Here is a 57671-nt window from a genome sequence, read left to right as displayed (position 1 = left end):
ACGGCATGATCTCACCCGGTGACACCCTTTTGTGCATGGTTCCCGAATCCGGGCGCTTCGCGGTCTCGTTCATGCATCTCACGGCTGTGGGCTGACCGGAATCCCGTTGCGCTACCAGCTCATCGGAACCGACTCATTCAGTGCGATGAGGTTGCCGTCGGCGGCGCGCAGGACGGCAAGTCGACTGCCGGGCATGTCGACGATGCCGGTGGCCGGGTCACCGTGGGTGATCTCGGCGGTGCCGATCTCGGCGAGGGATCCGTCGGCGATCTCGCCGAGCGGCGCCGCACCGGCGGCGACCATCGCGGCGTGGGTTTCGACGAGGTTGTCGACGGTCCAGAAGACCAGTGGGTGGTTCACCCACGGCTTGGACGAGAGGGTGATGCCGCCGTCGAAGGCGGCGAAGTCCGGACCCTGGAAGGTCGGTCCCGCGCCGAGCAGGGCGGTGAAGGCCGCGACGCTCGCGTCGAGATCTGTCGCGGGGTAGACGACGTTGGCGAATCCCTTGGGGTGGCTCATGTCAGGTCCTTTTCTGTGGCTTTCGTGGGTATTGGTTCGGCGGGAAGGGGCTGATGCCGCACCAGTGGTGCCGGGACCTGATTGAAGACGAGTTGGAGCACGTCGGGCCGAGCATAGTGGCCCACCGGGTCAGCGATCGATTTGGCGACCGTGATGTGTGTGAAGTCGAGATCGGCGTACAGGATGCCCTCCTCGGTTTCGGCGAGCGGTTCGGCGAGTGAACTGCCGTCGGGACCGTAGATGCGGGCGAACCCGCCGCCTTGGACCAGGAGTTGCTTCTTGAGTTCGGTATCGCAGAACAGGTCGTGGGCGGTTCGGCCGATGACGCCGCACGGTGCGAGCACGAAGCTCTGACCTTCGACGGCGTACATCATGCTCGCGGCGTTGTTGACCTCGGCGCCGAGTGCCTGCGCGGCACCGCGATACAGCGAGAAGCTGGGCCAGGAGGCGACGTGGATCTGCTCGCCCTGGCTGAACATCGCGAATTTGGTCAACGGTTGAAGGTGCTCCCAGCAGTTGAGCGCGCCGACCCTGCCCAAGGGGGTGTCGTATACGGCGAGATCGCTGCCGTCGCCCTCGCCGTACACCGAACGCTCGACATGGGTGGGTTTGAGCTTGCGCCGCACGTGGACGGTGCCGTCGGGAAGGACAACGGCCTGCGACAGGTAGAGGCTACCGCCCGCGCGTTCGCTGAATCCGGACACGATGACGATCCCGTACTCACGGGCGGCTGCCGCGAGGGCGGCCATCTCCGCGCCGTCGCGGGTCATCGAATTGGCGGTATAGGTCGGAACCATCCGCATGGCCCAAGCCGGTGAGTCGAGCCAGATCCACGCGGGATATCCGGGGATGAAAGCTTCTGGGAACGCCACGATTTCGGCGCCGTTCGCGGCGGCTTCGGCCACCAGTTCGATAACTTGGTTGATGCAGGCCGTCAGGTCGAGCCACTTCGGCTCGGCCTGGACGACGGCCGCTCGCACGGTCGATGTCCGCATGTGTTCCTCGGTGACGCTTCGAGATTCTGGACGCGTCATATGTTATGGCCCCGGTTCGGCCGGGCCTCGACATCGAGCGCACGAATTTCGACATTTTGCGAACACAGCGGTTGATTCGGCGACGACCATGGGTTACCACTGTCTCGCCATGAAAACGCTCCAGGCCGAGATGATCGAGAAGTGGTCGCGAATTGCCAGCGACACTTTCCTACCGACGCGGGTACATGTCGACGAATCCTTCCGATGCGCGATCGAGCAGGTGCGCTTCGCCGATATCGGGATCACCAGGGTGGCCGCGACTCCGGCCTCGGTATGGCGGGACGCCGCGCTCATCGCCGCCGACCAGCGCGACGATCTGCTGTTGACGATCCACCTCACCGGCACGGGGTGGTTCGAGCAGGCCGGGCGCACGGCGCGGCTGACCGCGAATACCGCCGTCTTCTCCGACACCGGCCGACCGTATGAACTTCGTTTCGACTCCGCGATGAGCGAATTGGTGTTCCAGCTGCCGCGCAAGCGAATCCGACTCCGCGACAAGGATATCCGTGAGTCGGCCGCGCGCCTGATCGAATCCGACGCCGCGGGCTTGACGGTGTTGCGGCACGTCCTGGCCGGAATCATGAAGGACGGGCGCCCTACCGACAATGCGGACCAACTCGCCGAAACCACCATCGAACTGCTCTCGGCCACCCTGCGCCGCGGGCACCGCGCGACCGCACTGAGCGGTGAGACGCTGCTGCAGGCCGCGCGCGTGTACATGCGGCGGCATCTGACCGATCCCGGCCTCGATATCGAGGCGGTCGCCGGTGCGCATTTCGTCTCTCGACGGTATCTGGAATTACAGTTCGCGCGCATCGGCGAAAGTCCGGCCGCCTACCTGCGCGAACTGCGGCTCGGTGAGGCACAGCGGCGGCTGCGCGAAACCTCGGCCACGGTCACCGATATCGCCTACGGCGTCGGTTTCAACGACGTCAACACCTTCACCCGCGCGTTCCGCCGCGCCCACGAACTGACTCCCCGCGAGTGGCGACGCCACCACCTCTGTCCGAGGGAAGATGGACGGCACGAATCCGCGTGAACCAGGGAGCTGCGCGATGAGGCATGTCGGCATTCTTGCGCACAGTGTCGAAGGGGCCTCGCTGTGTTTGCGGACGCTCGCACAGGAAGGGGCGCGTGAGCTCGGCCCGCACCAGCATGCCGAGGTGACGCTGGACTGCGTTCCGATGGGTCGCAGCATGCCGCTGTGGGAGGCAGGCTCGCACGACGAGATTCGAAACATCTTGGCCACCAGTGCCGATCGACTGGCCGGGGCGGGCGCCGAATTCTTCGTATGTCCCGACAACACGGCGCATATGGCGCTGGAGTGCGCGGGTCCGGAGTTGGCGTTGCCGGGGCTGCACATCGCCGAGGTCGTCGCGGAAAAGGCTGCGGCGGAAGGTTATCGGCGGGTCGGGGTGCTCGGCACCAAGTACACGATGACCGGTCCGATCTATCCGCGTGTGTTGGCGGCCAAGGCAATCGCGACCGAGATCCCGGATCCCGACGAGTGCAGGCTGATCGACGACATCATCTTCACCGAGCTGTGCGAGGGAGTTTTCACGGCCGAGTCTCGGCAGCGCTACCTCGACATCATCGAACGCCTGCGCGAGCTGGGTTGTGACGCGGTCGCGCTGGTGTGCACCGAGATCCCCCTGCTGGTCACGCCGGACGTATCCCCTTTGCCCACACTGGATTCCACGCGGCTGCTCGCGAGGGCCGCACACCAGGTGGCTACCGGAGCCCGACCGCTCCCCACCTGGCATGGCGGTCCGCTCGACTGAGCTATCGGTCCGCTGTTCGCACTCCCATATTGTCGAAAGCCGCGAGAATCGCGCCTGCGCGGTCGCGCAGATCCTGCACCTCGTCATTCTCCGAAACGGACCGCAACAGCGGCCGCAGGCTCGAATACGCCGCATAGAGCGATGCGAGGATCGACATATCTCGGACTTCCTTCGCCGAATCCGCGAGGCCCGCGGCGATCCGCGTGAACACCGCATCGTCGAGGATGGGGGGAGCGCCGACTCCCAGCCGGATCAGTGCCAAGCCTCGTCGGATCGGGTCGGCGGCGAGGTCGACCTGCTCGATGAGGTCTTCGAGCTGCCAGATCGGGAGCTCTTCATCGGCGAAGCCTGCGTAGAGGTTCAGGATGTGCAGGTTCGAGCCGGAGGTCTGGACGTACCGTTGTCCGGCCAGGTCGTCCTCCACATAGTGGAACTGCACGGCTGGACCGCAGGACCAGGTGATCTTGTATTCCCGCTTGGTCTGCGGGTCCAGCCAGCCCTCCGCGACCCTGCGCCATGCGTGGGCGGCGCAGAATGCCTCGGCCTCGGCTTCTCCCGGCCCCGGCAGCAGTACGCGTCGGCGCGAACCGAACTCGATTTGATCTTCTCCCATGCCGCTCACTTTCGGTCCGATACCCGTGTCTTCCAACAATATTCAAGCCCAACTCCGGTGGGCTTCCAGAGTCGGGCAGGTCGTGGAACAGTTGCGGACGCCATGATCGCACCTCGAAAGGACTGCGGGAGAGATGAGTTGGGGACCGTGCCGGGGGCGGCGGATGGTGCTGCCCGAGGGTATCGATGAAGCCGAGGTAGCGGACTTCGTCGAGGGGGCGCAGGCGACAAAGGTGAAGGAGGTCAGCGCGCGCGTCCATTTCGGCCTGACGCGAGAAGTGTCCTGGGAGCTGGGACCCTTCCATGTGCACTACGCCGAGGAATACCCGTGCGAGGTGCGATTCGTTCAGGTCACCGGTGCGGTTCAGGGTGATATCGATGGAGCGACGGACCTGCTGGCGCGGTATCTCCGGCCGGTCCGCGAGGACGACCTGCTACGCGCCGTGGATGTGGCGGACTCGATCGAGCAGCGCCGCGCCTGCTTGGTGCGGGCCGGAATCGGCGCTCCGCTCACCTTCGACGAACCGTTCTTCCGACGCATCGCGGACGCTGTGTGCGATCGCGACGAGATGATCCGCGAGGGCGGTCTGTGGGCGGCTGTCTACGCCTTCTGGCCCGAACTGCGGCCGCTCGTCGCCGAGATGGGCAGGTCCGAGCCCGCGCAGACGTTGCGCGACCAAGCGGCTGCCGTTGCCGCTACCTGGCACTGAGCGAGTTCCTGCCCCTCACCGCAGATGCGCTGTGGTGCGTCTGCCGATCGCGGCGCTGAGCGCGTCGAGTTCGGCCAGTACGTCGACCGCGGCCCAGATTCGGTTGCGTTTGTTGGCGGAGAGGACTTCCAGGAAGCATGGCCGACGCGAGAGGCACCGTGATGCGCCGAGTCAGGCCGCGGCGGCGAAGTATCGCACTGATCAGCGCCCTGCCGAGACGACCGTTGCCATCGGTGAAGGGATGAATGGACTCGAATTGGGCGTGCGCGATGGGAGCTTGCGCCAGGATCGGCAGATCGGTGCGGTTGGCGAAGGCCACCAGGTCCGCCATCAACTCCCGTATACGTTCCGGTCCGGGCGGTTGACCGCGAACCCAAGGAGCCGTATGGTGATGACCCTCACGAATTGAAACGTTTCAATCAGGAGTAATTATGGATCAGCGTCGGGAGCGGGTGTGTTTTCTGCTCACGTTGCGGCCGGAGCGGGTCGAGGAGTATCTGGGGGCGCACCAGCGGGTGTGGCCGGAGATGCTCGACGCGCTGCGGGGGGCCGGGTGGTCGAACTACTCGCTGTTCGTGCGGCCCGAGGACGGGCTGGTGGTCGGGTATCTGGAGACCGACGATTTCGATCGGGCGGTGGCGGCGATGGACGCCACCGAGGTCAATGACCGGTGGCAGCGGACGATGGCCCAATATTTCGCCGCGCCGCCGGGCGCGCGACCGGATACGTCCATGCGGAGGCTGACCGAGTACTTCCATCTCGACTGATCCCAACCGAAAACCCCCACCCACAAAGAGATTCAACGAGGAAACCATGAGGGTAGGCGCCCGATCCACCACCGGGTGGAAGGCGACGATATCTGTCGCCATGTCCAATTACATAGAGGCGGGCTCGATCATCGCCATCGCGACCAGCCTGACGTTCTGGCAGCACGCCTTCGGCATCGGCAATTTCGCGGTCGGCTTGCTGGCGGCGTTGAGCGCCAACGCCTTCGGCGCGGCGATCGGCGCGGGTATCGGCGGACCGCTGTGTGATCGCTTCGGGCGCAAGGCGATCTACACCTACGACCTGATCGTCTACATGGTCGGCGTGCTGCTGGCGGCGGCCGCGGTGAATTTCGGGATGCTGCTCGCGGCCTTCATCATCACCGGGATCGCGGTCGGCGTCGGTGTTCCGGCTTCGTGGACCTATATCGCCGAGCAGGCCCCGACGACGCAGCGCGCCCGCCATGTCGGCACGGCGCAGTTGGCCTGGTCGATCGGCCCGCTGATCGGTTTCGCGCTCGCCGCCGCACTTGCCCCGCTGGAACTGCTCGGTTCGCGACTGATCTTCCTGCACCTTTTCGTCGTGGCGGCGGTGGTGTGGTGGATTCGCCAGGGCCTGGCCGAATCCCGCATCTGGACCGAGGAGGCAGGCGGCGACGGAAGTATGCGCGCGGCGGCGGGCGGCGCGGGTATGCGCGGATTGTTCTCGCGCCGGATCAATATCATCGCGCTGCTGGTGCTGATGGGCATCTACGGTTTCTGGAATACGGTGGCGGGCCAGGCGGGCATCTTCATGCCCCGTGTCTACGACAGCGCGGGCGTGCACAGCGCGGTCCAGCAGAATCTGCTGCAGGTGCTGGTGTGGGGATGTACGGTCGCGGCCACGTATTTCGGCTTCATGGCCTTCGCGGACCGGATGTCGCAGCGTGTGCTGTATGTGATCGGCGCGGCGCTGGGTGTGCTGGCGTGGGGTGTGCTGGTGTTCTTCACCGACGCGGGTATGCCGACGCTGCTGATCTTCGCGGTGCTCTGGGGTATTTCGAGTGGCATCGGCGCGCAGGCGTTCTACAGCCTGTGGACCAGTGAGATCTTCGCGACCGGGTATCGCGCCAGCGCACAGGGTTTCATGTTCTTCGTGGTCCGCTCGGCGACCGGTTTGCTGAGCTACTTCTTCCCGACCATGCTCGCCGCGACCGGGCTGACCACGGTCGGCTTGCTGCTGGTCGGCCTGTTGACGGTGGCGCTGGTCATCGGCGCGGTCTTCGCCCCCGAGACGCGGGGAAAGACTTTGCAGGAGATAGAGATCGAACGCTATGGCAATCCGGTGCCCGCACCGGACAAGACGATGGGAGTGCGCCCGTGACCGACCTGGTGGACCGTCTCGCGATCGAGGTGCCGTCCTGGGCCTTCGGCAATTCCGGCACCCGCTTCAAGGTGTTCGGCAGTCCGGGCACGCCGCGCACGGTTCAGGAGAAGATCGCCGACGCGGCCATGGTGCATCGGATGACCGGCTTGGCGCCCGTTGTGGCGCTGCATATTCCGTGGGATCGGGTCGAGGACTACGGGGCCTTGCGTTCGTACGCGCGGGATCTCGGCGTCGAGCTGGGCACCATCAATTCGAATACCTTCCAGGACGACGACTACAAGTTCGGCAGCCTGACCCATCTCGATCCGAAGGTGCGACGCAAGGCCATCGATCACCACCTGGCATGTATCGAGATCATGAATCAGACCGGATCGCGTGATCTGAAGATCTGGCTCGCCGACGGAACGAACTACCCTGGCCAGGGCGATATTCGAGGCAGGCAGGATCGACTGGCCGACTCGCTGGCCACGATCTACGCGCAGATCGGTCCGCAGCAGCGTTTGGTGCTCGAGTACAAGCTGTTCGAGCCAGCCATGTACATGACGGATGTGCCGGACTGGGGCACCGCGTACGCGCAGGTGTCGACGCTGGGCGAGCGCGCGGTGGTCTGTTTGGACACCGGGCACCACGCTCCGGGAACGAACATCGAATTCATTGTCGCGCAACTGCTTCGGCTGGGAAAGCTGGGTTCGTTCGACTTCAACTCGCGCTTCTACGCCGATGACGACTTGATCGTCGGCGCGGCCGATCCCTTCCAGTTGTTCCGCATTCTGGTCGAGGTGATTCGCGGCGGCGGTCTCGCGGCCGACTCCGGATTGGCGTTGATGCTCGACCAGTGTCACAACATCGAGGCCAAGATTCCGGGCCAGATCCGCTCGGTGCTCAATGTGCAGGAGATGCTGGCCCGCGCCGCCCTGCTCGATATCGAATCGCTCACCGCCGCGCAGGAATCCGGGGATGTGCTGACCGCCAACGGGGTTTTCATGGACGCCTTCTACACCGATGTGCGTCCGCGACTGGCCCGGTGGCGCGCCGAGCGCGGGCTGCCGGAGGATCCGATGGCCGCCTACGCCGCCTCCGGCTATCAGGCCCGCATCGAGGCGGAGCGCGTCGGCGGCACCCAATCCTCCTGGGGTGCTTGAGAATATGTCCGAATCCAGGAAACGAGGTCTGCCGCAGATGGCACCCAAGACGGTCACCGAGCTCATTGCCCGCTCCAACCGGCTCGGCTCCGATCCACGCAATACCAATTTCGCGGGCGGCAATACCTCGGCCAAGGGCACCGATACCGATCCGGTGACCGGCGGACCGGTGGAGTTGATGTGGGTCAAGGGATCCGGCGGCGATCTGGGCACGCTGACCGAGGCGGGTCTGGCGGTGCTGCGGTTGGATCGGTTGCGCGCCTTGGTCGATGTGTATCCGGGTGTCGACCGCGAGGACGAGATGGTCGCCGCGCTCGACTACACCCTGCACGGGCGGGGCGGGGCGGCGCCCTCGATCGATACGGCCATGCACGGTCTCCTCGACGCGGCGCACGTCGATCATTTGCATCCGGATTCCGGTATCGCACTGGCCACCGCCGCCGACGGTCCGGAGTTGACCGAGAAGGTCTTCGGTGGCCGGGTGGTCTGGGTGCCGTGGCGGCGTCCGGGTTTTCAGCTCGGACTCGATATCGCCGAGATCAAGCGGGCCAATCCGGCGGCGATCGGCACCATTCTCGGCGGGCACGGCATCACGGCGTGGGGTGCGACGTCCGCTGAGGCGCAGGCCAATTCGCTGGAGATCATCGAGACGGCCGCGCGCTACATCGCCGAGCACGGCCGCGAGGAACCATTCGGTGCGGTGCTTCCCGGTTATGAGCCGCTGCCCGAGGCACGCAGGCGGGAAAGGGCGGCGGCGCTGGCGCCGTTCCTGCGCGGTCTGGTGTCCACCGACACCGTGCAGGTCGGTCACTTCACCGATGCCGCGCCGGTGCTGGAATTCCTTGCCGCGACCGAACATCCGCGGCTGGCGGCGCTGGGCACCAGTTGCCCGGACCACTTCCTGCGCACCAAGGTCAAACCGCTGGTGTTGGATCTTCCCGCCACCGCGAGCCTGGCGGAATGCCGGAGCAGGCTGGCCGAACTGCACGAGCTCTATCGGGCGGACTACCGGGCCTACTACGAGCGGCACGCCACACCTGATTCGCCCGAAATGAGGGGGGCGGATCCGGCGATCGTGCTGATTCCGGGTGTCGGCATGTTCAGTTACGGCCGCGACAAGCAGACCGCCAGGGTCGCGAGCGAGTTCTACCTGAACGCGATCAATGTCATGCGCGGCGCGGAGGCGATCTCGCGGTATCAACCGATCGCGGAGGCGGAGAAGTTCCGGATCGAGTACTGGGCGCTGGAGGAGGCGAAGCTGGCGCGCATGCCCGAACCCAAAGCACTCGCCACCCGTATCGCACTGGTGACCGGCGCCGCGTCCGGAATCGGCAAGGCGACCGCGCAGCGGTTGGCGGCCGAGGGCGCGTGCGTGGTGATCGCCGATCTCGACGGCGCGAAGGCGAGTGCGGTTGCCGCCGAGATCGGTTCGACCGATATCGCGATCGGGATCGCCGCCGATGTGACCGATCCGGAGCAGGTGCGCGCCGCGGTCGACGCCTGCGTGCTGGCCTTCGGCGGGATCGATCTCGTGGTCAACAATGCCGGTCTGTCGCTGTCGAAATCGCTGCTGGACACCACGATCCAGGATTGGGATCTGCAGCACGACGTGATGGCGCGCGGCTCGTTCCTGGTCTCGCAGGCGGCGGCGCGGGCGCTGATCGATCAGCGGCTCGGCGGCGATATCGTCTACATCTCCTCGAAGAACTCGGTTTTCGCCGGGCCGAACAATATCGCCTATTCGGCGGCGAAAGCCGATCAGGCGCACCAGGTTCGGCTGCTCGCGGCCGAACTCGGGGAGTACGGCGTCAAGGTCAATGGCATCAATCCCGATGGGGTGGTGCGCGGATCGGGTATTTTCGCGGGCGGCTGGGGCGCGAAGCGCGCGGCCGTCTATGGGGTGCCGGAGGCCGACCTCGGTCAGTTCTACGCCCAGCGCACGCTGCTCAAGCGCGAGGTGCTGCCGGAGCACATCGCCAACGCGGTGTTCGCGCTGTGCGGGGCGGACTTCTCGCACACGACGGGGTTGCATGTCCCCGTCGACGCCGGGGTGGCCGCGGCATTCCTGCGATGACCGGCTACCTGGCCGCGGTCGACCTGGGGGCCACCAGCGGGCGCGTCATGGTCGGGGCGGTGCGGCCCGACCGGGTCGAACTGCGTCAGGTGGCGCGCTTCGCCAATTCGCCGGTCGAGTTGTGGAACGGGACGCGGGCCGCGCTGCACTGGAATCTGCCCGGCGGGTATCGGCATATCCTCGACGGGCTGGCGGCGGCGGTCCGGCAGGCGCCGGATCTGGCCGGTATCGGCGTCGATTCGTGGGCGGTGGACTATGGCCTGCTGCGCGCGGGTCGGCTGCTCGGGTTGCCGCACCACTATCGCGACGAGCGCACGGCGGCGGGTGTCGACGCGGTGCATGCCGCGATCCCCGCGCCGGAGCTGTACGCACGCAACGGATTGCAGTTCCTGCCCTTCACCACGCTCTACCAGTTGGCGGCCGAGCGGATCGATGGTCTGCTCGGCCTGGCCGATCGCGCGCTGCTGGTGCCGGATCTGATCGGCTACTGGTTGACCGGGATCATGGTGTCCGAGCACACCAATGCCTCCACCACCGGACTGTTCGACGCGCACGGCCGGTGGGACGAGGCGTTGGCGCGGCGAATCGGGTTGCCGCCCAGCTTGTTTCCGGATCCGATCCAGCCGGGGACCGATATCGGTCCGGTGCTGCCCGAGGTGGCGGCGCGAATCGGAATCCGGGCGCGGGTGACGACGGTGGCCTCGCACGATACGGCCTCGGCGGTTGTCGCGGTGCCGATGGCGGCGGAGTCGGCGGCCTATATCTCCTGCGGCACTTGGGGACTCGTCGGTGTCGAGTTGGCCGACCGGGTTGTGGATACGGCCGCACGCGAGGCCAATTTCACGAATGAGGCGGGGGCGGACGGTCGAATCCGGTTCCTGCGCAATGTGATGGGCCTGTGGTTGCTCAGCGAATCGGTGCGCTACTGGGAGCGCGACGGCACGCCGGTCGACCTGCCCGCGCTGCTGGATCAGGCGGCCGAAACCGCCCCACCCGCCGCCGTTTTCGATGTCGACGATCCGGTCTTCCTGCCGCCGGGCAATATTCCGGAGCGGATCGCCACCTGGTACCTCGAGCACGACCTGCCCGCACCGCGCGATCGAGCGGAACTGGTGCGCGCCATTGTGGAGAGTCTGGCAGCGACCTTCGCCGACCGGGTGCGCACCGCCGCCCGACTCTCGGGTGTCGATGTGCGCACGGTGCATATGGTGGGCGGTGGCGCGCAGAACGAATTGCTGTGCGCGTTGACGGCGGATCGCGTCGGACTGCCGGTGCTGGCCGGTCCGGTCGAGGCCACGGCCTTGGGCAATATCCTCATCCAGGCCCGCGCGCACGGGCTGCTGAGCGGTGACCTGGATGCCTTGCGGTCGGTTGTCGCCGCCTCGGGCGCACCCCGGCGCTACCTGCCGCGACTTGCTCCGCGATAGCCGCGCCTAGCAGGATCGGAGACGACGGAGGAGGCGCATACCGGTGGTGAGCATGAAGAAGGTCGCGGCCGCGGCCTCGGTCTCGGTCGGGACGGTCTCGAATGTGCTCAACGCGCCCGAGAAGGTCGCGCCCGCCACCGTCGCGCGCGTCCAGGCCGCCATCGAACAGCTCGGCTTCGTCCGCAATGACGCGGCGCGACAGTTGAAGGCGGGCCGGTCGCACTGTGTCGGGTTGGTGGTCCTCGATATCGGCAATCCGTTCTTCTCCGATATCGCGCGCGCGGCCGAGGCGCGGGCGGCCGAGAAGGGGCTGGTGGTTCTGCTCGGCTCCACCGACGACGATGCCGAGCGTGAGCGCCAGTATCTCGAAACCTTCGATCAGCAGCGGGTTTTCGGGCTGCTGGTCTCCCCTGCGAGCGATGATCTGGGCAGGCTGCGCGCGCTGCGCGAGCGCGGTGTTCCGGTCGTCCTGGTCGACCGCGACGGTCGCGAGACGCCCTTCTCCTCCGTCACGGTCGACGATGTGGCGGGGGGTCGGCTCGCGGTCGAGCATCTGCTGCGGTCCGGCCGCCGCCGACTGGTCTTCCTCGGCGGCCCGCTCTCACTGCACCAGGTGGCGGGCCGACTCGCGGGAGCCCGCGCCGCGATCGGCGAATTCGACGGTGCGACGCTGGAAGTGGTGCCGACCCCGGCGCCGACGGTATTGGCGGGGCGGCGCGCCGCCGATGCGCTCCTGGCCGAAGGGTTCCGGCCCGATGCCATCTTCTGCGCCAATGACCTGCTGGCCATCGGTGTGCTCCAGTCGCTCATCACGCAGGGGGTCGCGGTGCCCGCCGATATCGCGCTGATCGGTTACGACGATATCGATTTCGCGAGTTCGGCGCTGGTTCCGCTGTCTTCCATTCGGCAGCCGAGCGCCAGGATCGGTGCGACCGCCATCGATCTGCTAGTGGGGGCCGCCGGGGGCGCGCCCACCGAGAATGTCTGCTACCAGCCGACTCTCGTTGAACGCGCCTCCACAATCGGTTAGGCGTACCTCCGCCTTCGCTCCGGCCATGCGCGGATTCTGGGACGGCTTCGCCGACAGCGCCTATTAGGCAGGCGGATTCGGCCCGCGACCCGGTGGCACCGGGACGGTATTCGGTCGACACGGTTGCCGCATGGTCGTGGTGCACGAGGGCAGCGCCTCGGCGTGCGGGGCCGGGTGGTAGCCCAGCACGATGCTCGACGGATGCGCGGAGTCCAGCAGGATCGTGTTGGTGGCCTCCCCCTTCAGGTTCCCGAATTGCCAGAATCCGGTTTGCGCCGGCGTGTCGACGGTCAGGCGCACGCTGGAGCCGGGGCGGAAGGTGTGCGCGAATTTGGGGATCTCGACTCGGAGTTGGGTCGGGGTTCCCGGTGTCAGCGGTTCGGCGGCCTGTTCGGTGAATTCGTTCCAGGGGCGCAGTTCCGTGGTGTGCGTCGGGTCGAGTCGGCGCTGGGAGGCGCGCAGCCAGCCGCGTTGGACGAACATCTCCTGCCCGTCGGGACGGACTTCGGACAGGGTGACCTGGATGTCGGTGTCCGGTGCGGTGGAACTGAGCCACAGGTCGGCCGAGCCCGCGCCGTAGAAGTTCAGCGCCTGCGGCAGGACCGCGGTGGTGAAGGTCAGCCTGCCGTCGGGTGCGGTGTCGGGCGCCCAGCCCTCGGCGAGGGGGTTGTTGACCACGCTGCCCGGACGCGGATAGCGGTAATCGAGTGCGCCACCGTTGGATTCGGCGGGATGGTCGGTGAGCTCGCCCGCGCGGTTCAACCACAGCCGCATCGGTTTGACGGGGACCGGGAGCGCCGGGTATTCGGCGATGCTGGTCGGCTTGGCGACCGGATTCTCCTTGTCGCCACCGTTGCGCAACTCTTGCAGCACCCGCACATGCGGTTCGCGCTCGAATCCGTTGTCCTCGCCTTTGACGTAGCGGGCCAGGAATCTCTTCATGGTGTCTCGGATATCGGCGGCGGTCATATCGGTGTGGTGATCGCCGTTGGAACCGATCAGCCAGGTGCGCTCGGGTGCGAGGGTCTCCTCGTAGTAGCCCGTCCTCGGCCCGACCTGCTCGTCCTGCCAGGACTGGGTGGACAGCACGGGGATCTCGATCTTCCCGGTGCGCAGTACGGCGCTGTGCTCGGCCCAGAATGGGTCGTAGAAGGGGTGCGCGCTCATCTGTGCGCCGAAATCACCCTCTGGTTTCTGTGCTTTCGCGATATTGTCGGCGACCGTCGCGGCGCACCTGGTGTCATCGTCGAGTTCTTTGGCGCGGTCGGCGGCGCCGCGCCAGATCTTCGGGAATTCGGCCCACCAGTTGTGCGGGAATCCGATATTCGGGATGCCGCCCGGATATCCGACATCGCGGTACGGGTCGGTGACGTTCTTGTTCGGGGTGATGGCGCGCAGACCCTTGGGATGCTGGGCCGCGGTCCACAGTTGGTCGTATCCGGCGTAGGAGTAGCCGACCATCCCGACATTGCCGTTGGACCAGGGTTGACCTGCGGCCCACTCCACTCCGAACGCGCCTGCGGCGCCGACGGATTCGTCGAAGACCCGATCGGCTCCGGTGGAACATCCGGTGCCGGGCACATTCAGACCGACGACCGCGTAACCCTCCTCGACCCAGGGCGCGCCGATGGACGGTTCGGTGCCCGCCGAGTAGCCGTCGTATTCGATGAGCACCGGGAACGTTCCGCTCGCCTTGGGCAGGGTGACCGAGTACCGCATCTGCTCACCGGTCGGCAGGGTGAGGTATCCCCACTTGCGCACCGGCTCGTCCTTCGCGGGGCCGCCGCACGCGGCCAGTGCCATGGCCAGCGCCGCGGCGATCGATACCGCCCGCAGGCGGCGTGGTTTTCGCGGTTGCACAGTCATGGCTTCCATGATCACTTTCGGCCGCCGCCGATACATCACCCGTAGTAGTGATTATTCCGATCGGAAGTTTCCGGGCGCGGTTGGGCTCGCATATGGGCGTCGGCCCGCGCTTGGAGTTCGCGCGCGACAGTGTGGTTCCCGCGTTCGAGGATGTCCAGGGCGATATCGAGATAGGAGTGGAAGACCGGGGCCTGCGCGCCGATCACCAGACCCGACACCTTCTGGCGATTGATGACGTGCAGCAGGACCGCGGTCTGCGCCGGATCGGCGTCGACCCCGACGAGTTTGTCGTAGCGCCACTCGCGGGTGGTGCGGGATCCGGTGAAAACCACTCTGGCGGTGGTGATCACGGCGCGACCCTCGTCGACGGCGGTCTGCAGTTCCGGGCCGGGGATGTATTGGCCTCTGCTGCTGCCGGATCGGTACCAGACGCCTTTGGTGACGCGGACGCTGACACCCGAGGAGCGGCCCGCGTAGTAACCGCGCTGTCTTCGCGGCTCGATCAACTGGGCCGAGCAGTCCCACAGTGCCGATTCGCCCGCTCGCAACAGGACGCCGCGGGCCACGCCGCCGCGCGTTCCGCCCGCATTGCCCGCGGCGTAGACCATCGTGTCGAGCAGATCCTGATCGGCTTGCCAGCGGGCCAGTTCGGCATGGAATTCCCGTTCGGCGTCGGTGTATTCCGTGACCGCCTCCTGTTTGCGTCCGATCGACCACCACCGCTTGCGCACGGACATGACACTCCCCTCGGTCGAGCACCACGAGGCCCTCAGCGCGGGAGGGCATCGAGCCAGTGTCCCAAGAGATCTCGCACCGCGTCGGCGGATTCGCGTGGCAAGTGCGATGGTCAAGCCAGACTCTTCACCACCGTCAGATACTCCTCGATGGCGTCACGATTGCGGATCAGGCAGGCGATGCGGCCGGTCATGCGGGAACTCTCGCCCTCGAGGGTGGCGATCATCTCCGGTGTGGCGTCGGTGAAGTGGATGATGCGGGGTTTGTCCAGGCAGGGCAGGATCTGCTTGATGATGCGGGTGGGCAGGCCGGCTTCGAGCAGGCCGCGTATTTGCAGCACCCGGTCGACCAGGCCCGCGTCGTAGTCGCGATAGCCGTTCGCCTGTCGGGTCGGGTTGATCAGCCCCTGTTCCTCGTAGTAGCGCAGCAAGCGCGGCGGAGTCTCGGTCAGGCGGGCCAGTTCGCCGATTCGCATGTGAGCACCTTCACATCAGCCGGGGTCGACATTGACATCTATGTCAACCCTAGACGCTCTTTCCGCCCGCGATCAGGTGGGCTGATGTTCCGATCGGTTCGTACGCTCGGCGGTGAACAGCAGGTACCCCGGCTCCGAGATATCGAGACACTGCTCGAAAACCGAGATGAAGGTGTCGATCATCTCGGGGCCGTAGGTGTGGACCAGTTCCGCGCGCTGCCGCTGCGCGGCACGGATCATCTCGCGATGATGGCGCATGGTCTGCTGCGTGATGTCCCGGTACTCGAGCAGGTGCATCCCTGCCGCGCGCAGCAGCGGCGGATAGTCCTCCGGCTGCAACAGCGGGGTATTCAGCGACAGCCTGCGATATGCCTCGACTATTTCCAGCCGTCGCCCGACCAGGGGACCCTTCAGAAAGAAATCCGTGGCCACCATGTGCCCGCCGTCGGACAATACCCGGCCCACCTCGCCGAATACTCCGGGCAGATCCGGCATGTGCACTATGGATTCGATGGCGAGCACCGCGTCGAAAGACGAATCCCCGAAAGGTAATTCGACCGCGTCGGCCAATTGGAAATCGACCAGATCCGCCACGCCCGCCTCGACGGCGGACCGGCGCGCCCGCTCCAGCAGGTTCGCACTGGTGGCGACGCCGACCACGGTGGCACCGGTGGTTTTGGCGAGTCTTATTGCGGGAGCGCCCAAACCGCAGCCGAGATCGAGAACGCGACTCGAGGAATCGACGGCCAATCTCTCGATCATGAAGTCCGTCAACCGATCAGTCGCCTCCGCGACCGTGCTCGGATCCTCGGGCGACTCCCAGTATCCGAGGTGAACGTTCGTACCGACCAGCCGGTCTATCAGGGGGATCGCATTGTTGTAGAACTCGACAACCTCTTCGTTTGTCGGCATGTACAACGAAGTCACGGGCACAACCTCCTCGGCCGAATCCGAACTGACTTCAAAAATATAGATCATCTCTGGAATTTCGGCCGAGGTTCGAAGGCATCGAGTCGAATCCGAGTGCCGTGAACACCGGTTTTCTGCTCGAATACCGGACGGTTGCCCAAATCGAAACCTACTGCCGCGCAGCGGGATACATGATTCCACGGTGGGCACTCCGGACGGGTGCCGCATGCCATCGGACCGGGAAGCACACGAGTTCGCTCACGAAATGCCCTTCGAATGCCAGACTCTGGAGGACCCGATGATCTCGCCGTGCGCGAGATCCTGGAGCGTCACCTGGATTCGCCACGGCTCGAGGCACAGCGGATCGAAATTCGGATCATCGATCCCGCCCTTCCATACAAGGTAGGGATCGAAACCCTTGCGGCCCGCCTCGGCCGCGATCACCTCCCAGACATGCTGCTTGCCCGCGCGATCGTCCACCCAACTCGCCCGGCAGTCGGCGTAGACCACATCCTGTGCCGGAGTCCAATACGTGCAGGAGACATACGGATTCCGCGCGAGGTGCGCCGTTTTGACCGGCGAGCGCCCCGTACCGATCCATCCGATCGGCCGCCGATCGTCCACCTCCCAGTTCACATGCAATATCCTGCTGCGCGGACGCTCTTTGGTGTCGACGGTGGAAACCACACACCAGCCGATCTCTTCGGTCAATCGTGTGAAGTCACCCCGAATTTCGGAGAACTTCGCGGCGGAACTGAATGTTGTCGAGGAGGTCACGGGTTGGTATTTTAATGCCGCCCACCGTGCTCGCTACACTTTCATGAAGAAGCTCGAGGAATCTCACGATCAGAAACGGAGACCCACCATGCCCGAGACTTCCGCCGGTCCGGTGATTCAGACGGCGATGCGGATGCGCAAGCCACCGAGCGAGGTATTCGCCGCCCTGGCCGACCCGCAGCGGACCACCCGGTTCTGGTTCACCAAGAGCACCGGCCCACTCGAACCCGGCGCGGCGGTGAGCTGGACCTGGGAGATGTACGACATCACGACCAACGTCCAGGTGACGGCTTTCGAACAGGACCGCAGAATCGCCTTCACCTGGGACAACGGACCGAAGCCCACCAATGTCGAGATCCTGTTCACCGAACGCGAAGACGGCAGCACCTTCGTCTCGATCGAGGAGTCCGGCTTCGACGGCGATGCCGAAGCCGTCACCGAGTGGCGGCTCGGATCGCTGGGCGGATTCACCCTGATGATCGCGGCACTGAAGGCGTTCGTGGAGCACGGAATCGTGCTTTCCCTTGTCGCCGACCGTTTTCCGGATGTGCACCCGCGGTACTGATCCGCGCGCGGGAGCCGGGCCATCCGGCTCCCTAGCGCACCGCAGGCGCCACACCGCCCGGAAAAGTCGGAGCCAGGAGCCCGGGGCAGTATTCGGCCTGAATCTTGTAGTAGTGCAGGCCATTGGGGCCGTAGGCGGCGTAGAAGACGAAGCCGCGCCTGGCGTCGGGATCGGCGAAGGGGGCCTCGGCGACGATTTTGGTCAGCAAAGGGTGCAGATGGGTGGGGAAGGTCTCGGGTCGGCACCGCACCGGAAACGAGACGCGTTCGGGGCGTGGCGAATCCCAAGAGAATGTCCGATACAGGTTGAATGCCCGACCGTCCAGAACCGCCAGCTCGGCCGCCGAGGCGGGGCCGAAGCCGAGTTCGGCGAGGATGGCCCCGATATCCGCGCCGGTCAGTGCCGGGTCCAGCACCTGTGAGTACAGGTTGAGGGTGCGGGCCGGGAAGTCGACGGCGACGATGCCGATCCGACCGCCCCACCGCGACAGGTGCGCGGCGTGCGTGCGAACGGCCGCCGGGAGGCCGGGTAGCTCCAGAACCCGCCCCACCTCGGCGATCTCGGGGAGCACCGCCCAGACCTTCTGGATGCCCGAACCGATCGCCAGGTCCACTCCCACTGCGGCGGGCAGACTTTCGCAGAGCGCGTCGAGCAGCGGCATGATCCGCGGGTCGCTGCGCCTCGGGAGAAGTCCTGCGGCGCCCAGCGATTCGACCAGGGCGCCCAGCGCTCCCGGATACATGACCCGGACATTCACCTCGCGCTGCGCGGCGGGATGGGTGGTGGTGCGCACCCCCACCGCGGCGGTGGTCCACGCGTGTTCCAGCGCCGTGAGCACCGGCTCGGTGACCGCGGGGTCGTAGCGGGTGCCTGCCAGGCGGGCATAGGTGCGCAGATCGGCACGCAGCCGATCCAGAGTTACCGCCTTCGCCATGCGCCCACCTCGAACATGCCACGGCCACAGGCATTTCCGCGCGCGGAGCGCACCTGCGGCAGCCGGAACACCGACATCGATTCCGAATGTCTCGCGGCTCAGGATAGCCGGGCGATGGCCGACGGGTGGGCCTGGTTGACCGATTGCGTTGCGGGACAGCCGATTCGCGGTTTGTGACCGACACGGAACCAACCGGTTCACCACACTGAACTCACCGATCGGGCAGGGCCAGCAGGAACGGCGGTGTGCGGATGGTGCGCTCGGCGAGCGGGATGGTGATATCGAGATGCGCCCGAGTGTCGAGCTGGAATTCGCAACTACCCGCGCGATAGTCGCGCAGCGGGCGGGAATCCGAGGTCGCGGGCGGGGTGATGGCGCGGGCGACCCACTTGCCCGGCGTGAGACCCGTGAGGGTGAAACTGCCCTGGTTGGCGACGATGACCAGGGCGGCCGCGCTGGAGAGCGGGTTCGCGGCGGAGAAGATGCTCAAGTAGGCCAGACGAACCGGCGCGCCACAGGGCTCGACCAGGCGACCGGTGAGCGAGGTGCCGGGCGCGGGAGCCTTGATGGCCGGACTCCTGGACCAGCGCAGCGGGAACTCCTCACCGCGCGCGTGCCGGCGGTACTGGGCCGGGCTCAGTCCGACCGATTCGGTGAATCGCGAAGTGAAGGTGCCGTAGCTGAGATAGCCGACGGCGTGGGCGATATCCGAGACATTCGTCGACGTGGTGGCCAGCATGTATTTACTGCGGGCCATGCGCACGGCGGACAGGAATCGCACCGGAGAACATCGGGTTTCGACATGGAAACGTCGGACGAAATAGTACTTGCTATATTTTGCGACATCCGCGAGATTGTCGAGCGATATCTGCTGCCCGCAATTCTCCCACATATAGTGAATACTGTTCGCAATATGATCGGACATAAGCTCACCTAATCCACCGAAAAAGCGGCGCGAGGGATCGGCGAGGCCTACTGGCGAAGGCGTTGCTGCTGCCGCCCGGTTCCGGGCACCGATCAATTACCCCGACGACACGCCAGGCCATTTGACAGTTGGGCTGCGAGGTGAACGCTTCGCCGATGAAGCGGTTATTATGCGCAGCGGCTGATCATGTGCTGTCTCGACACCACCTTCCGCAGCTCGGTAGGTGCGAGCCGGACCCCGACTTGCACTCGACGGAAACTATGACGATTGGTTCGGAAGAATACTTCCGATTGGTGAAGTGAGCAACGGGGAAGAAGCATCGGGCCACTCTCGGATGCGAATCTGAGAACAGTCCCGATGCAAGGAGGACCTGGATGGTCTCGTTACTCGGTCGGCTCCGTCATATGATCTTCACCCCGGATGTAGGAGAGGCGTCGCTGGCAGTTCGCGGATTTCCGTCGCGCAACTCGCGGGCTGCGGCCGCCCTGGAGGGGGCCGGTACCACATTCATCACCGGACTGGGTGTCGGCACGGAATGCGCGACGGCCGCGCAGACCGCCGCGCGATTGGCCGAAGTCGACAGCGCCCGAAGAGGTTTCGCCTTCGAGGGTGCGGCCATGGCCATGGCGATTCGGGACGGACTGCCGCTGGGACACCGGCGGCACCTCGCCGAATACCGCGCCGTCGCCGATGAGCACCGCTACATGACATATGTGGGTGCGGGCTGGGCGCTGGCGCGCTTGCCGAGGCCGCTGCATCGGGCGGCGCTGAGCGGGTTGACCGATCAGGTGTTGATCTGGTTGGCACTGGACGGATACGGGTTTCACCAAGCGTATTTCCACACAGATCGTTACATAAAAGATAAGTATGTAGACCCTCGGCCGCCGCTCGTTTCGCCGGATCATCACGACTACGCGCCGCATGCCGTGGATCAGGGCATCGGACGGGCGCTGTGGTTCGTCTCGGGCGCCGATCCCGCACTCGCCCACACCCTGATCGAGAGATTCGCGCCACATCGACGCGCCGACCTGTACGCGGGACTCGGCCTGGCGGCCACCTACGCCGGTGGCGCGAGCGAGACAGAATTGGCCCACCTCATCGAATCGGCCCGCGACTATCGCGAATGCCTTTGGCAAGGCGCGATATTCGCCGCGGAGGCGCGGGCGCGAGCAGGCCTGGTGCTCCCCGAGACCGAGGCGACACTGTTCGCGCTGACCGGTCTGCGCATCGCGGACGCTTCCAGAATCGCCATCGAGACTCTGCCCACCCGGCCGACGGTGGACGGAGTCGTCGCCTTCGAGGTCTGGCGGACCCGCATTCGCAGCCACTGCCCGGCGGCCGCGCCGATGGCACCAAAGGGGGAAATGTGAACTCACGCTTGCGAATTCTCGTACCCGCCGCGGCCGCCGCACTGCTGCTGGCGACGATCTTCTTCGTCGGGTCGGCGCGGGTGGCCACCGACGATCCGGCGGCCGTGGCCGCAGGGTACCAGCTGCGATCCCTGCCGATCGACATGCCGCCGGGCTACGGGAGCCTTCCCAAACGGACTGTGCGCCAGGTGAATCCGGCCTACGAGAGAATCAGCTCATGGATCTCCTCGGTCGGCGCGGCCGTCGCGATCAACGATCTGGTGGGCCACGGCCGCTCCGACGGCCTGTGCCTGGTGGACACCAGGACCGACGAGGTCGTGGTCACCTACGCCCCGACCGCACCGCAGGCCGATCGCTTCACCCCGTTCACGCTGCGACCCGATCCGCTGGTGCTGGATTCGACGATGGCCCCGATGGGTTGCGCGCCGGGCGATTTCACCGGGAGCGGGCGCACGGATCTGCTCGTGTACTACTGGGGTCGCACGCCGATCATCTTCCGCAACAACGGTTCCGCCGGGTTGTCCGCCGCCTCGTATACACCGGTGGAGGTAATTCCTTCCGGAAGTGTTTCCGGAAGGTACAACGGCGAGCTGTGGAATACCAACGCGATCTCGATCGCCGACTTCGACGGCGACGGACATCCGGATCTGATAGTCGGTAATTACTTCCCGAATTCCGGGGTTCTCGATCCGAATGGGCATCCCGATGTGGTGATGAACGATTCCATGTCGAATGCCAGGAACGCGGCGGGCGAGCGGGTGCTGCGCTGGACCAACAATGACGCCGCGGGCAATCCGGTCTACGTCGAGGACAAGGATGCGATACCGGTCGATGACCGCACCGGTTGGACGCTGGCACTCGGCGCGGCCGATTTGACCGGCGATTTGCGACCGGCACTCTATGTCGCCAATGATTTCGGCCACGATCATCTGCTCTACAACCAGTCGACGCCGGGTCATATCAAATTCAGCACCGCGACCGGTTCGCGCGACTGGACCACTCCGAAATCGTTCGTGCTCGGCCAGGACTCCTTCAAGGGGATGGGCGTCGATTTCGTCGACATGTACGGACGCGGCAAATTCGATATGGTCGTCAGCAATATCACCGCGCCGTGGGGTCTGCTGGAAAGTAATTTCGTCTGGCGCAATGACGCCGCCACCGTCGCCGATATGCGTCGCGAACTCGCCGACGGCCGCGCGCCGTTCAGCCAGCACGCCCAGGAGCTCGGCCTGGCCTGGACCGGCTGGTGCTGGGATGTGAAGGCCGCCGACCTGCGCAATTCCGGGACGCTCGATGTGCTGCAAACGACCGGATTCGTCCAGGGCGGCAATGCCGCCGATCGCTGGGCCTGGCTGCAGGAGTTGGCCACGGCCAATGATGTGCTGCTGCACGCCCCCGAACTGTGGCCGCGCGTGACGCCCGGCGACGATCTCTCCGGTCGCGACACCATGGCGCTCTATGCCAAAGGCGGTGGCGGAAAGTATGTCGATATCACCCGCCAGGCGGGCACCGGTGCGGAGTTGCCGTCCCGCGGGGTCGCCATCGGCGACACCACCGGCACCGGAGTTCTCGATTTCGCGGTGGCCAGGCAGTGGGGCGCGCCGGAGTTCTTCGCCAATCGCTCGCCGGATCTCGGTCATTCGCTGTCGCTGCGGCTGTATCGACCGGCCGCCGACCGCAACTCCCTCGGCCAGCCCGCCTACAACGCGATCGTCACCGTGCGCACCGCCGACGGTCGCACGATGCGCAACCAACTCGACGGCGGCAGTGGACATTCCGGGAAGCGCAGCTTCGACGTGCACTTCGGGCTCGGCGCCGAGACCGCTCCGGTGACCGCCGAGATCGACTGGCTCGATCTGTCCGGCGGCCGCCACCACCAGTCACTGCAGCTCAGCCCCGGCACCCATGCCCTGATGCTCGCCGACACCGCCACCGAGATCGCCAAGGAGGCGACCGCGCCATGACGACGCTAACCCGCAAACTTCGAGTCGGCGAGCCGTCCGTCAACGGCAAGGCCGCGACCAATGGCGCACCGCCCAAACCCGCACCTGTGAAGGACAAGCGCTACCTGGCGCTGCGGAATTTCGCGCTCTCGCTCAGCGTGCTCAACATCATCGGCTATACCCTGCTCGGCTTCGAACAACCCTGGCTGTGGCCGATTCTGGCGATTGTCTGCTCGTACGCGACCGATCTGCTTTTCGAGGTGATCTTCGCTTGGTCGCGACAGATGCGGCCGCGGTTCCTGGGTCGCGGCGCGCGCGGTGTGTACGAATTCCTGCTGCCCGCCCACATCACCGCGCTGGCCGTGAATATGCTGCTGTACGCCAATAATCAGTTCTGGCCGGTGCTGTTCGGCGTGGTCGCCGCGATCACCAGCAAGTATGTGCTGCAGGCGCCATTCGGCGGGCGGATGAAGCATTTCATGAATCCGTCCAACTTCGGGATCACCGCGGTGCTGCTGTGTTTCAGCGCCTGGGTGAGCGTCGCGCCGCCTTATGAATTCGGCGAGTCCATCAACACCATGTTCCGGATCGCGGTGCCGCTGGTGCTCGCGGTGGCGGGCACGGTCATCAATGCCACCCTGGTGGGCCGGGTGCCGCTGATCGTCGGCTGGTTGGGGGGATTCGTCATTCAGGCGATCGTGCGGGCCGAATTGTTCGATGTGGCGCTGTTCGCGGCGCTGGGCACCATGACGGGCACGGCATTCGTGCTGTTCACCAACTATATGATCACCGATCCGGGGACGACGCCATTCCCGGCCAAGGCGCAGTTCATGTTCGGCGCCGCGGCGGCGACGGTCTACGGGCTGCTGATGGTGTTCAACGTGACCTACACACTGTTCTTCGCGGTGACCATCGTGTGCGCCATCCGCGGCAGCTACGCGTGGCTCGCGCACGGGGTGCGACTCGTGCGCAGCCGCCGGGCGGCACTCGTCACGACCGAACCTGGCGCAGCGCAACCCGTTCCGACCGTAGAGCGGGTCTGAGCCGATGGTTCGACTCGCGATCGTCGGTATGGCCTGCCGCTTCCCCGACGCGGCGGATCCCGCCCAGCTCTGGGAGAACGTGCTCGCGGGTCGCCGCGCCTTCCGTCCGGTTCCGAACGAGCGACTCAATGCCGCCGACTATTTCGACGCCGATCCGGCGGCTCCGGACCGGCACTACGCCACCCACGCCGCCGTACTGGAGGGCTGGAGTTTCGATCGGGCGCGACATCGGGTGGCGGCCAACGTATTTCGCGCCACCGATATCGCGCACTGGCTCGCGCTCGATACGGCGGCGGCGGCCCTGGAAGACGCGGGTTTCCCGGCGGGCGAGGGGTTGGATCGGGCGCGCACCGGCGTTGTCATCGGCAATACCCTCACCGGCGATATGACGCGGGCGACCGGGATGCGGCTGCGCTGGCCCTATGTGCGCCGCACGCTAACCGGCGCGCTGCGGCGAAAGGGTTGGGACACCGAGGAGATCGGCGCGTTCCTCGACGAATACGAGGACGATTACAAGGCCCCGTTCCCGGAGATCACCGAGGACAGTCTGGCGGGCGGACTGGCCAACACCATCGCGGGGCGCATCTGCAACCACTTCGATTTCGGCGGTGGCGGTTTCACCGTGGACGGCGCCTGCTCCTCCGCGCTGCTCGCGGTGACGCAGGCGGGTGAGGCGCTGGCGGCGGGCCGGATCGACGCGGCCGTGGTCGGCGGTGTCGACCTATCGATCGACCCGTTCGAGCTGATCGGATTCGCCAAGACCAAGGCGCTGTCCACCTCGGGAATGCGCGTTTACGACGAGCGCTCCAATGGTTTCTGGCCCGGTGAGGGCTGCGGCGCGGTCGTGCTGCTGCGCGCCGATGACGCCGTGGCGCGCGGCCTGCGCGGCTACGCGACGATCGCGGGGTGGGGCATCTCCTCCGACGGACGCGGCGGTATCACCCGACCGGATCGAGGCGGGCACCTGCGCGCCATCGAAAGGGCCTATCGGATGGCCGGATTCGGCGTGGAGTCGGTCGACTATCTCGAGGGGCACGGCACCGGGACCGCCGTCGGCGACCGCACCGAACTCGAGGCATTCGACACGGCGCTGACCGCGCGGCCCGCCGACCGTCCACCGGTCGCGCTCGGCACCATCAAAGGCAATATCGGGCACACCAAGGCGGCGGCCGGAATCGCGGCGCTGATCAAGGCGGCGCTGGCCGTGCAGCACGGCGTCATACCGCCGGTGACCGGCAACGAGCGCCCCCATCCCATGCTGGCCGGCACGAAAGATCGTCTGTACCTGCCGGATTCGGCGCGGCCATGGCCCGAGGGCGGACCGCGCCGGGCCGGGGTGTCCGCGCTGGGATTCGGCGGGATCAACACCCATGTGGTGCTGACCAGCAGACAGCCGCCGCGTCCGCTGACGAAGACCTTGCACACCCGGCTCACGCACAGCGCCCAGGACGCGGAACTGCTGGTGCTCTCGGCGGCGACCCCGGCGCGGTTGCAGTCTCGGCTGCGCGAGATCGCGGCATTGGCCGCCAAGTGCTCCTTCGCCGAACTCGGTGATCTGGCCGCCGAATTGATCCGCACCGATGCCGATCTGCCCGCCAGGGCGGCCGTTGTCACCGATCAGCGTCGGGCCGAGGAAAGGCTGCTCGACCTGGCCGAGGCGCTCGCGGCGGGCGAGCGCAGGCGGGTGGATCCCGAGCGCGGCCAATTCCTCTGTGCCCAGCCCGAACCCGAACCGCGCATCGGCTATCTCTTTCCGGGACAGGGCGCGCCGGGACGCGGCGACGGCGGCGCGACGGCCCGCCGTTTCGGTGCGGTGGCGCAGCTGTATCGGCAGGTCGGTGCCCGCGAGGGCGGTCCGGCCACCGAGGACGCCCAGCCGCGCATCGTCACCGCCTCGCTGGCGGGCCTGCGGCTGCTCGCGGCCGCCGAGGTGACCGCGGTCGGCTGTGTCGGCCACAGTCTCGGCGAACTCACCGCGCTGCACTGGGCCGGTGTATTCGGTGAGGCGGATCTGGTGCGCACAGCCGAATTCCGCGGCCGTGCCATGCGTTCGGGATCGGCGACCCAGACCGGGACCATGGCCGCGCTGCGCGCGGACGCCGACCGGGTGGCCGCGCTGATCGGCGACGGTCCTGCGGTGATCGCGGGCTACAACGGCCCGGACAATACCGTCATCGCCGGACCGGTCTCCGCCGTGGAGGCGGTGCTCGCCCGTGCGCGCGCGGCGGGGCTGCGCGCTCAGGTGCTGACCGTCTCGCATGCCTTCCACTCCCCCTTGGTCGCGCCTGCCGCGCGCACCTTCCGCGACTACCTCGAACAGTTGACAATCGGTCAGGTCGAGCGGCCGGGCATGGTCTCGACGGTGACCGCTGGTCCGTTGGAACCGGGCACCGAGGTCCCCGAACTGCTGGAGCGGCAGGTGCGCGCGCCGGTCCGCTTCGCCGACGCGCTGTCCCAGTTGGCCGAGAAGTGCGATCTGCTCATCGAGGTCGGTCCCGGTCCGACGTTGCTCGCGCCCGCCGCCGAGATCTGTCCCGGTGTGCCGGTGGTGGCCATGGAGACAGACGGGGGTTCGGTCGCGGGCGTGCTGCGCGCGCTGGGGGCCTGCTACGCACTCGGCGCGCATCCTGATCTGCGCGCGCTCGACGCCGAACGCTTCCATCGGCCCTTCGCGTTGGACAAGCGGTTCGTCTTCCTCGAAAGTCCCTGTGAGCACGCGCCGGACGATTCGCAGGTGCGCCGGACCCGACCCCGCAAGTCCGCCGCACCCGCCGTCGAGTCGGCGGCGGTCTCCGGATCCGCCTTCGACACCCTGCGCGAATTGCTCGCGGGCCGAGCCGAACTCGCCCTCGACGACATCACTCCGCAGTTGCGTCCGATGGACGATCTGCATCTGAGCAGCATCACCATCACCCAGTTGGTGGCCGATGCGGTACAGCGGCTGGGCGGTTCGGTGCCGGAGCCGACCACCAATGTCGCGACCGCCACCATCGCCGAACTGGCCGCCGCCATCGAGGCGGCGGCCGTCGCGGGTGCGGACGCGCCCGGACGCGATGAGCTGCCGGGGGTGGCGCCGTGGGTCCGGCCGTTCCGCGTCGACCTCGTGCGTCGTCCGCTGCCACCGCTGCGACCGGGTGCGCCCGGACACTGGAAGGTGTTCGCGCCCAAGGACGATCGGCTCGCCGCCGCGGTGCGGCGCAGGCTCGATGCCCAACCGCTCGGCAGCGGAGTGCTGCTGCGGGCGGGCACGGACCCGGAATCGATCGACCGCATGCTCGCGGCGGCGCAGGCCGCGCTGACGGAGCAGGTGCCTTTCGTCGTGGTGGACGACGACGAGCACGGTGCGGCGGCATTCGCCAAATCCCTGCACCTGGAGGCGCCCTCGATCCGCACGACCGTCGTCCATACCGCACCCGACGCGCCGCCCACCGATACCGCGCGGTTGATCTGCGCGGATATCGCCGCCACCGAGACCTTCCGCGAGGTGGGCTACGACGCGTGGGGCGCCCGCGCCGAACCGGTGCTGCGCGAGCTCACGCTCGAATGCGGCGAATTGCCGCTGGGTCCCGACGATGTTCTGGCCGTCACCGGCGGGGCGCGCGGGATCACCGTGGAATGCGCGCTGGCGCTGGCCCGTGCCACCGGGTGCGGGCTGGCCGTCCTGGCGCGCAGCGACCCGGACGCGCCGGAGGTGGCCGCGAATATGGCGCGACTGCGCGAATCCGGTGTCACCGCGCGGTATTTCGTCGCCGATGTGACCGATCCCGAGCGGGTGGCCGCCGCCGTGGCCGCGGTGCGCGCGGAGTTGGGCGAGATCACCGGCATCCTGCACGGCGCGGCCCGCAACGCACCCGCCGCCATCGGATCGCTCACCGCCGCCGAGATCCAGCACACTCTCGCGCCGAAAGTCGATGGGCTGCACCATCTCCTAGCGGCGGTCGATCGGGACGCCCTGCGGGTGGTGGTCGGTTTCGGCAGCATCATCGGTCGCGCGGGTCTGCGCGGCGAGGCGCACTACGCGCTGGCCAATGACTGGTTGCGCGCGGCGATCGATCGGCTGGACCGCGAAATGCCGTGGTGTCGCTGCCTGACCATCGAATGGTCGGTGTGGGCGGGCACCGGCATGGGCGAGCGGCTCGGCGTGCTGGATTCGCTGATGCGCGAGGGGATCGAGCCGCTGTCCACCGATGCCGGGATCGAGGTGATGCTGGATCTGCTGCGCGCCGCGCACGGTCCGACCGGTGTGGTCGTCCTGGGCCGCACCATGTCGCTGCCGACGATCCGCTTCGAGGATGCCGAACTGCCGCTGCTGCGCTTTCTGGAGCGCCCCCGGCTGCACTTCCCCGGCATCGAACTGGTCGCCGACGCCGATATCTCCACCGGCACGGATCCGTATCTGGCCGAACACCGTCTGGCCGGTGACGCGCTGTTCCCGGCCGTCATGGGGATGGAGGCGATGGCACAGGCGGCGACGGCTCTGCTCGGTCCGCACGAGGGTATCGATCTGCACGAGGTGGAGTTCCTGCGGCCGATCGTGGTTCCGGCCGAGGGCGTGACGATACGGGTGGCCGCGTTGCGTTCGGGCGATGCGGTTCGGGTCGTTATTCGATGCGGTGGCACGGGATTTCAGCTCGACCATTTCCGGGGCGTGTGTCGGCCTGCGGATGCGAAGGCGCCCACCGTCGAGGCGACGGCCGAGCCGCCGAGTCTCGGCATGCCGATCGATTCGGACTTCTATGACCGAATCATGTTCCACGGTCCGATATTTCGGGCTGTGCACGACTATCGACACGTGGCGGCGCGCGCCTGTGTCGCTCGGATCGGCGTCGGGGCGCGGCGCTGGTTCTCCCCCATGGTGCCCAACGGTCTGGTCCTGGACGATCCCGCCGCGCGCGACGCGTTCATGCACGCCATCCAGGTGTGCGTACCGGACGCGACCCTGCTGCCGTCGAAAATCGCCGTGGTGCGCGGGTTCTCGCATCGGGCGCGCGAGGTGACGTTGCGGGCGGTCGAACGCGGGCAGGAGGGCGCGGTCTACACCTACGACCTCACCGCCCTCGATCCCGACGGCGCGCCCGTCGCGGTCTGGGAGGGACTGGAGTTGACCGCCGTCGCCCCGCTGTCGCCGCGGGCGTGGACTCCCGAACTGCTCGGCCCCTACCTCCAGCGCGAATTCGACGCGCTGCTGCCGGAACCGGTGCGGGTGGCCGTGATTCGGGATCGGGCCGACGATCATCGCGCGGCCAGCGCGCGGGCGCTGACGGCCGCGCTGGGTCGCACCGTGCCGATCCACTACCGACCCGACGGGCAACCGGAGATTCCCGGCGAACACGCCAGCTTCTCGCACGACGCGGGTCTGACGATCGCGGTGGTCGGCACGCGCCGGGTCGGCTGCGATATCGAGACGGTCGAGCAGCGCGCCTCGGCCGAATGGAACACGCTGCTGGGCAAGTCCGGTGTGGCACTGGCCGAGGCGTGCGCCAGAGCGGCGGGCGAATCGTTCGCCGCGGCCGCGACGCGGGTGTGGGGGGCGCGCGAGGCGGTCACCAAACTCGGCGGCACGGTCACCCGACCGTGGCTGACACTGGACGGCCGCCATGGCGAGATGGCCCACGCGGGCTGGCTGGCCTTCCGACACGGCTCGGATCTGGTGTGGTCGTTGCGCACCACGGTCGGCGGGCCGGGACCGGATCGTCCGGTCGTGCTCTGCGTGGTCGAGAAGGGTTGAGACATGCGCGCTTACGAGATGGCCCACACGGTCGGCTTCGAGGAGACGAATCTGGTCGGCAATGTGTATTTCGTGAATTACCTGCGCTGGCAGGGTCGTTGCCGGGAGATGTTCCTGCTCGAGCATGCCCCGGAGGTGGTGGAGGAGATCCGCCGCGATCTGAAGCTGTTCACGCTCAAGTGCGAATGCGAGTACTACGCGGAATTGAGCGCGTTCCAGCGACTCACCATCCGCATGACACTGGTGGATCTCACCCAGACCCAACTGGAGTTCGAATTCGCCTACCTGGATATCGACGAGTCCGGATCCGAACGCCTGGTCGCGCGCGGCAGGCAGCGGGTGGCCTGTCTGCGCGGCACCGGGACCGAGGTGGAGCCGACTCGAATACCCGAGAGCCTGCGCCGCGCGCTGGAACCCTACGCCGACGAGCTGCGTGTTGCGGCGGGGTGAGGTGGGCTCAGGAAACGTCGACCACTTCGCCTGCCGCGGGTTTGGCGGTGAGTTCCAGGTCGAGCAGCCGCAGGCAACGCTCCAGCGCGACCGTGTCCCCGGTGATCACGACCTTGCCGGACAGGACGGCATCGAGGACGCCGAGCTGTTCGGTGCCGACCTTGATGAAGGTCTCCGGATCGGCGGTGACCACGAGCGCCGCCGCCCCCACCACCGGTCCGTTGACCACGCGCGCCACGCCGTCGGCGCAGTGCACGTGGAAAAGCTCACTGCCGATCTGGAATTCGTAGTCCTCGTCGACCTCGGGCGGCGGGCCGACCGCGACCATGGCCTCGAGCGCGACCCGGCCCCATTCGGCGCGCACCACCCCGCCCGATTCGGAGGAGGCCACATGCGACAGACCCCACGAGGCCAGGCCGATGATGACCGGGCGCAGCGCCTCGCCGCTGGGGGTGAGCCGATAGGAGACGCCGCGCCGGTCGCCGGAGACCGTTTCGCGGGCGATGATGCCCGCTTCGGTAAGCATCTGCAGACGGGCGGCCAGCAGGTTCGGGCCGATGCCGACCAGCGTCTCGTCCAGGAGTTGGTTATAGCGCTTCGGGCCGGTCATGAGATCGCGGATGATGAGCAATGTCCACCGCTCGCCGACGATATCGAGCGATGCCGCCACCGCGCACATCTGCGCGTATCGCTTCGTTCCCATGGGTCACCTCGAGATTTGTCCAGCCGGTGTCCTCGACCTTGTCGGAACTGAAACGGCCATTGGTAGCTACATAGAGACATGGTAATCGGGGGCGATCACGGATCGGCCGCGCGACCGCGCGGAATCGGCGGCGACGCAGGCGCGGGCCGCATTGCGGACGGCAATTTCCGACGCATTCACAAGCTTCAACAACAGATAGTTTCACGCGGGTTTTCCGCGAGTAAGGAGCAACAGGATGGATCCAAGCCCCGCCACCACCGCGCGACCCGCGGTCTTCTGGCTCGGCGTCGCCCTCACCGTAGTGGGCGCGGCCCTGCACCTGCCGATGTATCTGATGGCACGGGATATGGGCTATCGACTCGTCGGCATGCCGATGAGTCCGGACATGCTCGTGGGTATGGCGCTGCTCGTTCTCGGCGTCGGACTGTCGATCCACGGGCTGGTGCCTGCCCGAAACGCGGTGCGCCCCAGTCCGGTTCGCCTCAGCGTCGCCCCGCTCGACGACGCCCCGATCCGGCCGGCGCATATCGCCCTGCTGCTCGCGCTGGCGGCCGCGGTCACCATCGATGTGATGAAACCGGTGGCGCTGGCCTTCACCGCGCCGGGGGCGGCGGCGGAATACGGCCTGCGCGGACCACTGCATCCGACGGCCGACGCGCTGCCGATCGCGCTGTATCCCCTCTTCGGGATCACCGGAACAATGCTCGGGGCTTTCCTTTGGGGCTTCCTGGGCGATCGAATCGGGCGGCGCGCCTCCATCCTGCTGGCGGGCGTGCTGTTCATCGCCACCTCGACCTGCGGGGCCATGCCCGAATACTGGATGAATCTGGCCATGTGCCTGGCCATGGGGCTCGGGGTGGGCGGAATGCTGCCCATCACCTTCGCACTGCTCTCGGAGACGGTGCCGCGCAGGCATCGGGGCTGGATGATGATCCTCATCGGCAGCGATATCGCGGGGGCCTACATCATCGTCAGCTGGCTGGCGGCCACCTGGGCGGCACCGGACCGATTCGGCTGGCGGCTGCTGTGGCTGATCGGATTGCCCACGGGGCTGGCGCTTTTCGTGCTCAATCGATGGATTCCGGAATCGCCGCGATTCCTGCTGCGGATGAATCGACCGCAGGAGGCGGCGGCGGTGCTGCGCCGGTACGGCGCCGAGATCATCGAGGAGACAGCGGCTGCGCGCACCGAGGACACCAGCACACGGCAATTGCTGCGCCGCCCCTTCCTCGGACTGTCCATCGCGGTGGTGCTGCTGGCCATCGGGGTCGGGACCACACAGTTCGGGTTCCAGCAGTGGATACCTTCGAATCTGCAACGGCTCGGACTCTCGGAGGTGAACGCCAGTTCGGTGCTGCGCAATGCCGCGATACTCGGCTTCCCCCTGAGTATTCCGGTCGCGCTGCTCTACGGCTTCTGGAGCAGCAAGAAGACCGTGCTGCTGCTGGTCGGGGTGATGACGGTGGCGTTGAGCGCGTTCATCGCCTTCGGCGACAGCGTCGTCGACAATCGGGTCGCGCTGTATGTGCTGCTGATCGTTCCCATCTGGGGCATCAATATTCTCAATGCCGTGCTGGCCGCCTACACCGCCGAGGTGTATCCGACCGTGGTGCGGGCGCGCGGCAGCGGGCTCTCGGCGGCGGCGACCAAGGCGGGCGGTGTGCTCATCCTGGCGGCGGCGGTGGCCGCGTTCGCGGCACCGTCGATACGGTTCACCGCCGCGGTGGGCGTGGCGCCGCTGGCCTTGGCCGTCGGCGCGCTCGCGATCTACGGACCCGAGACCAGGCAGCGGCAACTCGAACACATCACCGCCACCCAGTTCGCGAAGTAGTCACCCACCCAGCGCATCTCGCGCCGCCGCGAGATGCGCGGGCGAGACGCCACAGCAGCCGCCGAGGATATCGAGGCCGTAGGCCGAGCGCCATTTGACCAGCAGTTCGGCGAACTGCTCCGGATTCAGCGCGCTCGGCTGCGCGCCCTCGTGCGCGACGGTGCGGTCCTCATTGTTCGGATACGCGCCGATGAGTCCGGCCTTGCCCCGGCACAGCGCGCGCATGGCCTTCTCGGTGGCCTCGGGCGTACTGCAATTGACCAGCACCGCCTCGGCCCCGTCGCGCTGCACCGCGTGCACCGCGCCGGACAGGTCCTCCCCCGAGATGAGACGGCCGTCCGCGCCGCAGGCGAAGCCGACCCAGGCCCGGCCGCCGACGGCGAGCACCTGTTCGAGCGCGATCCTGGCCTCCCGGATGGTGTTCATGGTCTCCAGCAGGTACAGATCGACCCCGGCGCGGGACAGTTCGGTGGCCAGCCAACGATGTTCGGCCCGCAACTCGTCGTCGGGCGGGACCAGATCCGGGCGGTAGGCATCCTCCACAGGTGCGATGGACCCGGCGATCAACGCCTCCGGAGCGCGAGCCTCCTTGCGCGCGGCGCCCGCGACGCCGACGGCCGCGTGCACCATCCAGGCCCGACCGGCCTCGTCGAGCCGGGTGCGACTCAAAGCGCGCAGATTCGTGCGAAAGGTGTTGGCGGTGATCACCTGCGCGCCCGCCGCCAGATACGCCTCGTGCACCGATTGCAGGATCTGCCGTTTGGCCCCGGTGCGCAACGCGTCCGTGGTCCACCAGGGGTCGGCCATCGGCAGGCCCGCGCGCTCGAGTTCACTGGCGACGCCGCCGTCGAGCAGTGCTACACCCTCGGGGGCTGGGGAATTGGTCATCGGTCACCTTCCATCGCGCGCCGCAGATCCGCGACCAGATCGGCCGGGTCCTCGATTCCGGCCGACAGCCGGATCAGGTCATCGGTGATACCGACCGCGAGGCGGGTCTCGCGCGGTATCGGACGGTGGGTCATCAGGGCCGGACATTCGATGAGCGAGCGCACACCGCCCAAACTCACCGCGCACGCGAACAATTCGGTGCGGGCCATCAGCTTCTCCGGATCGCCGCGATAGCGGAAGCTCACGATCGAGCCGGGGCCCGACATCTGCGTGCCGACCAGGTGACGCTGCGGATGCGTGGGCAGGCCGGGGTATTTCACCTCGGCCACCGCCGGGGCCGCCGCCAACATCTCGGCCAGCAACTGTGCCGTCTCCCCCTGCCGCGCCACCCGCAGCGAGAGCGTCTTCACCCCGCGATGCACCAGGTAACAATCGAGTCCGCCGGGCACGCCGCCGGTAACCGTGCGATGCGCGACGAAACGCCGATGCAGCGCCTCGATATCGCAGACCAGCGCGCCGCCGAGTACATCCGCGTGGCCCGCGATGAATTTCGTTGTGCTGTAAAGGCTTACCTGTGCGCCGAGATCCAGCGGGCGTTGCAGCGCCGGGCTGGCGAAGGTGTTGTCGACGACCACCGTCGCGCCGCGCGCGAGTGCGACGACCTCGGTCAGGTCGGTGAGTTCGAGCAGCGGATTGCTCGGCGTCTCCACCCAGACCATCGCCGCCTCGGTGGACAGGACCCGACGCAACTGCTCGGAATCGGTGAAATCCGCGTAGTCGACCCGGATTCCGTAGCGCGAGAGCACCTCGAACAGCGCGTAGGTGCCACCGTAGACATCGCGGGAGGACACCAGCCGCTGGCCGGGCGTGAGCAGGGACAGGGCCGCCGTGGCCGCCGCTTGACCGGAGGAGAACACGGCGCAGTGCCGCGCGTCCTCGAGGGCGGCGAGGCATTCCTCCAGCGCCTCCCTGGTGGGATTCTCACCGCGAGAATAGAAGTGGCGCGGCGGATCCTGCTGGAAGCGGTCGTAGGTGGTGGCCATGTGGATGGGCGGCACGATATCGCCGGTGCCGGGAGTGGGCGGCTGGCCGCTGTGAATGAGTCTGGTGTCGAAGCGCATTCGGGTCAGCCATTCGCGACGGCGCGCAGCAACAATGTCGTGCTCGGCAGGGCGACCCGGCCGTCGGGGCGGCGGTAGGGTTCGACGGCCGCGCCGACGGCGGCCCACGTCGGCGCGTCGTCGACGCTGCCGAACCGCTCCCTGATCTTGTCCTTGAGACCGGGCGGGCTGACCACCTTGTTGAATTCCGCGTAGCGACCCGGTGATTCGACCAGGAACGGCACCTCGTAGAGCTGGACGGACACCTCGGCGAAACCCGCCTCGGCCAATTCCGCCGCGATCAGATCCGGATCGGCCATGCTGAACGGGCCGGGCGCACCCGCGGGACCCGTTGGGAGTTCCAGCCTTTCGGCCAGGACGCGGTAGCCCAGTGACATCATCGGCGCGGCGGCGGGCTCGGCCCAGACGGCGGCGGCGAGCACCCCGCCTCGAGTCAGCACGCGCTCGACCGTGCGGAACAGTGCCGTGCGGTCCACGGCGAACATCAGACCCCACCGGCTGAGCACCACATCGAAGGACGCGTCCGGGAATTCCATCGAATCCGCGTCCCCGACCCGGAATTCCGCGTTCGCGGGTGCGCGATCGGCGGCCAGCGCGATCATCTCGGGCGCGAGATCGATACCGACGACGCGCCCGGCGGGGCCGACCACCGCGGCCGCGGTGAGCGCGGGTTGCCCGGTGCCCGTGCCGATATCCAGGACGCGCTGCCCGGCGCGCACGCCGCCGAGTTCCAGCAGTCGGGCCGTGACGGGTGCGCCGCCCGATTCGAAATCCGCCTCGCAGGACAGCCATCCGGAGCTGATGGCATTCCAGTTGACCCGCTGGGTGTTCTTGAAGGCCACCGGGTCGAAGGCCGCCGTGGTCATGAGTGTCCCTTCGCCGGATCGATAGCCAGGAAACGTTCGGTGGGATGGTCTTTGGTCCATACGCCCGGTGCGACGGTGCTCAGCGCCCGGCGCACCACGTCGATCTCGTCCTCGGTGTTGTAGATCCCGAACGACAGCCGCACGGTGCCGACCACGCCGAAGGTGTCGACGAAGACATTGGCGCAGTGCACGCCGCTGCGCACGGCCACACCGTGCTGGTTCAGGTGGCCGCCGACATCGTAGGGATGGATGCCATCGACCACGAGCGAGACGATGCCGTTCGGGTCGGCGGCCGGATCGCCGAGCACCCGCACGCCCGGCACCGCGCCGAATGTTTCGACGGCGGCGCGCACCAGGTGTTCGTCATGGCCGCGCACGCGCTGCCACCCCAGGGCCGCGAGGTAGTCCAGCGCCGCCGCGAGTCCGACCGCGCCCGCCACGTGCGGGGTGCCCGCCTCGAGTCGGGCGGGCACCGGCACGTAGCCCACCGGGGTGTCCAGCGTGACACCCTTCACCGTGCCGCCGCCCACCTGATAGGGCGAAAGTTCCGACAGCAGCGCGTATTTGCCGTAGAGCACGCCGATACCCATGGGGCCGTAGACCTTGTGCCCGGAGAAGCAGTAGAAGTCCGCGTCCAGCGCGCGCACGTCGACCGGGCGGTGCGGCACGGCTTGCGCACCGTCGACCACCACCGGGATCTCGTGGCGGTGCGCCTCCTCGATCAGGGTGCGCACCGGGTTGACGGTGCCGAGCACATTCGAGGCGTGCGCGACCGCCGCGAGCCGCACGCGCGGGCCGAGTGCGGCGGCGAAGCGCGCGGGCGCGACCCGGCCGTCCGCCTCGACCGGCACCACCACCATGCGCGCGCCCACCGTCTCGCACAGCCGCCGCCACGGCAGCATGTTCGAGTTGTGCTCCATCCCGGTGACGACGACCTCATCGCCCGCCCCGACCCGCGACCGGCCGAACGTGTCGGCGAGCAGATTCACCGCGCCCGTGGTGCCGGAGGTGAACACCACCTCCTCGGGCCGCCCCGCGTTCAGGGTGCGCCGCACCGTCTCTCGCGCGTTCTCGTAGGCATCGGTGGCCGCCATGCTGAGCGTGTAGAAGCCGCGGCCGATATTGCTGTTGACCCCCGCGTAATAGTCGACCAGCGCGTCCAGGACCACCTGCGGTTTCTGGGTGGTGGCGGCATTGTCGAGGTAGACGAGCGGATGCGGACCGAAGCGCCTGCGCAGAATCGGGAAGTCGTCGCGAATCAGCTCGCCCAGTGTCGCGGAGCTGATCCCTTGCAGATTGTTCAAGCGGAGATTCATCGTCTCGGACACGAGATCACTATATCTAATTGAAGTGAAAATGCCCAGGTTTCAGCGGGTTTCGTCATATTCGGGAGGTGCGAACAGCGCGCGGAACCCGGCCGGATATTCCGGCGGGAATTCGAATACCTTCTGCGGCGGATACCGCCGCTCGTGCGCGCGCGGACCGAAGAAGTACCAGCAGATCTGAGCCACCTGTTCGGTGAACACCACCGGATGCACCGCCGCCGAATACATGCCGAGGTGCGCGAACGCCGCTCGGAACTCCCCGCGCGGACCGAAACCACTGTCGGAGAGCACATGTCCGAATAGGTCGTGCACCGCGCGGAACAGATCGTTGTGGCGCAACTCGATCCCGTCCACCACGATTCCGGACGGCTCGACCATGGGGTGTCCGATCAGCCCCGGCCCCGGCCCGTGCGCGACGGAGGTCAAATGCACGAACAACTCCGAATCCGCGCGCACCGCCGCCCGCAGGTGCGTCGAATCGCGATAGGGCTGACCCGATTCCAACCACGGCCGCACCGCGATACCGGCCGCGACGACGGTGCGGAACTGTCGCAGATTCTCGGCTTTGAATCGGGTGTAGCGCACGGCCAAGCGCCGATCGCGGACCGTGTACGGCGCGGTCTCGAAATAGTCGGCGACCCGGCGGGCGAATTCGGGATTCCACCGCAGCCGGTAGGCGGTGCGGTCCGGCTCACGATCCGGCAGATACCGGTGGACGTAGTCCCGCGCGACCTCGCGCAGCTCAACGCCCATGAATACCCCCTTCGCCGAACAACCCGCGCATCAACTGCGGTTTGGCCGCCTCCTGGAAATCCATATCCGGATCCAGCGCGCGAATGGCCCCCTCGATCACCAGCAGCGACAGCAGCGGGAAGATCAACTCCGGGGCGGCGTGGATGCCGAAGCGTCGCATCAGGTCGAACATCTCCATGGCGAAGGCCATGAGGCTGAACTCCTGCGCGGACTGACCGTGGCTGCGCACCACCAGATCGGCCATGCGCTCGGTGAATCCGGGCAGGTCGGCGTCGGCGGCGACCCGCTCGGCGCTCTGGATGACGATCTCGGCGGCGTACACCCCGCGCCCGATGGCCATATTCATGAAGAACTCCGCGAACAAACGCCGCAGCCGATCGGTGAGCTGCACGCTGAATCCGGCGTCGAGCACCACCACCTGCGCGGCCCTGGTGAAATACAGATTTCCCGGATGCATATCGCAGTGCACGAATCCGTCCACGAACAGCATCTGATACATCGCGGCCATCCCGGAGGCGGCGAAGCGCTTTCGGGCCGCGGCCGAACAGGATTCGGCGGTGTTCACCGCCAGATCCGGGATGAACTCCATGACGATGCAGCGCGGACGGCACGCCTCCGGATACACCTTCGGCACCCACACCCTGGGCACCTCGGACAGGTTCTTGCGCAGCCGACGCAGGTTGTCGGCCTCCCGCTCGAAATCGAGCTGCCCGAGCACGGCCCCGGACATATTGGCCACCACCTCGTTGACCGGGAGCCCGCGAAACATCGGCAATCGGGCCATGAGCGCCGCGCCGGCACGCATGAGCGCCAGATCCTGCGCCATCACCCGCTCTATTCCGGGCCTGCGCAGCTTCACCGCGACGTCCTGGCCGGTGTGCAGCCGACCCCGATAGACCGAGGCGACGCTGCCGGACGCGACCGGACGCGCATCCAATTCGGCGAATACCGCCGCCACGTCCGCGCCGTACGCCTCGGCCAGCGCGACGGCGGTCTGTGCGGCATCCAGCGGCTCGACCGAATCCTGCAGCAGCGACAGCTCATCGCACAGCGCGCGCGGCAGCAGGTCGCGTCGGGTGCCGAGGACCTGACCGGCCTTGACGAAGGTGGGACCGAGCGCCATGAGCAGTGCAACCAGCCTGCGGTTCACGTGGCGGCGACCGGCCGGTGGACCGTAGCGAACCCGCTGGAGGAGACCGACCGCGAGTGCGGGCAGCACGACGGCGGCGGTGGTGCCCGCGACCTGTGTGGCGCGCAGCGTGAGCGCCAATCCCGTTCGCATACCTCAACACTCGCTCTCTGTAGCTACGGCCGCACGCAACTCGCGGTGCAGCTCGCGCGCCAGCCATGCCGGGCAGAACGCGGCATCGATCCCCCGCTCGAGCACTCCGATGAGCGCGGGGATCGGGAGGCCGAGTTGTTCGTGACAGAGCCGGAATTCGTGCTTCAGCGTCGTGCCGAACATGGCCGGGTCGTCGGTGCCGAGGGTGACCGGGACCCCGGCGGCCAGCAGCGCGGGCAGCGGATGGGCCGCGAGATCGGGGACCGCGCCCGTGCGGATATTCGACGTCGGGCAGATCTCGAGGGTGATGCCGCGCCGCGCCAACTGCTCGAGCAGGCGGGGATCGTCCACCGCGCGAATACCGTGGCCGATGCGTTCGGCGCCGAGATCTTCGATGGCGGACCAGATCTCGGTGGCGGTGGTGGTCTCCCCCGCGTGCGGCACCGAGTGCAGGCCATTGGCCCTGGCCTTCTGGAATACGGCACGGAACATGCGGCGCGGCGCACCCGCCTCCGGACCGCCGAGGCCGAAGCCGACCGCGCCGTCGGGCTGGTGGTCCAGCAGCCAGTCCAGCGTGGCCTGCGCGCCCGCCACGCCGACGTCGCCCGAGACGTCGATGATCCAATTCAGGTGCACACCATGTTGTTTCGCGACGAGCGCGCGACCCGACGCCAATGCCTGCGCCAATTCGTCGGGGGCGATGCCCATGCGCAGATGCGACAGTGCCGTGACCGTCACCTCGGCATAGCGGACATGCTGCTCCGCGAGCTGCGCGCCGAGACCTACCACCAGCGCCTGCACCTCCGCACCGCTGGTGACCAAACGATTGACCGCCGTGTACACCGCGATGAAATGCCCGAAATCGGTGAAGCGGAAGTACTCTCGCACGGCCGCCGCATCGGTGGGGACGCCGACCTCCGGCCGCAGCGCCGCCAATTGCGCCACCGTCGACACGGCCGCCGAACCCAGCAGGTGCACATGCAGTTCCACCTTGGGCAATGCGGCGAGCAGGTCCGCGCCGGGGGTGCCGGGAATGATCATTCGACCCCCTGGTGAGCGGCGGACAGTGACGCGACGAGCCACCGGGACCCTCGCTCGATCAACGATAGCTTTTTGAAGTCAACTCCGCGAGATCGTCGAATCAACCTCGAAGAAGCGGGATTCGGGTTCCCCCATAGCGGTCGATAGGACAGAAGGGGTATGTAATGTGTAGTTAGTCTCGAGTCCCGCACTGTCCTCGAGTCCCACACTGTGGAAGAGAGTCCCGTGAACGGCGCTGACGATCCCATATCCGCCCGGTCCACCACGATGACCGCCGAATCTCCCACGCTGCGCGGCGCGGCATGGTCCCGGATCCGCGAACTGTTCGCGCTCGAACCGGGGGCCATCCACCTCAACTGCGGCACGGTGGGCGCGATGCCGCACGCCGTCATCGACACCGTGGACCGGGTGACCAGGCATTGGGCGGGCGGCCTCGGCGATGTCTATCCGCCGGGCAACTACCCGGACCACCGCGCCGCCATCGCCAAGGCGTACCGGGTCGACCAGGACGAGATGGTCATCACCCACAATGCCACCGAGGGGATGGCGCGCGTCATCCACGGACTGGACCTGCACGCGGGCGACGAGGTGCTGACCACGACGCACGAATGCTATTCCGTACTCTCCAATTTCAACCTGCTGCGCAACCGGATCGGCATCTCGCTGCGCACCCTCACCCTGCCCACCGGCTACGAGGTGCGCGCCGAGGAGATCCTCGACCTGATCGCCGCCGCCATCACCCCCCGCACGAAAGTCCTCGCCTTCGCAGGCATCACGCTGTTCACCGGCACCCGGCTGCCCATGCGCGCCCTGTGCGAACTGGCGCACCGGCACGGCTTGATCACCGTCATCGACGGCGCGCTGCTGCCCGGCATGCTCGACCTGGACATGCGGGCCATCGGCGCGGATTTCATCTCCTGCTCCGGCTCCAAATTCCAATGCGGCCCGCTCGGCACCGGACTGCTCTACGTGCGCAACAAGATTCACCCCGAACACAATCCGCTGCCGCTGCCCACCTTCTGGCCGGTCATCTCCACCTGGTACCCGATGCAGGGCAGTCCGCCCCCGCGCACCACCACCGCGATCGAGAGCGACAATATGGCCGACTACCTCCAGAGCGCGGGCAGCGCCAGCATCGCGCGCGGCGCCGCGCTGGCCGCCGCCTGCGCCCTGTGGGACGAGATCGGCCGCGACCGCATCGAACGCCGCATCATGGAGTTGGCCGCGCACGCCCGCGCGCGCGTCGCCGAACGCTTCGGTATCGAGGCCATGTACTCCCCCGGCGCGGATCCCCGCCTGCGATCCCCGCTGATCGCCTTCCACCCGTTCCGCAAGCCCGAAGACGCCTGGAATGTCAACAAGATTCACGAATTCACCATGCGTCTGCAACGCGAACATCGACTCTTCACCCGGTGGACCGAATTCGATGTCGTCGGATCCCCGCACCAGCACTACGCCTCGCGCCTGACCACGCATATCTTCAACGATTTCGACCAGATCGATCTGGCCGTCGACATCATGGCCCGCACCGCCGAGGAGATGTCGTGACCACGCTGCACCTGTACGGTCCCGGTGCACTGGATCAACTGGATCCGGTGTGCGCGCCCCGCTCCCCGATCGACCGCATCGCGCGACTGTTCACCCGACAACTATTCACCTACCCGGCCCGGACCGACCTGCGCGACTGGCAGACCGTCGCGCCCGCGGGCGATCTGGCCGTCGAGGTCCCGTCCATCTACAACGCCGGACTTGGCGCGAGCGGCACCAGCCATGTGGTGCGGTTGCGGCCCGAGGCGCGCTGGGAGTGCGGCAGGCCCGTCACCGCGGGCGATGTGGTGCGCGGATTCAAGAGGCTGGGCAATCCGCTGTACCGCTCGCCGTTACTGTCGTGCTTCACCGACACTCTGCGCGGGATGGCCGAATTCTGTGCCGACTACGCCCGCGCCTTCGCCGATGTCGAACCCGATGCGCGAGCGCTGGCGGACTATCAGAACTCGCACGATATCGCGGGCCTGCTGGTGCTCGACGACCACACGCTGGTGTTCGAGGTGCGCAGGCCCACACTGGATTTCGCGAATATTCTGGCGCTGCCCTGTGCCGCGCCCGCCCCGGTCGAGTACGACCGATTTCGGCCCGGCAGTGTGGAACTCGCGCGCAACCTGCGGTCCACCGGACCGTACCGCATCGAGCGCTTCGAGCCGGGGCGCGAGTTGGTGCTGGTGCGCAATACCGAGTGGCACGCGGATTCCGATCCGATTCGCGAGCAGCGGGTGGACGTGATCCAGGTGCGCCGCGAGCAGGTCGGGGCGGCGGAGGTGGCGCATCGAATCCGCACCGGGCGTGCCGATCTCGCGTGGGGGCCGCGCATCGATGATCCCGCCGCCCCCGTCGAGCACGGTCTCGGGTACGCGCTCGATCCGTATCTGATCTTCAACACCCGAGCAGGCGAGCTGGGCAAAGTCGCGGTGCGCCGGGCTGTCTCACACACCATCGACAAATCGAGCATCGCGCGGTCGGTGGCGCCCGCCAGGGCGGGCACGCTGATCCGGGTCGCGGACTCGGCCGTCCCCCCGAACAACGACGGCCATCAGGATCTCGAGCCCGCTCCGGCCGCCGACCTGCCGGAGGGGTTGACCCTCACCGTGATTCACGCCGACACCGAGCAGGATCGGACCGTTGCCCAATGCTGTGTCCGCGATCTGGCACGGGCCGGTATCACCGTGCGGACACGGGAATTCACCGCGGCCGAGTACCCGGACCGGCTCGCCGAACCCGACGGATGGGATATCGCCCTCGCCTCCTGGACGCCCGCCTGGTTGCACGGCAATGCCCGCGTCTTCATCCAGTCGCTGTTCGAATCCGGCTCCCTGGCCAACTTCGGCGGCTACCGCGATCCGGAAGTCGACGCGCTGATCGAAATGGCCCGCAGCACCACCGAACCCGAGGCCGCGGCCGCCGCGTGGCGCAAGGCCGAACGCGTGGCCCTCGCCGACGCGGCGATCGTCCCCCTGCTGTTCCAAGTCCCCGTATCAGGCGAACTCAGCGGGCACCGCGTCCGCGACGCCGCCCTGCTGCCCGCGCTCGGTTACACGATCGACCTGGCCTCGGTCGGGCTCGATCCCGAGGTGTCTGGTCTTCGCGCAAGCGCTCAACCCCAGGTGTCCGCTCTTCGCGCAAGCGCTCAACCCCAGGTGTCTGCTCTTCGCGCAAGCGCTCATCGACGTTCAGGAGAGATCATGACCCGCAGCGACACCGCGCCGATCGTCCGCACTCTGCCCGCGCCCACCAACTATCTGTGCGGGCTCACCTGGGACGGGGCCCGACTCTGGCACTCCGACCAGGACGCGCAGCGCATATACGCCATGGACCCGGTCTCCGGCGCCCTCACCCACACGCTGACCTGCGACCGCGTCCGCGCGGATCTGGCCTTCGACGGCAAAGAACTGCTCCAGGTCGGCGGCTATCCCAAACGCCTGCTGCGCATCGACCCGGAATCCGGCGCGGTCGCGGGCGAGAAACAGGTGCGCCCGCCGAGCGGCCGGTTGACCGGTGTGGAATTCGGACCGGAGGGCCTGTGGCTGGTGCTGCGCGGTCCGACCGTCATCCAACTGCGCGACTACGAGACCATGCGGGTTCAGCGCGAGTTCCCGACGGGCGGCGAATCGCCCTCGGGCCTCACCTATGTCGATGGCATGGTCGTGCACGGCGATTTCGACGAGGCGCTGCTGCGCGTGGTGGATGCCCAAACCGGTGCGCTACTCGGCTCTTTCCATGTTCCGGGCCGCCCCACCGGACTCACCTGGGATGGCGAGCACCTCTGGTATTGCGACTTCCCGGCGCGCAGTCTGCGGGCGATCGATCTCGCCGCCGCACTGGGTCGAACCTAGACACGCGCAACTCAGGGGTTGCACTTCGGGCGTCGGGCGCGCATCCTGATCGCAGATCCCCAATGTTGTTCGGAAGGAGAAATCCAGTGAGCACCACCGACAAAATCGAGCACGAAGTGGATATCGACGCCTCCGTCGCCAAGGTGTGGGAATTGGTCACCGATCCCGGCTGGTGGGTCGGCGACGGCGACCGTTCCGGCCAGAGCCGCCACCGCGAAGGCGAATTCGAGGTGATCGACGACCCCAAGTACGGCCGCTTCCCGGTCCGGGTGGAGACGATGGAGCCCCCGCACTACATCTCCTACCGGTGGGCCTCCACCGCACCGGGCTCGATGCCCGCCGCGGGCAATTCCACCAAGGTGGAATTCTGGCTCGCCGAACGCGAGGGCGGCACCCGACTGCGGGTCATCGAGAGCGGCTTCGCCGAATTGGCCATGTCCGAGACGGAGCGCACCGCCGCCGCCGAGGACAATGCGGGCGGCTGGAAGATGCAGCTCGACGTGCTCAAGGCCGCCGCGCAAAACGCCGCGTAGTTTGGATGGTCCGATGCCCACCGACCGCACCCCGATCGGCGTGGTGCTCGTCGCACTCGCCGACCCGACGAGACGCCTACTGCTCGACACGCTGGCCGAGGCCGGACTGGCCAGCGCCACCACCCTCGCCGATCGGTTGCCCGTCTCCCGCCAGGCCGTGGTCAAACACCTGACGGTCCTGGAGAATGCGGGCCTGGTCACCGGCGGTCGCGCCGGGCGCGAAGTGCTCTACCGGGTCAGCCCGGCTCCCCTCACCGAATCCGCCCACTGGCTCGCCGATTTGGCAGGCCGGTGGGAGCGCCGCCTGTCGGCGATCAAGCGTGCCGCCGAGACGGACGACACGGACTAACTGAACAGTATGGGGAGGGCCGCCATGGCCGAGACACCAGCCGCCGACTACCACTCGGAGGCGGTCGGCGAGTACTACGACGAGGTCGGCGCGTTCGTCGAACTGGTCGGCGGGAATCTGCACCTGGGCTACTGGGAGGACGACCGGGACAACACCCCGTTCCCGATCGCCATGACCAGACTGACGACGATGGTCGGCGAAAGGTTGGCGCTCGCACCGGGGCAGCGGCTGCTCGATGTGGGCTGCGGCGTCGCCACACCCGCCATCACGCTGGCGCGGCGGTTCGGAGTCGCCGTCACCGGCATCACCATCAGCGGTGGCGAGGTCGCGGCGGCCACGCACGAGGTGGCCGAAGCCGGTCTGGCGGAGCAGATCTCGATCCAACTCGCCGACGCGGCGGCAATGCCGTTCGCTCCGGCGCGGTTCGACGCCGCCCTCGCCTTCGACTCGTTCCCCACCGCACCGGACAAGCGGCAGTGGTGCACGGAGATCTTTCGAACCGTGCGGCCGGGCGGCCGATTCGTGTACTCGGACTATCCGCTCAGCACCGCGGCCACCCCGGCGGAACGGGAGATGTTGCGCGCCAACACCGTCGCGCATCCGCCCGGCGATATGGCCGCCGCCACCGCACCCGCCGAGGCCGCCGGATTCACGGTGACCGAAACCCTCGACCTCGGCGAGCGGGTGCGACCCTACTACACCGAATTCCTGAAAAGACTTGGCGCACAGCGCGACACCCTCGCCGACCGGTACGGCTCCGAGCGCGTGGACGCCTTCGTCGCAGGTATTACCCCCATGTACGAATTCTGTCGGGAAAAGCTCGGCTACTACCTGATCGTCTGCCGCAAACCCGACTGAGCAACGCGAAGACGGAGAGTGATCGACCGTGTCGGACAAGACAGCGCAGGTGACCGACGAACCGGTGCGGGAGGGGCCGGGCGGGCGACTGCCGTTCGGCGTATATGTCCTGGGAGCAAGCGTATTCGCGCTGGGCACCTCGGAGTTCGTGGTGGCGGGCCTGGTCGACCAGATGGCGGGCTCGCTGCACGTCTCGGTCCCGCGGATCGGGCAGCTCATCACCGCCTTCGCCATCGGCATGCTGGTCGGCGCGCCGCTCATGGCGGTGCTCACCCTCGGCCGGGATCGCAAGACCGTCCTGTTGGCGGCCGCCGCGGTGTTCTGCGTCGCCCATCTGCTCACCGCCGTGATCCCCGACTACGGCGTCATCTTCGTACTGCGGATCGTCGCGGCCATGGCCGCCGCGACGGAATTGACTGTCGCGCAGGTGATCGCGGTGGCATTGGCCGGGCCGGGTCGGGTGCCACGCGCCATCGCGGTGATCATCGGCGGTATGACGCTGGCCAATGTGGCGGGCGTGCCGATCGGCAGCTTGGCCGGGGCGCAATTCAATTGGCAGATCATCTTCGTCTTCATCGGCCTGGTCAGCGCGGCGGGCGCGATCCTGGTGGCCGTCTATGTCCCTCGGCTGCCGCGCTCGCACGGACCGGAGGTCACGCTGCCCACGCTCGTCGGGCGGGAACTGCGGTCCATGCGCCAGACCCGGATCTTCGTCGCGCTGGCCACCACCGTGCTGTTCGAGACGGCATTGTTCAGCGTGTACGCCTACGTGCAACCGATTCTCACCGACGCCAGTGGGCTGAGCGAACATCAGGTGCCGATCGTGCTGTTCCTGTTCGGGGTCGGCATGTTCCTCGGCAGCACCGTCGGCGGCCGGTTGGCGCAGTGGTCACTGCTGAGGAACATCCTGTTGAGCCTGGTCGCGATGATCGTCATGATGCTGGTGCTGCGGGTCGTGGTGCACAACCCGATCGCGGCGGCCGCGGCCGTGACCCTGCTCGGTATCTGCGCGTTCTCCATGACGGCGGCGCTGAGCTCGCGGGTGATCGGCTTCGCGGTGGGCGCGCCGACGCTGGCGGTGGCGATCGTCATGTCCGCGTTCAATATCGGCAATGCCGTCGGCCCCGCACTGGGCGGGGTCGTCATCGGGCGCGGCGCCACCGCCGACGTCATCTGGGTCGGGATGATCGTCGCGGTGGCGGCGCTGGGCACGGCCCTGATATCCGCCGCGATGCAGCGCCGCGCCGATGCCGGGTGACGGGGCCTTCAGATCGCGCGGCGGGCCGCGACGGCTCGCCGCGCGTCCTCGGCGATCAGGTCGGCGATCATGGCCGCGGCCGCCTCGGAACCTCTGGCCGCCGCCCCGATGACCTGATTGGCCGGATCGGCGATATTGCCCGCAACCCAGATACTGGGCGACGCGGTCCGGCCGGTGGGATCGGCGACGATGAAGTCGCCGATCCCGCTCGGATGCGGGGACGGGGTGATATTCGCGGCGGCCAGCAGGCCCGCGCGCACCGAAAAAGTCGGCCCGGTGACCAGTGCTTGCAGTTCGTGCGACGCACCGGAGACCATGCGCACGCCGGTGAGGCGGTCGTCGACGATCTCGACGGCGGCGACCTCGCCCACGATGATCTCGATATCGCGGGCGGTCAATTCCTCGGCCTGCTCGTCGGTCAGGGGCGGGCCGGTGTGGGTGAAAAAGCGCATCTTGTCCGACCATTGGCGGAACAGGCCCGCCTGATGCAGCGACATCGGGGTGGTGGACAAGACGCCGATCTGCTGATCGCGCGCCTCGTAGCCGTGACAGAACGGGCAGTGCAGCACATCCCGGCCCCAGCGCTCGGCGAGGCCGGGCAGCTCGGGCAGGTTGTCGACGAGTCCGGTGGCGACCAAGGCGCGGCGGGCGTGCAGCACACCTTCTGCCAGGTCGATCCGGACACCCTCCTCGGACGGGGCGACGGAAGTGACGGTGCCCTCACGGATTTCGGCGCCGAAGCGTCGCACCTCCGCACGGCCCAGCAGCAGGAATTCGTTCGGATCGATACCCTCGCGACCCAGATATCCGTGCATATGCGCGGCGGGCGCATTGCGCGGCGCGCCGCCGTCGACCACCAGGACCGAATAGCGGGCGCGCGCCAGCATGAGCGCGCCGCTCAATCCGGCCGCGCCGCCGCCGATTACCACCACGTCATAGTCGGTGTCCGCATTCGACACGGTGTCCTCCTCCACTGGTCGGTATATAGTTATACGGAACGATAGCATTCCGAATGAATCCGAAACCCCTTGCCACACAGGAGATTTGCCATGCCCACCGCACTGAGGATTCGCAAGCTCCGCAGGGTGTTCGACGCCTACGATCTCGACCGGGACGGCATTATCGAAGAATCGGATATCCTTGCGCTGGTCCATATTTGGTGCGAAACCTATGAGCTCGAACCGGACTCCCCCGGATGGACCGATATCGACAGCAAGACCCGCGCCATGTTCCGCGATATCCCCGGCCTGGATGGCGCCGAGAAGGTGCGGGCCGAGGAGTGGATCGCCATGGCCGACCATCCGGACTTCGCGCGATTCGTGGAATCGGTGGCGATTCCGCACAGCATGGCCGTCTTCACCGCCGCCGACAAGGACGGGGACGGGCGCATTTCGGCGCGGGAAATGTTGGCCGCCCAGATCAAGGCCGGAATGTCGCTTCAAGAGGCCGACCAGGCATTCGCCCTGCTCGACGCCGATGGCGACGGCTACCTCACCTACGACGAGTACATCCAAGCCCTGCGCGAGTTCTACCTGAGCGATGATCCGGCGGCGCACGGCAATCGCATCGCGGGCGAACTATAGTCGCCGATCGATGTGCCGCCGGTGCGGTGTCATCGGCAGCGCGTCCACCGGCAGGGTCATCGCCGGTTTGGGTTTGGGCTCGTGTCCCGGCACCGGCACCAACCGCCACCGGGCGGTGAGCGTGGCGAGCACGATCGTCAACTCCATCCAGGAGAACGCCTCGGCGATACATCCGTGCACCCCAGCCCCGAAGGGCAGGAACGCGGCGCGCTGGCGCGCTGTCACCCGTTCGGGCAGCCAGCGGTCCGGATCGAAATGCTCCGGTGCGGCGAATATTTCGGGGTTGTGGTGGAGTGCGTGGAAACTGTAGAGCACCGATTCGCCCGCCGGGATCCGGTAGCCGCCGAGTTCGGTCGCCGCGGTGGTCACCCTGGTCTGGAAGAAGCCCTGGGTGCGCGACCGCAACGTTTCGGTGAGCACGCGCCGGGTGAATTCCAGCCGGGTCAGATCCGCGAATTCGGCCACCCGCCCGGCCAGCACCTCGTCCACCTCCGCGTGCAACCGCTTCTCGATATCGGGATGGGTGGCCAGTTCATGGCAGGCCCAGGACAGGGTATTGCTGATGGTGTTGCTGCCCGCGATGAAGAAGGTGAGCACCTCGTCGTGGATCTGCCAGTCCGCCATGAGCGGCGCGCCCGCCTCGTCGCGAGCGAACAGCATGAGCGAGAGCAGATCACCCCGGTCGCGACCGCGCGCGCGATAGGCATCGATGGTCGACTGAATGGTTTGGCGCAGGTAGGTTTCCGCGTCCCGGAAGCGGCGATTGGCGGCGGTGGGCAACCCTGTCAGCAGGCCGGTGACATCGGTGGTGCGCCGGAACAGGCCGCCGAGCACCGCGCCGGTGGCGTCCATGAAGCGCCGCCGGTCCAATTCCGCCTCGGGGGCGAAGATCACCCCGGTGATATTGGCCAGGGCCAACTCGTCCATTTCCCGCTCGACGCGCAGGTTCGCGCCCTCGTACCAGGAGTCGCACCGCTGCGACACCAGTTCGCCGACCTGTGCGGCATAGTCGACGAGTCGATTGCGATGAAAGGCGGGTTGCAATACGCGGCGCTGGCGGTGATGGAATTCGCCCTCGGAAATTCCGAGGCCATTGCCGAACAGGGTGCGGAATCGTTCGGTCATCGGACCGCCCCTGGCGAAGATATCCGGCTGCCGCATGACCTGACGCATCAATTCGGCGTCATTGACCACGTACATGGCGCGGCGACCGAGACGGATGAGCACCACCGGATCGGCGGATTGCAGGGAGGTCAGGAATTCCCCGGTGCGACGTTTCAGTTCCAGCCCGTGTCCGAGCAGCGGCAATCCGCCCGGAATCTCTGCGGGCGGGCGAGTTTGTGTGTTCATCGGAAATACTCAGGCTTGATCGGGCCGAACGGCGTGCACCCGGCCGGTTTCCAGCAGGATCTTGAGATTCTTCATCAGACCGCCCCAACCGCCACTACCGGTGAGCTGACCGCTGATGGCCCGGTACATCATGCTGTCGGGGGCGAAACCGCTGTGCACCACGGTCACCAGGGATCCGTCGGGTTCGGCGGCGATATCGAAGACGACCTTGGTGCGCGGTTCCTTCGAGTATTCGGCGAGTTCCGCCTCCGACCAGCCGAAGAGCTGAGCGTGCGTCGGCTGGAGCAGGTGCCAACTGTAGGAGAGCCGATGGTAGGGCTCGGCGGCCAATACCACCTGGCCGAGATCCTGGAATTCCTCCTCCGGCGAATTCTGCCATTTCACCGGCGAACCGACCTGCCAATCCGATTGCATGGCGACACCGAACCAGTAGCGCCGGATATCCTCCGGTTCGGTAAGGGCGGCCCACACCCGCTCCGGGGCGGCCGCGATCTGGGTGACAGAGGTGAATTCCAGGGTACTCATCGACTCACTCCACTACCTATCGAGCATTAATCGAGCTTCAGGTTCGGCGGATGCTCGTCGACCACCAGACCCAATTCGATATCGCGTTCCAGGACTGCCTTCAACCCGCTGATCATGAAGGCGAATCCGGCCGTCGAATCGCGCACGGCGATGATCCGATCCGAGAGTTCGCCCGCGTAGCCGGTTTCGGTGATGCGCAAGTAGGTGGTGTTGTTCTCGAAGGGCAGGCAGGAGAACTCCACCGTGGTCGGCACCTCGTAGTTGTTCCAGGTGAAGCGAATCAGTCGATTCTTCTCCACCTTCTCGACCTGGATCTCCCGCGATGCCCCGTACATATCCCAGGTCCAGGTGAGCTTCGCGCCCTCGTCCATCCGGCCCGTGCTCCCGGTGAACCAGTATCGCGTGGTGATAGCCGGATCGGCCAATGCCTCGAAGACCTCGTGCGGTGGACGCCGAATGAGCATCCCGACATCCAAGGTCACGGGTTCGATCGACTGCGGGGCAACCATTTTGCCTCCTGTTCGCTGAATGCGATTCGATAGATCTTTCCATAGTGGTACCCGTCCACATTAGCCGCAACCGGCCGGTTGCGCGGGCATTCCGGCCGGTCACTCGCGCGGATCGGCCAACCACAGGTTCGTCGGATCTCCATTCAGCACCGGATAGGGAAGCCAGTTGCGGACCGTGGTGGCGTGCCACCAGTACTGGTGCGCGAAGAGGATGGGCACCACCGCGGCATCGCGCAGCACCTCGACCTCCACCTGACGGAACAGTTCGCCCGCGACCGACGCATCGGCGGCGGTGAGGGCCGCGCCGAGCAGATCGTTGACCTTCGCGCTGCGATAGCGGCCGAAGTTCGCACCCCAGTCGCCGTCGGGGCCGACGCCGCGGCTGTCGAACAGCGGCTGCAGGTAGGTGCGGGCATTATTGCCGTACCAGTCCGGCTCCCACCCGGTGAGCGCCATATCCCAGCGATCGTTGCCCCCCGAGAAGTAGTCGGAGAACAGCTCATTGATCGAGACGCCGACGAGCTCGACCCGAATATTCGCGCGCGCCATGGCATCCCGGATCTCGCGCGCGGTGTCCGGATGAATGTCGCGGTCGCGGAAGATCAGTCGCAGCGTCAGCCCCTCCGGATAGCCGGCCGCGGCCAGCAGCCGTCGGGCGCGCTCCGGATCGCCGCGCCCGCCCGCGGTGCCGTACGGGTGGAACTCCCGGTGCGCCGTGCACAGCGGCGGCAGGATCTGGTCGGCGATATCGTTGAGTCGCGGACCGCCCCACACCCGCGCGACGGCGGCCTTGTCGACCGCGTACTGGAGGGCGACGCGGATATCACGGTCGGCCAGAACAGGACTGGCGAAGTTGAGGACGAGATAGGGACTGAACAGTCCGGCCGGGCAGACCTCGAGACGCGGGTCGTCGGAGGCCAGCAGCGGGGGCAGTTCCTCGGTGAGCGGCTGGATATCCCACATCATGTCGGCCTCGGCCGCGCCGACCATATCGTGGGCGCGGCGTTCGGACAGGCCCTCGCGAATCTCGATGGCGTCGACATGGGCCGCGCGCAGGGGGTCCGTCGTCGGATCCCAGAACGGATTGCGTTCCAGGACAATCGATTCACCCGGCAGGTAGCGCGTCACCCGGTAGGGGCCGTTGGCGGCGAGGATCGCGTTCAGCTCCGGACTGCCGGGAATATGGTCGAGGTATTCGACCGGCGCCGGGGTGGCGAAGGGCAGCGCCAGCATATTCAAGAAGTCGGACGCGGGATAGCTTGTGGTACAGATGATTTCCGAATCACCCTCGGCCCGCAGGCCGCGCACCTCGGCATCGGCGATCCTGTCGGCGATGGCGCCCGGCGGGGTGGCGGCGAGCAGGTCACGGTATTCGGCCATCCCCGCGATGGTGGCCACGTAGTAGGCCAGGCCCGGACTGCTCGCGAGCGGATGCGCCAGGCGCTTGATACCGCGCACCACATCCCCCGCCGTCATCGCGCGCGGACCGGTGGGCGTGCACCAGCGCAGACCATCCCGCAGCGTGAACCGATACTCGGTGCCGTGCCCGCGAATTCGACCATTGGCGACGGTGGGGACCTCGGTGGCCATATCGGCGACGATCCGCCCGGCCTCCGTTCGATCGCGACTGGCCACATAGCCGACGAGCTGTCGGGTGTAGGCGCGCAGGATGCCACGGGTGGCCGTGTGATAGGCAAGCGCGGGATCGAGATGATCGACATCGCCCGCGCCGACCAGGGTGAGGGTGCCACCGCGACGCGGGCGGTTCGTCTCGACCTCGGGCACCGCTTCCAGCATCGCCATCACACCTTTCCCGGCCATTGTCGGCATCGCTTCTCGCAGAGTCGATCTCGTGGGAAGCAGAGCCCAAAGTTACTTACATTACTTATAGTAATCCTGAGCCCGCTGGATGCAGCGGAGATCAGGAGGACAGGGCAATGAGCGGTGATCGGCCCACCTACGGTGGCATCCTGCGAATGTACGGCCCCGGAAGTATGGATCACGTGGATCCGGCGAGCTCGTACTACATGCTCTCCGGCCAGATCATCCGGCTGTTCACCCGGCAACTGTTCACCTACCTGCCGGTGGCGCGCCTGAGGGACTGGACGCAGGTCACCCCGGTGCCCGATATCGCGCTCGCCATGCCCACCATCAGCGCGGACCAACTGACCTACACCATCCACCTGCGCCGAGATGCGCTGTGGGCCACCAACCCACCACGTCCGGTGACGGCACGGGACTTCATCCGCGGCTTCAAGCGCATGTGCAATCCGGTGCTGCGCGCCGGAGCGATCCACTACTACACCAGCACGATTCGAGGGATGGCGGCCTACTGCGACGACTACGCCGCCGCCGTCTCCGACACACCGACCGCCGCCGAACTCGCCGAGTTCCAGAACTCCCACGAGATCGCGGGGATCACCGCACCCGACGACCACACGCTGATCTTCCAATTGACAAGGCCCGCCCTGGATTTCATCCACATCCTGTCGATGATGTTCGCCTCCCCCGCGCCGGTCGAATACGACGCCTACCTCCCCGACAGCGCCGAGTTCCGCCGCAACACCATCTCACTCGGCCCGTATCGGCTCACCCGTTACGATCACGGCCGCTACCTGCGCATGGAGCGAAATCCGGTGTGGCGTCGCGACAGCGATCCGGTGCGGCACCAATATCTGGACGGCGTCGAGATCACCATGGAGAAGGCCACTCCCGAACAGGTCGGCGCGGTCATCCGGGCGGGCGCGGCGGATCTGTCCTGGGCCTCGCCCGTCACCGAGTACTACGCGGACAACCCCACCGACCCCGGCAACAACCTCGGCTACGCGCTCAACCCCTACCTGGTGTTCAATACCGTCAGCCCGAACGCGGGTGGCGCGATGGGCAAAGTCGCGGTGCGCCAGGCCATCTCGTACGCGGTGAACAAGGCCGCACTGGTCGACATCTTCGACAAGCTGAGCGTCGGCACCGTCATGTGGCCCGCGCATTCGGCGATTCCGCCGGGCAACTACGGGTACGAGAACGTCGACCTCTACCCCTCCCACGAGGATCGCGGCAATCCGGACCGCGCCCGGCAACTGCTGGCGGAGGCGGGCTATCCCGAGGGAATGACCCTGACCATGGTGCACCGGCATGTGGACGCCAATCCCGAAGTGGCCCAGTCGATCGCCGCCGATCTGGCCGAGATCGGCATCACGGTGCGCTTCGTGGAGATGGACCACAGCCGCTACTACCCGTTCCTGCGCGATCCGGCCAACGCCAGGGCGGGCGGCTGGGATATCTCCGCCCCCGCCTGGACCCCCGACTGGTTCGGCAACAACGGCCGCGCCTTCCTGCAACCCATGTTCCAGACCAATGAGGTGCGCGGCACCGGAAACTACGGCTGCTACAGCAATCCCGAGGTCGACCGGATGATCGACGCGGCGCTCTCGGCCACCGATCCGACCGCCGCGCACCAGGCGTGGCATGCGGTGGATCTGCAGGTGATGCGGGACGCCGTCATCGTGCCGATCCTGGTGCACGCCCCCACGATTCCGCATCTGCGCGGGGCCAGGGTGCGCAATGCGATCGCCATGCCGACCATCGACCGCTGGTTCGATCTGTCCAATCTCTGGCTCGACGTCTGATCCGGAGCGGGTGCGCCGGGGGCAGTGCTATCCGCTGACCCCCGGCACCGCGATGGCGCGCAGTTGCAGCGTGGTGTGATCGCAGTACCAGATGCGGCTGCCGTCCCAGGTGAGGCCGGTGGGGCCGCCCGCGACGCTGTAGGCGGCGACCTCGCGCTTTGTCTCCAGATCGACGACGCAGATCGTCGCGCCGTGATAGTCGGAATAGACCAGGTAGTTGTCGGAGACGGTGACACCCGCCGGGGCCACCCGCACCGGGACGGTATCGACCAGGCGCATACCGCCGATGGTGCGCAACTCGATGACGCGGCGGTTCGCGAACCCGAGCCAGATACCGTGCTGGGTGGCCTCCAGGCCCGAAAGATCCTCGCCAGGACGCGGATTCGGCAGCTCGATGATCATCTCACCGGTTCCGGGATCGATGACCCGCAGCGCGCGCTCCTCGCCCGCCACCTGAATCAGCCTGCCGCCCAACGTTGTCAGGTCCGAGCGGATACCCGCGCACGGGATCCGGTGCTGCACTGCTCCGGTCGCCGGGTCCACCGCGATGATCTGATTGAGCACGCCCTCGGAGAACCAGAGCAGATCCCCCGACCAGGTGAGCCCGCACAGTTTGAGCGCCCGCACCGGCAGATCCCGCACGGTCCCCACCGAATACGGCATTACGGCCTCGCTTCCGCGATCGCGCAGTCGAGCCGCCATTGCGTGACCTCGCGCGCGGCGGCGCCCGCCGGACGCCGCACCGCGACGCGCACATCAGCTCCCGCCGCGACCATGGTGTGCCGCAGCGGCCAAACCCACACGGCCCAATTGCATCCCGGATAGGAGGGGAAGTTGGACAGCGCGATCTCGTCGGTGAGTTCGGCGGTGAAGTAGCCGAGGATCGCCTGGAGATTCCCGGATTCGGCGATGGGTAGGTGCATTCGGTCGGCCAGTGGCTCGGGGGCGCTCAGCAGGCGCGGCGCGCGCTGGAAGAAGTGCAGGTGGGCGCGCGGCTCGGCGAAATCCTGGACCGCGTCGAGTCGGAAGCCGTGGAAATCGCCCCAGATGCCCCAGCCCTCGTCGTCGAATTCGACGGCGGCCAGCATGGTGTGCAGCCTGCGCGGGATGACCTGCCCGCCGGGGCGCAGATTCTTGCGGGCGAAACCCTCGAGCACGCGGACCATATCCTCCTCGGGGCCGAGGTTGCCCATCATCTCCGAGACCACGACGTCGACGCGCCGCGGCAGGCGGACCGCTCTGGCATCGCCCTGGACCAGGGTGATGCGTTCCTTCAGGTCGTTGTCGGCGATGAGGCGTTCGGCCACCGCGGCCATCTGCGGGTCCGCCTCGATCGAATATACGTGGGCCGCACCGTGTTTGAGCGCGAGCAGGGACAGCGCCAGCGTGCCCGCACCGATATCGGCGACGATCGCGCCGGGACGCACCGCGCGGGCCAGCGCCCTGTCGTAGGCGTCCATGCGCGGGCGGTCCGCCAGCATCACCTGGTGCATGAGGAGTAACCGCTGATCCATCGACGCCTCCCGCGCATCGCTATGAATTAATCAAGCAATATCAACGAAAACCCAGCCGGGTGGCCCGCGTCAAGCGCGGACCACCCGGTTTTCTACGCACTACACGTTGACGGCAGCGTGCTCGCCGACGTACGCGTCGCGCATGACCAGGTTCACCCCGGTCAGCCTGGCCTTGACCTCATCGCCGGTGGTGACCAGCGCCGCGTCGGTGCCGTTCATCCGCAGTTCGGTCCCGGTGGCCTCCATGCTGCCCAGCTTGCCGAATACGTGCACCGGGTTGGTCGCGTAGAGGGTCGCCTCGGGGGTGACCAGCTCGAACTCGGTGTCGATATGCAGTTCGCTCGGGAAGCGCACGCGGCTGAGGCTGTCCTCGGTGCCCTCGCCGAGGGTGCCGCCGGACACCCGCGGGAAGCTCACCCGCAGCATGACCCGACCGCCCAGTTCGGCGCAGTGTCCGGTGACGGCGATGCGCGAGATCTGGGCCAGTACGCCGTTGCCCTCGTCGTGCTTCTCCGGTCCGAACAGCAGGATCTCGGTGCCCGCCGCCTGCTTGTAATCGCCTGCCAGGTCGACGCTCACCTCCCTGCCGCCCACTTCGAGCTTGGCTTGCCCCTCGAGGGAGACCTGCATGATCATCGACGGATCGACGAGCATGGAGATGCAGGGTCCGGCGCTGGGCATGAAGAACATGCTCGGGGTGATGCCGACCGGCTCGTTGTCGTCATTGGCCGGGTACCACGCCTCGGGCAGGGTGGTGCCCTTGACGACGTTGGGGCCGACGATGACATCGAACGGGCCGTCGCCGCGCGGCTTGCCCAGGTATGGGCCGGTGAGCGGCTTCTTGAACGGCGGGACGTGATCGACCACGCCGTAGATATCGATGACATTGCGGTGTGCGAGCCGCAGCGTGCTCGACTCCAGAATGCCGAACCGGCGAATATGGAACTCCGCGGGGAAGTTCTTGCCCGGCGTGATCTGCCGGACATGACCGGTATTGGGCAGGAACGGGTTGGACAGCACCTGGATGCGGTCGTTCAACTCGTAGCTGAATCCCTTGATGCCGACCTCGGGGGCCGAGATCAGTTCGGTCTCGAACTCCGCGTAGCCTTTTTCGTCCACGCGATGTTCGAAGCCCGGCATGGGCCACTTGTTCAACTGCACGAAGCCGGAGAGATTGATGGTCTCCCGGCGGCCCGCGTAGTAGTCCTCACCGAATGCGACGGTCGCGGCCGCGAGAATATGCGGACGGATCGGCTTCGGTTCCAGGTTCAGTGACTCGTAGGTCTCCCTGATGGCGCTCAATCCAGACACCTCCAGCGTCTGTGTATTGGTTTAACTATTCAATCACTATATGTTTTTTAATCTAATCGTGTCAATGGGTCGGACCCGGATATCGGATGAATATCAAGATTTATTTCGGACGTTTCCACACGGACACGACTCGACCGCACAATGCCGATTGGCATTGCGCGGTTTCGGTATTCCATCGATTACGTCAGCGAGCTCTCCAGGTTTTTCGGTCCGAAGACAAGTTTGGCGGCATCCATCAATTCCGGATCGGATTCGCCGTTCCAGCCTTCGACGTCGACGGTGATGACCTGTCCGGGACCGATCTCGCCGAACAGGATCTTCTCCGAGAGCTGGTCCTCGATCTCGCGTTGGATCGTGCGACGCAACGGCCGCGCACCCA

52 protein-coding genes and 1 pseudogene (1 of these 53 running past the window's edge) are annotated in these 57671 nt (G+C 67.0%); 25 read left to right on the top strand and 28 right to left on the bottom strand.

What is annotated here, in order from left to right:
- Nucleotides 1-95, top strand: partial view of a 3-oxoacyl-[acyl-carrier-protein] synthase III C-terminal domain-containing protein gene (locus D5S18_RS22515; RefSeq protein WP_120043072.1) — the end only. Its footprint begins 289 nt before the window's first position; 95 of the gene's 384 nt are visible here — the last part of the coding sequence; its start codon lies off the left edge, out of view; the stop codon is at nt 93-95.
- Between the two features lie 16 nt (nt 96-111).
- Here the strand turns inward: D5S18_RS22515 and D5S18_RS22510 are convergent, their stop codons facing one another.
- Both D5S18_RS22510 and D5S18_RS22505 read right to left on the bottom strand, forming a co-directional pair.
- Nucleotides 112-519, bottom strand: a complete 408-nt coding sequence (locus tag D5S18_RS22510) for a VOC family protein (protein WP_120043071.1) — start codon at nt 517-519, stop codon at nt 112-114.
- Nucleotides 516-1514, bottom strand: coding sequence for a carbon-nitrogen hydrolase family protein (locus D5S18_RS22505; RefSeq protein WP_120043070.1), 999 nt, complete (start codon nt 1512-1514; stop codon nt 516-518). The genes D5S18_RS22510 and D5S18_RS22505 overlap by 4 nt, the downstream gene beginning before the upstream one ends.
- Nucleotides 1515-1662: 148 nt before the next feature.
- On the opposite strand from D5S18_RS22505, the gene D5S18_RS22500 reads away from it, so the two are divergent.
- Together D5S18_RS22500 and D5S18_RS22495 are read left to right on the top strand one after the other, a co-directional pair.
- Nucleotides 1663-2592: an AraC family transcriptional regulator gene (locus tag D5S18_RS22500; RefSeq protein ID WP_158607929.1), complete on the top strand. Its 930-nt coding sequence runs from the start codon at nt 1663-1665 to the stop codon at nt 2590-2592.
- A 16-nt stretch (nt 2593-2608) separates the two neighbouring features.
- Entirely contained in the window at nt 2609-3334 is a 726-nt protein-coding gene (locus D5S18_RS22495; protein ID WP_120043068.1) for an aspartate/glutamate racemase family protein, read from the top strand.
- Between the two features lies 1 nt (nt 3335).
- Here the strand turns inward: D5S18_RS22495 and D5S18_RS22490 are convergent, their stop codons facing one another.
- The gene (locus D5S18_RS22490; RefSeq protein WP_120043067.1) at nt 3336-3947 is read right to left on the bottom strand and encodes a hypothetical protein; all 612 of its coding nucleotides are present in this window, start codon (nt 3945-3947) and stop codon (nt 3336-3338) included.
- Nucleotides 3948-4080: 133 nt separating this feature from the next.
- Between D5S18_RS22490 and D5S18_RS22485 the strand changes: the two genes are divergently transcribed.
- Entirely contained in the window at nt 4081-4656 is a 576-nt protein-coding gene (locus D5S18_RS22485; RefSeq protein ID WP_147404084.1) for a hypothetical protein, read from the top strand.
- A 15-nt stretch (nt 4657-4671) separates the two neighbouring features.
- Here the strand turns inward: D5S18_RS22485 and D5S18_RS22480 are convergent.
- Nucleotides 4672-5017: pseudogene (locus tag D5S18_RS22480) on the bottom strand (Fic family protein); the annotation flags it as partial.
- A gap of 70 nt (nt 5018-5087) precedes the next feature.
- Between D5S18_RS22480 and D5S18_RS22475 the strand changes: the two are divergent.
- Genes D5S18_RS22475 through D5S18_RS22450 form a run of 6 tightly spaced genes read left to right on the top strand, consistent with a single transcriptional unit; the run spans nt 5088 to nt 12459 of the window.
- Nucleotides 5088-5423, top strand: coding sequence for an L-rhamnose mutarotase (locus D5S18_RS22475; protein WP_120043065.1), 336 nt, complete (start codon nt 5088-5090; stop codon nt 5421-5423).
- 46 nt (nt 5424-5469) lie between these two features.
- Complete coding sequence (locus tag D5S18_RS22470) at nt 5470-6783, top strand: MFS transporter (protein WP_120043064.1); 1314 nt, start codon at nt 5470-5472, stop codon at nt 6781-6783.
- Complete coding sequence (rhaI, locus tag D5S18_RS22465) at nt 6780-7928, top strand: L-rhamnose isomerase (RefSeq protein ID WP_120043063.1); 1149 nt, start codon at nt 6780-6782, stop codon at nt 7926-7928. Before D5S18_RS22470 ends, rhaI begins: the two co-directional genes overlap by 4 nt.
- Nucleotides 7929-7965: 37 nt before the next feature.
- Entirely contained in the window at nt 7966-10002 is a 2037-nt protein-coding gene (locus D5S18_RS22460; RefSeq protein ID WP_120043098.1) for a bifunctional aldolase/short-chain dehydrogenase, read from the top strand.
- The gene (locus tag D5S18_RS22455; protein ID WP_120043062.1) at nt 9999-11429 is read left to right on the top strand and encodes a rhamnulokinase; all 1431 of its coding nucleotides are present in this window, start codon (nt 9999-10001) and stop codon (nt 11427-11429) included. Before D5S18_RS22460 ends, D5S18_RS22455 begins: the two co-directional genes overlap by 4 nt.
- A 52-nt stretch (nt 11430-11481) precedes the next feature.
- Nucleotides 11482-12459 (top strand): LacI family DNA-binding transcriptional regulator, encoded by a 978-nt coding sequence (locus D5S18_RS22450; protein WP_120043061.1) that lies wholly within the window; start codon nt 11482-11484, stop codon nt 12457-12459.
- A 63-nt stretch (nt 12460-12522) separates the two neighbouring features.
- On the opposite strand, the gene D5S18_RS22445 is transcribed toward D5S18_RS22450, so the two are convergent.
- The 5 genes from D5S18_RS22445 to D5S18_RS22425 form a co-directional block, all read right to left on the bottom strand.
- Nucleotides 12523-14325, bottom strand: a complete 1803-nt coding sequence (locus D5S18_RS22445) for a CocE/NonD family hydrolase (protein ID WP_203236870.1) — start codon at nt 14323-14325, stop codon at nt 12523-12525.
- A gap of 35 nt (nt 14326-14360) precedes the next feature.
- Nucleotides 14361-15062 carry a hypothetical protein gene (locus D5S18_RS22440; protein WP_120043060.1) on the bottom strand — a complete coding sequence of 234 codons (702 nt, stop codon included), beginning with the start codon at nt 15060-15062 and terminating at the stop codon, nt 14361-14363.
- A 110-nt stretch (nt 15063-15172) separates the two neighbouring features.
- On the bottom strand, nt 15173-15535 hold the full coding sequence (locus D5S18_RS22435) for a MerR family transcriptional regulator (RefSeq protein ID WP_120043059.1): 363 nt from the start codon (nt 15533-15535) through the stop codon (nt 15173-15175).
- Between the two features lie 72 nt (nt 15536-15607).
- A complete protein-coding gene (locus D5S18_RS22430; protein WP_158607928.1) occupies nt 15608-16462 on the bottom strand; it encodes an SAM-dependent methyltransferase in 855 nt (284 codons plus the stop codon).
- A gap of 240 nt (nt 16463-16702) precedes the next feature.
- Nucleotides 16703-17221, bottom strand: a complete 519-nt coding sequence (locus D5S18_RS22425; RefSeq protein WP_120043057.1) for a pyridoxamine 5'-phosphate oxidase family protein — start codon at nt 17219-17221, stop codon at nt 16703-16705.
- Between the two features lie 88 nt (nt 17222-17309).
- Between D5S18_RS22425 and D5S18_RS22420 the strand changes: the two genes are divergently transcribed.
- Nucleotides 17310-17786, top strand: a complete 477-nt coding sequence (locus D5S18_RS22420) for an SRPBCC family protein (RefSeq protein WP_203236869.1) — start codon at nt 17310-17312, stop codon at nt 17784-17786.
- A gap of 31 nt (nt 17787-17817) precedes the next feature.
- On the opposite strand, the gene D5S18_RS22415 is transcribed toward D5S18_RS22420, so the two are convergent.
- Nucleotides 17818-18720: an aromatic prenyltransferase gene (locus tag D5S18_RS22415; RefSeq protein WP_120043056.1), complete on the bottom strand. Its 903-nt coding sequence runs from the start codon at nt 18718-18720 to the stop codon at nt 17818-17820.
- Nucleotides 18721-18931: 211 nt separating this feature from the next.
- Nucleotides 18932-19612 carry a helix-turn-helix transcriptional regulator gene (locus D5S18_RS22410; RefSeq protein WP_239003944.1) on the bottom strand — a complete coding sequence of 227 codons (681 nt, stop codon included), beginning with the start codon at nt 19610-19612 and terminating at the stop codon, nt 18932-18934.
- Between the two features lie 407 nt (nt 19613-20019).
- Between D5S18_RS22410 and D5S18_RS22405 the strand changes: the two genes are divergently transcribed.
- The 5 genes from D5S18_RS22405 to D5S18_RS22385 are packed head-to-tail and all read left to right on the top strand — an operon-like array spanning nt 20020 to nt 30179.
- Nucleotides 20020-21015: a DUF1702 family protein gene (locus tag D5S18_RS22405; RefSeq protein WP_120043054.1), complete on the top strand. Its 996-nt coding sequence runs from the start codon at nt 20020-20022 to the stop codon at nt 21013-21015.
- Nucleotides 21012-22979 (top strand): CRTAC1 family protein, encoded by a 1968-nt coding sequence (locus D5S18_RS22400; RefSeq protein WP_239003940.1) that lies wholly within the window; start codon nt 21012-21014, stop codon nt 22977-22979. Before D5S18_RS22405 ends, D5S18_RS22400 begins: the two co-directional genes overlap by 4 nt.
- Nucleotides 22976-24001 carry an RnfABCDGE type electron transport complex subunit D gene (locus tag D5S18_RS22395; protein ID WP_120043053.1) on the top strand — a complete coding sequence of 342 codons (1026 nt, stop codon included), beginning with the start codon at nt 22976-22978 and terminating at the stop codon, nt 23999-24001. Before D5S18_RS22400 ends, D5S18_RS22395 begins: the two co-directional genes overlap by 4 nt.
- A gap of 4 nt (nt 24002-24005) precedes the next feature.
- Nucleotides 24006-29729 (top strand): type I polyketide synthase, encoded by a 5724-nt coding sequence (locus D5S18_RS22390; protein WP_120043052.1) that lies wholly within the window; start codon nt 24006-24008, stop codon nt 29727-29729.
- 3 nt (nt 29730-29732) lie between these two features.
- Nucleotides 29733-30179 (top strand): acyl-CoA thioesterase, encoded by a 447-nt coding sequence (locus tag D5S18_RS22385; protein WP_120043051.1) that lies wholly within the window; start codon nt 29733-29735, stop codon nt 30177-30179.
- Between the two features lie 7 nt (nt 30180-30186).
- On the opposite strand, the gene D5S18_RS22380 is transcribed toward D5S18_RS22385, so the two are convergent.
- Nucleotides 30187-30882, bottom strand: coding sequence for a winged helix-turn-helix transcriptional regulator (locus D5S18_RS22380; RefSeq protein ID WP_120043050.1), 696 nt, complete (start codon nt 30880-30882; stop codon nt 30187-30189).
- A 235-nt stretch (nt 30883-31117) separates the two neighbouring features.
- Here D5S18_RS22380 and D5S18_RS22375 point away from each other — a divergent pair, with 235 nt between their 5' ends.
- On the top strand, nt 31118-32713 hold the full coding sequence (locus D5S18_RS22375) for an MFS transporter (RefSeq protein WP_120043049.1): 1596 nt from the start codon (nt 31118-31120) through the stop codon (nt 32711-32713).
- Here D5S18_RS22375 and D5S18_RS22370 read toward each other — a convergent pair whose 3' ends face one another.
- Genes D5S18_RS22370 through add form a run of 7 tightly spaced genes read right to left on the bottom strand, consistent with a single transcriptional unit; the run spans nt 32714 to nt 39989 of the window.
- Complete coding sequence (locus D5S18_RS22370; protein WP_120043048.1) at nt 32714-33601, bottom strand: homocysteine S-methyltransferase family protein; 888 nt, start codon at nt 33599-33601, stop codon at nt 32714-32716.
- Nucleotides 33598-34722 carry a trans-sulfuration enzyme family protein gene (locus tag D5S18_RS22365; RefSeq protein ID WP_120043047.1) on the bottom strand — a complete coding sequence of 375 codons (1125 nt, stop codon included), beginning with the start codon at nt 34720-34722 and terminating at the stop codon, nt 33598-33600. Before D5S18_RS22365 ends, D5S18_RS22370 begins: the two co-directional genes overlap by 4 nt.
- Nucleotides 34723-34727: 5 nt before the next feature.
- Nucleotides 34728-35588 carry a class I SAM-dependent methyltransferase gene (locus D5S18_RS22360; protein ID WP_120043046.1) on the bottom strand — a complete coding sequence of 287 codons (861 nt, stop codon included), beginning with the start codon at nt 35586-35588 and terminating at the stop codon, nt 34728-34730.
- Entirely contained in the window at nt 35585-36916 is a 1332-nt protein-coding gene (locus tag D5S18_RS22355) for an aminotransferase class V-fold PLP-dependent enzyme (RefSeq protein ID WP_239003939.1), read from the bottom strand. The genes D5S18_RS22360 and D5S18_RS22355 overlap by 4 nt, the downstream gene beginning before the upstream one ends.
- Nucleotides 36917-36955: 39 nt before the next feature.
- On the bottom strand, nt 36956-37666 hold the full coding sequence (locus D5S18_RS22350; protein ID WP_203236868.1) for a crotonobetainyl-CoA--carnitine CoA-transferase: 711 nt from the start codon (nt 37664-37666) through the stop codon (nt 36956-36958).
- Complete coding sequence (locus tag D5S18_RS22345; protein WP_120043044.1) at nt 37656-38948, bottom strand: ABC1 kinase family protein; 1293 nt, start codon at nt 38946-38948, stop codon at nt 37656-37658. The genes D5S18_RS22350 and D5S18_RS22345 overlap by 11 nt, the downstream gene beginning before the upstream one ends.
- Before the next feature lie 3 nt (nt 38949-38951).
- Entirely contained in the window at nt 38952-39989 is a 1038-nt protein-coding gene (gene add / locus D5S18_RS22340) for an adenosine deaminase (protein ID WP_120043043.1), read from the bottom strand.
- 225 nt (nt 39990-40214) lie between these two features.
- On the opposite strand from add, the gene D5S18_RS22335 reads away from it, so the two are divergent.
- The 6 genes from D5S18_RS22335 to D5S18_RS22300 all read left to right on the top strand — a co-directional run bounded on the left by D5S18_RS22335 (nt 40215) and on the right by D5S18_RS22300 (nt 46874).
- The gene (locus D5S18_RS22335) at nt 40215-41537 is read left to right on the top strand and encodes an aminotransferase class V-fold PLP-dependent enzyme (RefSeq protein WP_203236867.1); all 1323 of its coding nucleotides are present in this window, start codon (nt 40215-40217) and stop codon (nt 41535-41537) included.
- A complete protein-coding gene (locus D5S18_RS34965; RefSeq protein ID WP_158607927.1) occupies nt 41534-43876 on the top strand; it encodes an ABC transporter substrate-binding protein in 2343 nt (780 codons plus the stop codon). Before D5S18_RS22335 ends, D5S18_RS34965 begins: the two co-directional genes overlap by 4 nt.
- Nucleotides 43877-43962: 86 nt before the next feature.
- Nucleotides 43963-44409, top strand: a complete 447-nt coding sequence (locus tag D5S18_RS22315; protein ID WP_120043042.1) for an SRPBCC domain-containing protein — start codon at nt 43963-43965, stop codon at nt 44407-44409.
- Nucleotides 44410-44422: 13 nt separating this feature from the next.
- A complete protein-coding gene (locus D5S18_RS22310) occupies nt 44423-44758 on the top strand; it encodes an ArsR/SmtB family transcription factor (RefSeq protein WP_120043092.1) in 336 nt (111 codons plus the stop codon).
- A 24-nt stretch (nt 44759-44782) separates the two neighbouring features.
- Nucleotides 44783-45616, top strand: coding sequence for an SAM-dependent methyltransferase (locus tag D5S18_RS22305; protein ID WP_158607926.1), 834 nt, complete (start codon nt 44783-44785; stop codon nt 45614-45616).
- A 28-nt stretch (nt 45617-45644) separates the two neighbouring features.
- On the top strand, nt 45645-46874 hold the full coding sequence (locus D5S18_RS22300) for an MFS transporter (RefSeq protein WP_120043040.1): 1230 nt from the start codon (nt 45645-45647) through the stop codon (nt 46872-46874).
- Nucleotides 46875-46882: 8 nt separating this feature from the next.
- Here the strand turns inward: D5S18_RS22300 and D5S18_RS22295 are convergent, their stop codons facing one another.
- Nucleotides 46883-47833, bottom strand: a complete 951-nt coding sequence (locus D5S18_RS22295; RefSeq protein WP_282434871.1) for an NAD(P)/FAD-dependent oxidoreductase — start codon at nt 47831-47833, stop codon at nt 46883-46885.
- Nucleotides 47834-47923: 90 nt separating this feature from the next.
- On the opposite strand from D5S18_RS22295, the gene D5S18_RS22290 reads away from it, so the two are divergent.
- Nucleotides 47924-48457, top strand: coding sequence for an EF-hand domain-containing protein (locus tag D5S18_RS22290; RefSeq protein WP_120043038.1), 534 nt, complete (start codon nt 47924-47926; stop codon nt 48455-48457).
- Here D5S18_RS22290 and D5S18_RS22285 read toward each other — a convergent pair.
- From D5S18_RS22285 to D5S18_RS22270, 4 genes are all read right to left on the bottom strand, one after another.
- Nucleotides 48452-49807, bottom strand: coding sequence for a cytochrome P450 (locus D5S18_RS22285; RefSeq protein WP_120043037.1), 1356 nt, complete (start codon nt 49805-49807; stop codon nt 48452-48454). The two genes, D5S18_RS22290 and D5S18_RS22285, sit on opposite strands and share 6 nt — an antisense overlap.
- Before the next feature lie 9 nt (nt 49808-49816).
- Nucleotides 49817-50332, bottom strand: coding sequence for an SRPBCC domain-containing protein (locus D5S18_RS22280; RefSeq protein WP_120043036.1), 516 nt, complete (start codon nt 50330-50332; stop codon nt 49817-49819).
- Nucleotides 50333-50358: 26 nt separating this feature from the next.
- A complete protein-coding gene (locus D5S18_RS22275) occupies nt 50359-50841 on the bottom strand; it encodes an SRPBCC family protein (RefSeq protein WP_120043035.1) in 483 nt (160 codons plus the stop codon).
- 99 nt (nt 50842-50940) lie between these two features.
- Nucleotides 50941-52644, bottom strand: coding sequence for an ABC transporter substrate-binding protein (locus D5S18_RS22270; protein ID WP_120043091.1), 1704 nt, complete (start codon nt 52642-52644; stop codon nt 50941-50943).
- Nucleotides 52645-52778: 134 nt separating this feature from the next.
- On the opposite strand from D5S18_RS22270, the gene D5S18_RS22265 reads away from it, so the two are divergent.
- On the top strand, nt 52779-54467 hold the full coding sequence (locus tag D5S18_RS22265) for an ABC transporter substrate-binding protein (RefSeq protein WP_120043034.1): 1689 nt from the start codon (nt 52779-52781) through the stop codon (nt 54465-54467).
- Nucleotides 54468-54494: 27 nt separating this feature from the next.
- Here the strand turns inward: D5S18_RS22265 and D5S18_RS22260 are convergent, their stop codons facing one another.
- The 4 genes from D5S18_RS22260 to D5S18_RS35410 all read right to left on the bottom strand — a co-directional run.
- Nucleotides 54495-55130, bottom strand: coding sequence for an NHL repeat-containing protein (locus D5S18_RS22260; RefSeq protein WP_120043033.1), 636 nt, complete (start codon nt 55128-55130; stop codon nt 54495-54497).
- Complete coding sequence (locus D5S18_RS22255; protein WP_120043032.1) at nt 55130-55981, bottom strand: class I SAM-dependent methyltransferase; 852 nt, start codon at nt 55979-55981, stop codon at nt 55130-55132. Before D5S18_RS22255 ends, D5S18_RS22260 begins: the two co-directional genes overlap by 1 nt.
- Before the next feature lie 99 nt (nt 55982-56080).
- Nucleotides 56081-57292, bottom strand: a complete 1212-nt coding sequence (locus tag D5S18_RS22250) for a DUF6004 family protein (RefSeq protein ID WP_239003938.1) — start codon at nt 57290-57292, stop codon at nt 56081-56083.
- A gap of 179 nt (nt 57293-57471) precedes the next feature.
- Nucleotides 57472-57671, bottom strand: a 200-nt coding sequence (locus D5S18_RS35410) for a ClpB D2-like domain containing protein (protein ID WP_203236866.1), incomplete at its 5' end; no start/stop codon positions are given.

This window comes from Nocardia panacis, assembly GCF_003598715.1.
Lineage (GTDB): Bacteria > Actinomycetota > Actinomycetes > Mycobacteriales > Mycobacteriaceae > Nocardia > Nocardia panacis.
Note: the sequence above shows the minus strand (reverse complement) of the source record. Positions and strands in the feature narration are given on the sequence as shown.

What these genes read in the sequence shown, in the direction of transcription:
- D5S18_RS22305 (WP_158607926.1), top strand. Translation starts at nt 44,783, where the DNA reads ATGGCCGAGACACCAGCCGCCGACTACCACTCGGAGGCGGTCGGCGAG.
- D5S18_RS22255 (WP_120043032.1), bottom strand. Translation starts at nt 55,981, where the DNA reads ATGGATCAGCGGTTACTCCTCATGCACCAGGTGATGCTGGCGGACCGC.
- D5S18_RS22440 (WP_120043060.1), bottom strand. Translation starts at nt 15,062, where the DNA reads ATGTCCGTGCGCAAGCGGTGGTGGTCGATCGGACGCAAACAGGAGGCG.
- D5S18_RS22505 (WP_120043070.1), bottom strand. Translation starts at nt 1,514, where the DNA reads ATGCGGACATCGACCGTGCGAGCGGCCGTCGTCCAGGCCGAGCCGAAG.
- D5S18_RS22500 (WP_158607929.1), top strand. Translation starts at nt 1,663, where the DNA reads ATGAAAACGCTCCAGGCCGAGATGATCGAGAAGTGGTCGCGAATTGCC.
- D5S18_RS22415 (WP_120043056.1), bottom strand. Translation starts at nt 18,720, where the DNA reads ATGGCGAAGGCGGTAACTCTGGATCGGCTGCGTGCCGATCTGCGCACC.
- D5S18_RS22435 (WP_120043059.1), bottom strand. Translation starts at nt 15,535, where the DNA reads ATGCGAATCGGCGAACTGGCCCGCCTGACCGAGACTCCGCCGCGCTTG.
- D5S18_RS22260 (WP_120043033.1), bottom strand. Translation starts at nt 55,130, where the DNA reads ATGCCGTATTCGGTGGGGACCGTGCGGGATCTGCCGGTGCGGGCGCTC.
- D5S18_RS22370 (WP_120043048.1), bottom strand. Translation starts at nt 33,601, where the DNA reads ATGACCAATTCCCCAGCCCCCGAGGGTGTAGCACTGCTCGACGGCGGC.
- D5S18_RS22290 (WP_120043038.1), top strand. Translation starts at nt 47,924, where the DNA reads ATGCCCACCGCACTGAGGATTCGCAAGCTCCGCAGGGTGTTCGACGCC.
- D5S18_RS22375 (WP_120043049.1), top strand. Translation starts at nt 31,118, where the DNA reads ATGGATCCAAGCCCCGCCACCACCGCGCGACCCGCGGTCTTCTGGCTC.
- D5S18_RS22510 (WP_120043071.1), bottom strand. Translation starts at nt 519, where the DNA reads ATGAGCCACCCCAAGGGATTCGCCAACGTCGTCTACCCCGCGACAGAT.
- D5S18_RS22460 (WP_120043098.1), top strand. Translation starts at nt 7,966, where the DNA reads ATGGCACCCAAGACGGTCACCGAGCTCATTGCCCGCTCCAACCGGCTC.
- D5S18_RS22275 (WP_120043035.1), bottom strand. Translation starts at nt 50,841, where the DNA reads ATGGTTGCCCCGCAGTCGATCGAACCCGTGACCTTGGATGTCGGGATG.
- D5S18_RS22410 (WP_239003944.1), bottom strand. Translation starts at nt 19,612, where the DNA reads ATGTGGGAGAATTGCGGGCAGCAGATATCGCTCGACAATCTCGCGGAT.
- D5S18_RS22405 (WP_120043054.1), top strand. Translation starts at nt 20,020, where the DNA reads ATGGTCTCGTTACTCGGTCGGCTCCGTCATATGATCTTCACCCCGGAT.
- D5S18_RS22280 (WP_120043036.1), bottom strand. Translation starts at nt 50,332, where the DNA reads ATGAGTACCCTGGAATTCACCTCTGTCACCCAGATCGCGGCCGCCCCG.
- D5S18_RS22445 (WP_203236870.1), bottom strand. Translation starts at nt 14,325, where the DNA reads ATGACTGTGCAACCGCGAAAACCACGCCGCCTGCGGGCGGTATCGATC.
- D5S18_RS22390 (WP_120043052.1), top strand. Translation starts at nt 24,006, where the DNA reads ATGGTTCGACTCGCGATCGTCGGTATGGCCTGCCGCTTCCCCGACGCG.
- D5S18_RS22345 (WP_120043044.1), bottom strand. Translation starts at nt 38,948, where the DNA reads ATGCGAACGGGATTGGCGCTCACGCTGCGCGCCACACAGGTCGCGGGC.
- D5S18_RS22455 (WP_120043062.1), top strand. Translation starts at nt 9,999, where the DNA reads ATGACCGGCTACCTGGCCGCGGTCGACCTGGGGGCCACCAGCGGGCGC.
- D5S18_RS22395 (WP_120043053.1), top strand. Translation starts at nt 22,976, where the DNA reads ATGACGACGCTAACCCGCAAACTTCGAGTCGGCGAGCCGTCCGTCAAC.
- D5S18_RS22265 (WP_120043034.1), top strand. Translation starts at nt 52,779, where the DNA reads ATGAGCGGTGATCGGCCCACCTACGGTGGCATCCTGCGAATGTACGGC.
- D5S18_RS22350 (WP_203236868.1), bottom strand. Translation starts at nt 37,666, where the DNA reads ATGGGCGTTGAGCTGCGCGAGGTCGCGCGGGACTACGTCCACCGGTAT.
- D5S18_RS22450 (WP_120043061.1), top strand. Translation starts at nt 11,482, where the DNA reads ATGAAGAAGGTCGCGGCCGCGGCCTCGGTCTCGGTCGGGACGGTCTCG.
- D5S18_RS22475 (WP_120043065.1), top strand. Translation starts at nt 5,088, where the DNA reads ATGGATCAGCGTCGGGAGCGGGTGTGTTTTCTGCTCACGTTGCGGCCG.
- D5S18_RS22380 (WP_120043050.1), bottom strand. Translation starts at nt 30,882, where the DNA reads ATGGGAACGAAGCGATACGCGCAGATGTGCGCGGTGGCGGCATCGCTC.
- D5S18_RS22420 (WP_203236869.1), top strand. Translation starts at nt 17,310, where the DNA reads ATGCCCGAGACTTCCGCCGGTCCGGTGATTCAGACGGCGATGCGGATG.
- D5S18_RS22485 (WP_147404084.1), top strand. Translation starts at nt 4,081, where the DNA reads ATGAGTTGGGGACCGTGCCGGGGGCGGCGGATGGTGCTGCCCGAGGGT.
- D5S18_RS22495 (WP_120043068.1), top strand. Translation starts at nt 2,609, where the DNA reads ATGAGGCATGTCGGCATTCTTGCGCACAGTGTCGAAGGGGCCTCGCTG.
- D5S18_RS22385 (WP_120043051.1), top strand. Translation starts at nt 29,733, where the DNA reads ATGCGCGCTTACGAGATGGCCCACACGGTCGGCTTCGAGGAGACGAAT.
- D5S18_RS22270 (WP_120043091.1), bottom strand. Translation starts at nt 52,644, where the DNA reads ATGGCGATGCTGGAAGCGGTGCCCGAGGTCGAGACGAACCGCCCGCGT.
- D5S18_RS22360 (WP_120043046.1), bottom strand. Translation starts at nt 35,588, where the DNA reads ATGACCACGGCGGCCTTCGACCCGGTGGCCTTCAAGAACACCCAGCGG.
- D5S18_RS22470 (WP_120043064.1), top strand. Translation starts at nt 5,470, where the DNA reads ATGAGGGTAGGCGCCCGATCCACCACCGGGTGGAAGGCGACGATATCT.
- D5S18_RS22365 (WP_120043047.1), bottom strand. Translation starts at nt 34,722, where the DNA reads ATGCGCTTCGACACCAGACTCATTCACAGCGGCCAGCCGCCCACTCCC.
- add (WP_120043043.1), bottom strand. Translation starts at nt 39,989, where the DNA reads ATGATCATTCCCGGCACCCCCGGCGCGGACCTGCTCGCCGCATTGCCC.
- D5S18_RS22490 (WP_120043067.1), bottom strand. Translation starts at nt 3,947, where the DNA reads ATGGGAGAAGATCAAATCGAGTTCGGTTCGCGCCGACGCGTACTGCTG.
- D5S18_RS22310 (WP_120043092.1), top strand. Translation starts at nt 44,423, where the DNA reads ATGCCCACCGACCGCACCCCGATCGGCGTGGTGCTCGTCGCACTCGCC.
- D5S18_RS22285 (WP_120043037.1), bottom strand. Translation starts at nt 49,807, where the DNA reads ATGAACACACAAACTCGCCCGCCCGCAGAGATTCCGGGCGGATTGCCG.